Annotated in this window: 56 protein-coding genes and 1 pseudogene (2 of these 57 running past the window's edge); 35 read left to right on the top strand and 22 right to left on the bottom strand. The window is 54.0% G+C overall.

Going from position 1 to position 56,639, the window contains the following annotated elements; genetic code table 11:
• Window positions 1-680 carry the 5' portion of a Tex family protein gene (locus tag OOJ59_RS07760; RefSeq protein WP_160955330.1) on the bottom strand. It extends 1,654 nt beyond the left edge of the window, so 680 of the gene's 2,334 nt are visible here — the first part of the coding sequence; its start codon is at window positions 678-680; its stop codon lies off the left edge, out of view.
• 98 nt (window positions 681-778) lie between these two features.
• The gene (gene greB / locus OOJ59_RS07765; RefSeq protein WP_003023524.1) at window positions 779-1,252 is read right to left on the bottom strand and encodes a transcription elongation factor GreB; all 474 of its coding nucleotides are present in this window, start codon (window positions 1,250-1,252) and stop codon (window positions 779-781) included.
• Between the two features lie 225 nt (window positions 1,253-1,477).
• On the opposite strand from greB, the gene ompR reads away from it, so the two are divergent.
• Entirely contained in the window at window positions 1,478-2,197 is a 720-nt protein-coding gene (ompR, locus tag OOJ59_RS07770) for an osmolarity response regulator transcription factor OmpR (protein ID WP_001157751.1), read from the top strand.
• A complete protein-coding gene (envZ, locus tag OOJ59_RS07775) occupies window positions 2,194-3,546 on the top strand; it encodes a two-component system sensor histidine kinase EnvZ (protein WP_268063369.1) in 1,353 nt (450 codons plus the stop codon). Before ompR ends, envZ begins: the two co-directional genes overlap by 4 nt.
• Window positions 3,547-3,620: 74 nt before the next feature.
• Here envZ and pckA read toward each other — a convergent pair whose 3' ends face one another.
• Window positions 3,621-5,243 carry a phosphoenolpyruvate carboxykinase (ATP) gene (pckA, locus tag OOJ59_RS07780; protein ID WP_150345508.1) on the bottom strand — a complete coding sequence of 541 codons (1,623 nt, stop codon included), beginning with the start codon at window positions 5,241-5,243 and terminating at the stop codon, window positions 3,621-3,623.
• Between the two features lie 362 nt (window positions 5,244-5,605).
• Between pckA and OOJ59_RS07785 the strand changes: the two genes are divergently transcribed.
• The gene (locus tag OOJ59_RS07785; protein WP_170973220.1) at window positions 5,606-5,779 is read left to right on the top strand and encodes a hypothetical protein; all 174 of its coding nucleotides are present in this window, start codon (window positions 5,606-5,608) and stop codon (window positions 5,777-5,779) included.
• A gap of 42 nt (window positions 5,780-5,821) precedes the next feature.
• On the opposite strand, the gene hslO is transcribed toward OOJ59_RS07785, so the two are convergent.
• The 4 genes from hslO to igaA form a co-directional block, all read right to left on the bottom strand.
• Window positions 5,822-6,700 (bottom strand): Hsp33 family molecular chaperone HslO, encoded by an 879-nt coding sequence (hslO, locus tag OOJ59_RS07790; protein WP_016157640.1) that lies wholly within the window; start codon window positions 6,698-6,700, stop codon window positions 5,822-5,824.
• 24 nt (window positions 6,701-6,724) lie between these two features.
• Window positions 6,725-7,126: a ribosome-associated heat shock protein Hsp15 gene (gene hslR / locus OOJ59_RS07795; RefSeq protein WP_003837900.1), complete on the bottom strand. Its 402-nt coding sequence runs from the start codon at window positions 7,124-7,126 to the stop codon at window positions 6,725-6,727.
• 10 nt (window positions 7,127-7,136) lie between these two features.
• Window positions 7,137-7,805 (bottom strand): GMP/IMP nucleotidase, encoded by a 669-nt coding sequence (yrfG, locus tag OOJ59_RS07800; protein ID WP_038634874.1) that lies wholly within the window; start codon window positions 7,803-7,805, stop codon window positions 7,137-7,139.
• 62 nt (window positions 7,806-7,867) lie between these two features.
• Window positions 7,868-10,003, bottom strand: coding sequence for an intracellular growth attenuator protein IgaA (gene igaA, locus OOJ59_RS07805; RefSeq protein ID WP_085049008.1), 2,136 nt, complete (start codon window positions 10,001-10,003; stop codon window positions 7,868-7,870).
• A gap of 322 nt (window positions 10,004-10,325) precedes the next feature.
• Here igaA and nudE point away from each other — a divergent pair, with 322 nt between their 5' ends.
• Window positions 10,326-10,886, top strand: coding sequence for an ADP compounds hydrolase NudE (nudE, locus tag OOJ59_RS07810; protein WP_038634868.1), 561 nt, complete (start codon window positions 10,326-10,328; stop codon window positions 10,884-10,886).
• A gap of 112 nt (window positions 10,887-10,998) precedes the next feature.
• On the opposite strand, the gene mrcA is transcribed toward nudE, so the two are convergent.
• Window positions 10,999-13,551, bottom strand: coding sequence for a peptidoglycan glycosyltransferase/peptidoglycan DD-transpeptidase MrcA (gene mrcA / locus OOJ59_RS07815; RefSeq protein WP_193157145.1), 2,553 nt, complete (start codon window positions 13,549-13,551; stop codon window positions 10,999-11,001).
• Between the two features lie 120 nt (window positions 13,552-13,671).
• Here mrcA and OOJ59_RS07820 point away from each other — a divergent pair, with 120 nt between their 5' ends.
• From OOJ59_RS07820 to trpS, 12 genes are all read left to right on the top strand, one after another.
• Window positions 13,672-14,451, top strand: a complete 780-nt coding sequence (locus OOJ59_RS07820) for a DNA utilization protein HofM (protein ID WP_087856290.1) — start codon at window positions 13,672-13,674, stop codon at window positions 14,449-14,451.
• Window positions 14,451-14,990 carry a PilN domain-containing protein gene (locus OOJ59_RS07825; RefSeq protein ID WP_160955328.1) on the top strand — a complete coding sequence of 180 codons (540 nt, stop codon included), beginning with the start codon at window positions 14,451-14,453 and terminating at the stop codon, window positions 14,988-14,990. The genes OOJ59_RS07820 and OOJ59_RS07825 overlap by 1 nt, the downstream gene beginning before the upstream one ends.
• A complete protein-coding gene (locus OOJ59_RS07830; RefSeq protein ID WP_160955327.1) occupies window positions 14,974-15,429 on the top strand; it encodes a HofO family protein in 456 nt (151 codons plus the stop codon). The genes OOJ59_RS07825 and OOJ59_RS07830 overlap by 17 nt, the downstream gene beginning before the upstream one ends.
• Window positions 15,419-15,832 (top strand): HofP DNA utilization family protein, encoded by a 414-nt coding sequence (locus OOJ59_RS07835; protein ID WP_160955326.1) that lies wholly within the window; start codon window positions 15,419-15,421, stop codon window positions 15,830-15,832. The genes OOJ59_RS07830 and OOJ59_RS07835 overlap by 11 nt, the downstream gene beginning before the upstream one ends.
• Window positions 15,747-16,982: a DNA uptake porin HofQ gene (hofQ, locus tag OOJ59_RS07840; RefSeq protein WP_370605879.1), complete on the top strand. Its 1,236-nt coding sequence runs from the start codon at window positions 15,747-15,749 to the stop codon at window positions 16,980-16,982. Before OOJ59_RS07835 ends, hofQ begins: the two co-directional genes overlap by 86 nt.
• 405 nt (window positions 16,983-17,387) lie before the next feature.
• Complete coding sequence (aroK, locus tag OOJ59_RS07845) at window positions 17,388-17,909, top strand: shikimate kinase AroK (RefSeq protein ID WP_003023552.1); 522 nt, start codon at window positions 17,388-17,390, stop codon at window positions 17,907-17,909.
• A gap of 57 nt (window positions 17,910-17,966) precedes the next feature.
• Window positions 17,967-19,055: a 3-dehydroquinate synthase gene (gene aroB, locus OOJ59_RS07850; RefSeq protein WP_160955324.1), complete on the top strand. Its 1,089-nt coding sequence runs from the start codon at window positions 17,967-17,969 to the stop codon at window positions 19,053-19,055.
• A 96-nt stretch (window positions 19,056-19,151) separates the two neighbouring features.
• A complete protein-coding gene (gene damX / locus OOJ59_RS07855; protein ID WP_160955323.1) occupies window positions 19,152-20,447 on the top strand; it encodes a cell division protein DamX in 1,296 nt (431 codons plus the stop codon).
• 117 nt (window positions 20,448-20,564) lie between these two features.
• Window positions 20,565-21,401, top strand: a complete 837-nt coding sequence (gene dam / locus OOJ59_RS07860) for an adenine-specific DNA-methyltransferase (protein WP_160955322.1) — start codon at window positions 20,565-20,567, stop codon at window positions 21,399-21,401.
• Between the two features lie 17 nt (window positions 21,402-21,418).
• Window positions 21,419-22,096 (top strand): ribulose-phosphate 3-epimerase, encoded by a 678-nt coding sequence (gene rpe, locus OOJ59_RS07865; protein ID WP_003023561.1) that lies wholly within the window; start codon window positions 21,419-21,421, stop codon window positions 22,094-22,096.
• The gene (gene gph / locus OOJ59_RS07870) at window positions 22,089-22,847 is read left to right on the top strand and encodes a phosphoglycolate phosphatase (protein WP_160955321.1); all 759 of its coding nucleotides are present in this window, start codon (window positions 22,089-22,091) and stop codon (window positions 22,845-22,847) included. Before rpe ends, gph begins: the two co-directional genes overlap by 8 nt.
• Window positions 22,840-23,844 (top strand): tryptophan--tRNA ligase, encoded by a 1,005-nt coding sequence (gene trpS / locus OOJ59_RS07875; protein WP_160955320.1) that lies wholly within the window; start codon window positions 22,840-22,842, stop codon window positions 23,842-23,844. Before gph ends, trpS begins: the two co-directional genes overlap by 8 nt.
• A 65-nt stretch (window positions 23,845-23,909) precedes the next feature.
• Here trpS and OOJ59_RS07880 read toward each other — a convergent pair whose 3' ends face one another.
• From OOJ59_RS07880 to tsgA, 6 genes are all read right to left on the bottom strand, one after another.
• Window positions 23,910-24,080 (bottom strand): YhfL family protein, encoded by a 171-nt coding sequence (locus tag OOJ59_RS07880; RefSeq protein WP_006687392.1) that lies wholly within the window; start codon window positions 24,078-24,080, stop codon window positions 23,910-23,912.
• A gap of 272 nt (window positions 24,081-24,352) precedes the next feature.
• Complete coding sequence (cysG, locus tag OOJ59_RS07885; RefSeq protein ID WP_038634829.1) at window positions 24,353-25,726, bottom strand: siroheme synthase CysG; 1,374 nt, start codon at window positions 25,724-25,726, stop codon at window positions 24,353-24,355.
• Window positions 25,727-25,737: 11 nt separating this feature from the next.
• Complete coding sequence (gene nirC, locus OOJ59_RS07890) at window positions 25,738-26,547, bottom strand: nitrite transporter NirC (RefSeq protein ID WP_087856296.1); 810 nt, start codon at window positions 26,545-26,547, stop codon at window positions 25,738-25,740.
• A 195-nt stretch (window positions 26,548-26,742) separates the two neighbouring features.
• Entirely contained in the window at window positions 26,743-27,069 is a 327-nt protein-coding gene (nirD, locus tag OOJ59_RS07895; protein WP_038634824.1) for a nitrite reductase small subunit NirD, read from the bottom strand.
• Window positions 27,066-29,609: an NADPH-nitrite reductase large subunit gene (gene nirB, locus OOJ59_RS07900; RefSeq protein WP_061381016.1), complete on the bottom strand. Its 2,544-nt coding sequence runs from the start codon at window positions 29,607-29,609 to the stop codon at window positions 27,066-27,068. The genes nirD and nirB overlap by 4 nt, the downstream gene beginning before the upstream one ends.
• Window positions 29,610-29,879: 270 nt before the next feature.
• Complete coding sequence (gene tsgA / locus OOJ59_RS07905) at window positions 29,880-31,061, bottom strand: MFS transporter TsgA (protein ID WP_038634817.1); 1,182 nt, start codon at window positions 31,059-31,061, stop codon at window positions 29,880-29,882.
• A 264-nt stretch (window positions 31,062-31,325) separates the two neighbouring features.
• Between tsgA and ppiA the strand changes: the two genes are divergently transcribed.
• From ppiA to argD, 5 genes are all read left to right on the top strand, one after another.
• Window positions 31,326-31,898, top strand: a complete 573-nt coding sequence (gene ppiA / locus OOJ59_RS07910) for a peptidylprolyl isomerase A (RefSeq protein ID WP_003023595.1) — start codon at window positions 31,326-31,328, stop codon at window positions 31,896-31,898.
• A gap of 107 nt (window positions 31,899-32,005) precedes the next feature.
• Complete coding sequence (locus OOJ59_RS07915; RefSeq protein WP_137346716.1) at window positions 32,006-32,173, top strand: YhfG family protein; 168 nt, start codon at window positions 32,006-32,008, stop codon at window positions 32,171-32,173.
• A complete protein-coding gene (locus tag OOJ59_RS07920) occupies window positions 32,163-32,765 on the top strand; it encodes a putative adenosine monophosphate-protein transferase Fic (protein WP_069323811.1) in 603 nt (200 codons plus the stop codon). The genes OOJ59_RS07915 and OOJ59_RS07920 overlap by 11 nt, the downstream gene beginning before the upstream one ends.
• Window positions 32,766-32,796: 31 nt before the next feature.
• On the top strand, window positions 32,797-33,360 hold the full coding sequence (pabA, locus tag OOJ59_RS07925; RefSeq protein WP_038634811.1) for an aminodeoxychorismate synthase component 2: 564 nt from the start codon (window positions 32,797-32,799) through the stop codon (window positions 33,358-33,360).
• An 85-nt stretch (window positions 33,361-33,445) separates the two neighbouring features.
• Entirely contained in the window at window positions 33,446-34,663 is a 1,218-nt protein-coding gene (argD, locus tag OOJ59_RS07930; RefSeq protein ID WP_137346717.1) for a bifunctional acetylornithine/succinyldiaminopimelate transaminase, read from the top strand.
• Between the two features lie 99 nt (window positions 34,664-34,762).
• On the opposite strand, the gene OOJ59_RS07935 is transcribed toward argD, so the two are convergent.
• The gene (locus tag OOJ59_RS07935) at window positions 34,763-36,850 is read right to left on the bottom strand and encodes a YccS/YhfK family putative transporter (RefSeq protein WP_087856299.1); all 2,088 of its coding nucleotides are present in this window, start codon (window positions 36,848-36,850) and stop codon (window positions 34,763-34,765) included.
• Window positions 36,851-36,901: 51 nt separating this feature from the next.
• Window positions 36,902-37,534 (bottom strand): cAMP-activated global transcriptional regulator CRP, encoded by a 633-nt coding sequence (gene crp, locus OOJ59_RS07940; protein ID WP_000242758.1) that lies wholly within the window; start codon window positions 37,532-37,534, stop codon window positions 36,902-36,904.
• Between the two features lie 308 nt (window positions 37,535-37,842).
• Here crp and OOJ59_RS07945 point away from each other — a divergent pair, with 308 nt between their 5' ends.
• On the top strand, window positions 37,843-38,247 hold the full coding sequence (locus OOJ59_RS07945; protein WP_006687378.1) for an OsmC family protein: 405 nt from the start codon (window positions 37,843-37,845) through the stop codon (window positions 38,245-38,247).
• A gap of 46 nt (window positions 38,248-38,293) precedes the next feature.
• Here OOJ59_RS07945 and OOJ59_RS07950 read toward each other — a convergent pair whose 3' ends face one another.
• From OOJ59_RS07950 to OOJ59_RS07965, 4 genes and pseudogenes are all read right to left on the bottom strand, one after another.
• Window positions 38,294-39,163, bottom strand: a complete 870-nt coding sequence (locus OOJ59_RS07950; RefSeq protein ID WP_003827751.1) for a phosphoribulokinase — start codon at window positions 39,161-39,163, stop codon at window positions 38,294-38,296.
• 53 nt (window positions 39,164-39,216) lie between these two features.
• Window positions 39,217-39,435, bottom strand: a complete 219-nt coding sequence (locus OOJ59_RS07955; protein WP_087856300.1) for a YheU family protein — start codon at window positions 39,433-39,435, stop codon at window positions 39,217-39,219.
• Window positions 39,432-40,491, bottom strand: a pseudogene (locus OOJ59_RS07960) (hydrolase). The gene OOJ59_RS07955 and the pseudogene OOJ59_RS07960 overlap by 4 nt, the downstream one beginning before the upstream one ends.
• A 44-nt stretch (window positions 40,492-40,535) precedes the next feature.
• Window positions 40,536-41,255 carry an NUDIX hydrolase gene (locus OOJ59_RS07965; protein ID WP_121530039.1) on the bottom strand — a complete coding sequence of 240 codons (720 nt, stop codon included), beginning with the start codon at window positions 41,253-41,255 and terminating at the stop codon, window positions 40,536-40,538.
• Window positions 41,256-41,445: 190 nt separating this feature from the next.
• Here OOJ59_RS07965 and prs point away from each other — a divergent pair, with 190 nt between their 5' ends.
• From prs to mdcH, 10 genes are all read left to right on the top strand, one after another.
• On the top strand, window positions 41,446-42,306 hold the full coding sequence (gene prs / locus OOJ59_RS07970; RefSeq protein WP_137346718.1) for a ribose-phosphate diphosphokinase: 861 nt from the start codon (window positions 41,446-41,448) through the stop codon (window positions 42,304-42,306).
• A 14-nt stretch (window positions 42,307-42,320) separates the two neighbouring features.
• Entirely contained in the window at window positions 42,321-43,811 is a 1,491-nt protein-coding gene (locus OOJ59_RS07975) for a nicotinate phosphoribosyltransferase (protein WP_160955713.1), read from the top strand.
• 197 nt (window positions 43,812-44,008) lie between these two features.
• Window positions 44,009-45,664 carry a malonate decarboxylase subunit alpha gene (gene mdcA / locus OOJ59_RS07980; RefSeq protein ID WP_038634792.1) on the top strand — a complete coding sequence of 552 codons (1,656 nt, stop codon included), beginning with the start codon at window positions 44,009-44,011 and terminating at the stop codon, window positions 45,662-45,664.
• The gene (locus OOJ59_RS07985) at window positions 45,664-46,524 is read left to right on the top strand and encodes a triphosphoribosyl-dephospho-CoA synthase (protein WP_160955712.1); all 861 of its coding nucleotides are present in this window, start codon (window positions 45,664-45,666) and stop codon (window positions 46,522-46,524) included. Before mdcA ends, OOJ59_RS07985 begins: the two co-directional genes overlap by 1 nt.
• Before the next feature lie 17 nt (window positions 46,525-46,541).
• Window positions 46,542-46,841, top strand: coding sequence for a malonate decarboxylase acyl carrier protein (gene mdcC / locus OOJ59_RS07990; protein ID WP_032945188.1), 300 nt, complete (start codon window positions 46,542-46,544; stop codon window positions 46,839-46,841).
• Window positions 46,834-47,667, top strand: a complete 834-nt coding sequence (locus OOJ59_RS07995) for a biotin-independent malonate decarboxylase subunit beta (protein ID WP_038634789.1) — start codon at window positions 46,834-46,836, stop codon at window positions 47,665-47,667. Before mdcC ends, OOJ59_RS07995 begins: the two co-directional genes overlap by 8 nt.
• Window positions 47,667-48,467, top strand: a complete 801-nt coding sequence (gene mdcE, locus OOJ59_RS08000; RefSeq protein ID WP_069323819.1) for a biotin-independent malonate decarboxylase subunit gamma — start codon at window positions 47,667-47,669, stop codon at window positions 48,465-48,467. The genes OOJ59_RS07995 and mdcE overlap by 1 nt, the downstream gene beginning before the upstream one ends.
• A gap of 126 nt (window positions 48,468-48,593) precedes the next feature.
• On the top strand, window positions 48,594-49,553 hold the full coding sequence (locus tag OOJ59_RS08005) for an AEC family transporter (protein ID WP_065356474.1): 960 nt from the start codon (window positions 48,594-48,596) through the stop codon (window positions 49,551-49,553).
• A 3-nt stretch (window positions 49,554-49,556) separates the two neighbouring features.
• Window positions 49,557-50,177 (top strand): malonate decarboxylase holo-ACP synthase, encoded by a 621-nt coding sequence (locus OOJ59_RS08010; RefSeq protein ID WP_160955711.1) that lies wholly within the window; start codon window positions 49,557-49,559, stop codon window positions 50,175-50,177.
• Window positions 50,174-51,070 carry a malonate decarboxylase subunit epsilon gene (gene mdcH, locus OOJ59_RS08015; protein ID WP_268063370.1) on the top strand — a complete coding sequence of 299 codons (897 nt, stop codon included), beginning with the start codon at window positions 50,174-50,176 and terminating at the stop codon, window positions 51,068-51,070. Before OOJ59_RS08010 ends, mdcH begins: the two co-directional genes overlap by 4 nt.
• A 90-nt stretch (window positions 51,071-51,160) precedes the next feature.
• Here the strand turns inward: mdcH and OOJ59_RS08020 are convergent, their stop codons facing one another.
• Both OOJ59_RS08020 and OOJ59_RS08025 read right to left on the bottom strand, forming a co-directional pair.
• The gene (locus OOJ59_RS08020) at window positions 51,161-52,093 is read right to left on the bottom strand and encodes a LysR family transcriptional regulator (protein ID WP_069323833.1); all 933 of its coding nucleotides are present in this window, start codon (window positions 52,091-52,093) and stop codon (window positions 51,161-51,163) included.
• Between the two features lie 16 nt (window positions 52,094-52,109).
• Window positions 52,110-54,011, bottom strand: a complete 1,902-nt coding sequence (locus tag OOJ59_RS08025) for an ABC transporter ATP-binding protein (protein ID WP_085048984.1) — start codon at window positions 54,009-54,011, stop codon at window positions 52,110-52,112.
• 132 nt (window positions 54,012-54,143) lie between these two features.
• On the opposite strand from OOJ59_RS08025, the gene kefG reads away from it, so the two are divergent.
• The 3 genes in view from kefG to OOJ59_RS08040 are tightly spaced (at most 8 nt apart) and all read left to right on the top strand, a layout consistent with a single transcriptional unit that may run on beyond the window.
• The gene (gene kefG / locus OOJ59_RS08030) at window positions 54,144-54,695 is read left to right on the top strand and encodes a glutathione-regulated potassium-efflux system ancillary protein KefG (RefSeq protein ID WP_003023629.1); all 552 of its coding nucleotides are present in this window, start codon (window positions 54,144-54,146) and stop codon (window positions 54,693-54,695) included.
• The gene (gene kefB, locus OOJ59_RS08035; RefSeq protein ID WP_038634774.1) at window positions 54,695-56,500 is read left to right on the top strand and encodes a glutathione-regulated potassium-efflux system protein KefB; all 1,806 of its coding nucleotides are present in this window, start codon (window positions 54,695-54,697) and stop codon (window positions 56,498-56,500) included. Before kefG ends, kefB begins: the two co-directional genes overlap by 1 nt.
• Window positions 56,501-56,508: 8 nt before the next feature.
• Window positions 56,509-56,639: the 5' portion of a YheV family putative zinc ribbon protein gene (locus OOJ59_RS08040; RefSeq protein WP_016154768.1), read on the top strand. It continues 70 nt past the right edge of the window; only the first 131 of its 201 coding nucleotides appear in the window; its start codon is at window positions 56,509-56,511; its stop codon lies beyond the right edge, outside the window.

Below are 56,639 nucleotides of genomic sequence, written 5' to 3' on the forward strand. Positions count from 1 at the left end.
AACATGGCCAGCGCGCGGTGGGATGGCACGGTAGAAATCGGTTCGTGGTGGTCGAAGTAGTCACGGAACTTCGCCCCTTCCTCTTCTTTACCGCTGACCACGGTAGAAACCAAATGCGCGTTTTTCCACAGGTAATCACGAACTTTTGCCAGCAGCGCGGCGTCTTCTGCGAAACGCTCCATCAGAATGTAGCGCGCGCCGTCGAGAGCGGCTTTGGTGTCCGCCACGCCGTTTTCGGCGTTGAGGTATTTGGCGGCTTCCGTTTCCGGGTCGTGGGAGGGTTCGTTCCACAGCAGGTCAGCCAGCGGCTCCAGCCCGGCTTCAATGGCGATTTGCCCACGGGTGCGGCGCTTGGGTTTGTACGGCAGATAGAGATCTTCGAGTTCGGTCTTACTTAACGTACCGTTGATCGCATTCACCAGATCGTCGGTCAGTTTGCCTTGCTCGCCGATAGATTTCAGGATCGCCTGACGGCGGTCTTCCAGTTCACGCAGATATCCCAGACGGGTCTCCAGATTACGCAATTGCGTATCGTCCAGACCGCCGGTGATTTCCTTACGATAACGTGCGATAAACGGCACGGTGTTCCCTTCATCAAGCAGGCGAACGGCAGCTTCTACCTGTTCAGCACGAGCCTGAATTTCACCAGCGATAATGCGGCAGAAAGAATCATTCATCATGGATAGCTTCGTCTATAGGATAAAAAATCAGGGGATAGTTATACGGATTGACTGGCAAAAATGCCAGTCATCTACGGGGGCTTCGGATTGTTCCGGTCTCACTTCACGTATTCGATCTCGTTTACGTACCAACTGGCTTCGCCGCCTGGGGTGTTTACTACCGCGAGATCGCCGACCTCTTTTTTCAGCAGCGCCCGCGCCATTGGCGAATCGATAGAGATGTAATCTTTACGACCGAAGATCTCATCGTAACCGACAATGCGGAATTTGCGGATGTCGCCATCGTCATTTTCAATCTCGACCCATGCGCCAAAGAAGACTTTCCCTTCCTGTTGCGGGGAGTAATCGACGATTTTCAGATTTTCCATGCACTTGGTCAAATAACGAACGCGGCGGTCGATCTCGCGCAGGCGCTTTTTATTATACTGGTAGTCGGCATTTTCGCTGCGGTCGCCCAGACTTGCGGCCCAGGTGACCTTTTTGGTGACTTCCGGGCGCTCTTCACGCCAGAGATAATTCAGTTCTTGTTTGAGTTTTTCATACCCTTCACGGGTTATCAGGGGCGTTTTCATCTTATTGTTTTACCTTCGACTCTGTGATGATGCGCACAATTAGTATTACGTGAGCATATCAACAGAATAAATAATGTATTGCGAGAAACATTGTATACTTAAGCTGCTGTTTAATATGCTTTGTAACAATTTAGCCTGGAATTCATACCAGAATTCGCTGGTGACTCACGTGAGCTTTCTTAAGAATATACACTTAATTGTTGCGAACCTTTGGGAGTAATAACAATGCAAGAGAACTATAAGATTCTGGTGGTCGATGACGACATGCGCTTACGTGCGCTTCTGGAACGTTATCTGACCGAGCAGGGCTTCCAGGTTCGAAGCGTCGCAAACGCTGAGCAGATGGATCGTCTGCTGACCCGTGAGTCCTTCCACCTGATGGTGCTGGATTTAATGCTGCCGGGTGAAGACGGCCTGTCTATTTGCCGTCGCCTGCGCAGCCAAAGCAACCCGATGCCGATCATTATGGTGACCGCGAAGGGTGAAGAAGTTGATCGTATCGTAGGGCTGGAAATCGGCGCTGACGATTACATTCCGAAACCGTTTAACCCGCGTGAACTGCTGGCGCGTATTCGTGCCGTACTGCGTCGTCAGGCGAACGAACTGCCGGGCGCACCTTCTCAGGAAGAAGCGGTTATTGCCTTTGGTAAGTTCAAACTGAACCTCGGTACGCGTGAAATGTTCCGCGAAGATGAACCGATGCCGCTCACCAGCGGGGAGTTTGCGGTACTGAAAGCGCTGGTAAGCCACCCGCGTGAGCCGCTGTCTCGCGACAAGCTGATGAACCTGGCTCGTGGTCGTGAATACTCGGCGATGGAACGTTCCATCGACGTACAGATTTCTCGTCTGCGCCGTATGGTGGAAGAAGATCCGGCGCATCCGCGTTATATCCAGACCGTATGGGGCCTGGGCTACGTTTTTGTTCCGGACGGTTCTAAAGCATGAGGCGAATGCGCTTCTCACCACGAAGTTCGTTTGCCCGCACATTATTGCTCATCGTCACCTTGCTGTTTGCCAGCCTGGTGACGACTTACCTGGTCGTGCTGAACTTCGCGATTTTGCCGAGCCTCCAGCAGTTTAATAAGGTCCTGGCTTACGAAGTTCGTATGCTGATGACCGATAAACTGCAGCTGGAGGACGGTACGCAACTGGTGGTGCCGCCCGCGTTCCGCCGGGAAATTTATCGTGAGTTGGGTATTTCCCTCTATTCCAACGAGGCCGCTGAAGAGGCCGGACTGCGTTGGGCGCAACACTATGAATTCTTAAGCCATCAGATGGCGCAGCAGTTGGGTGGCCCGACCGAAGTCCGTGTTGAGGTCAACAAAAGCTCGCCGGTCGTGTGGCTGAAAACCTGGCTGTCGCCCAATATCTGGGTACGTGTGCCGCTGACTGAAATCCATCAGGGGGATTTTTCGCCGCTGTTCCGCTATACGTTGGCGATCATGCTGCTGGCCATCGGCGGCGCATGGCTGTTTATTCGTATTCAGAACCGACCGCTGGTGGATCTTGAACATGCGGCGTTGCAGGTGGGGAAAGGTATTATTCCGCCGCCGTTGCGTGAGTATGGCGCTTCTGAGGTGCGTTCCGTTACCCGTGCCTTTAACCATATGGCGGCAGGCGTGAAGCAACTGGCCGATGACCGTACGCTGCTGATGGCGGGGGTGAGTCACGATCTACGTACTCCACTGACGCGTATCCGTCTGGCGACGGAAATGATGGGCGAGGAAGACGGTTATCTCGCAGAGCCCATCAATAAGGACATCGAAGAGTGTAACGCTATTATCGAGCAGTTTATCGATTACCTGCGTACCGGTCAGGAGATGCCGATGGAGATGGCGGATCTGAACTCGGTGTTAGGCGAAGTGGTCGCGGCGGAAAGCGGCTATGAGCGGGAAATTGAGACTGCGCTGCTGCCGGGCAACATTCAGGTGAAGATGCATCCGCTGTCGATCAAGCGTGCGGTTGCCAATATGGTGGTGAATGCCGCCCGCTATGGTAACGGTTGGATTAAGGTCAGTAGCGGTATGGAGCCGCATCGCGCCTGGTTCCAGGTGGAAGATGATGGTCCGGGCATCAAGCCGGAACAGCGTAAACATCTGTTCCAGCCGTTTGTCCGCGGCGATAGCGCGCGTAGTACCAGCGGTACGGGCCTGGGGCTGGCGATTGTGCAGCGTATTATCGATAACCATAACGGTATGCTGGAAATTGGCACCAGCGAGCGGGGTGGGTTGTCGATTCGCGCCTGGCTTCCGGTTCCCTTCACTCGTGCGCAGGGCACCACGAAAGACGCATAAGAAAGGGAGGCGAAATGCCTCCCTTTTTGTTGTTGTAGGCCGGATAAGGCGAAACCGCCCTCCGGCAACGTCAATTACAGCTTCGGCCCGGCGCTAACCAGCGCTTCACCTGCTGGGGTGTCGGTGTACTTCTCGAAATTCTCGATAAACAGTTTCGCCAGTGCGTTGGCTTTTTCCTGCCACTGCTCCGGTGACGCGTAGGTGTTACGCGGATCGAGAATGCGAGTATCCACGCCCGGCAGTTCGGTTGGGATAGCCAGGTCAAACATCGGCAGACGGAATGTTTCTGCGTCGTCCAGTGAACCGTTCAGAATGGCGTCGATAATCGCGCGGGTATCTTTGATGGAGATACGCTTACCAGTACCGTTCCAGCCGGTGTTAACCAGATACGCTTGCGCACCTGCCGCCTGCATACGTTTCACCAGCACCTCAGCGTACTGCGTTGGGTGCAGCGTCAGGAATGCTGCGCCAAAGCATGCAGAGAAGGTTGGGGTAGGTTCAGTGACGCCACGTTCGGTACCGGCCAGTTTGGCAGTGAAGCCAGACAGGAAGTGGTACTGCGTTTGATCTGCCGTCAGGCGAGACACCGGTGGCAGCACGCCAAACGCGTCAGCGGTCAGGAAGATCACTTTGGTGGCATGACCCGCTTTTGACACCGGCTTAACGATATTCTCGATGTGATAAATCGGGTAGGAAACTCGGGTGTTTTCGGTTTTGGAACCGTCATCGAAGTCGATAGAACCATCTTCGCGTACGGTGACGTTTTCCAGCAGCGCGTCACGACGGATCGCGTTGTAGATCTCCGGCTCGGCATCTTTAGACAGTTTGATGGTCTTAGCGTAGCAACCGCCTTCGAAGTTAAACACGCCATCATCATCCCAACCGTGTTCATCATCACCGATCAGGCGGCGTTTAGGGTCGGTGGACAGCGTGGTTTTACCGGTGCCGGACAAGCCAAAGAAGACCGCCACATCACCTTTTTCCCCGACGTTTGCCGAGCAGTGCATGGAGGCGATGCCCTTCAGCGGCAGCAGGTAGTTCATGACGGAGAACATACCTTTTTTCATCTCGCCGCCGTACCAGGTACCACCAATCAACTGAATACGTTCAGTCAGGTTGAATGCCACGAAGTTTTCTGAGTTCAGGCCCTGCTCTTTCCATTGCGGGTTGGTGCATTTAGCGCCGTTCATCACGATAAAATCAGGTTTAAAATCAACCAGTTCTTCGTCGCTTGGGCGGATGAACATGTTTTTGACAAAATGCGCCTGCCAGGCAACTTCGGTAATGAAGCGCACGGAAAGACGGGTATCGGCGTTTGCGCCACAGAAAGCATCAATAATAAACAGGCGCTTGCCGGAAAGTTGCTGGGTGACTAACCCTTTCAGATGTTGCCAGGTTTCCGGGGAAAGCGGTTTGTTGTCGTTCTTACCCTTACCTTTGTCGGACCACCACAGCGTATCACGCGTCGTGTCGTCACGGACAATGTACTTATCCTTTGGCGAACGTCCGGTAAAGATACCGGTATCAACAGCAACGGCGCCCAGATCCGTTAACACGCCACGCTCATAACCTTCCAGATTTGGATCAAGTTCTTCCTGATACAACAGGTCGTAGCTGGGATTGTAAACGATATCCTGAACGTCATTGATACCATAAGCCTTGAGATCTTGCGGGGTTAAACTGTTGTTCACACGCATTTCACTGCTCCTTAGCCAATATGTATTACCTGGAATAGTAAGGTTTTTTTGGGATTGCTAACCGCGACAAGGCTCATAGATTTACGCATCCGGAAAAACCACGGGCGACCGAATGCGCTGCGACTCCTGTCACAAAGAGGCAGATATTATGGCAGGAAACCCTTTTTTGTTGTGGAAAATGTTCTTAAAACGTTAATAGAGAGTGTTTTTGGCGGGAATCTTGTGAGTGTAATCGCATTCACGTAAGAAAAATACGTAACTCATACATAAACAATATCGATTCACTTCCCGTCGTCATGGCCCGAAAAAGGTCAGTCAATATTCAAAATTGTGAAGTTGATGCGATATGAGGCTTTCTGTTGATGCTGAATGACGACATGGTTAGTGTTGAACGTTCACAAACTACTCGCTGGGGCATGGAATCTATTGGCCTGCGGCAGGCGGTAGCGAATCAGTCACTGGATTCAGCGCCCAGAATGTGGCGTGTTATCGTGATTCTTGGCGAACGGCTAAAGAGGCATTATTACGCTGAGTAAGCGGGAGTTAGCCCGGCAGAAGACACTACCGGGCTGATAAACTTAATGGACCTGTGGGTCTGCCGGGGAAGCGTTGCTGCGGATCTCGGCAATATCCATTGCGTTAAACAGATAGTGGCTACCGCAGTAATCGCAGTGCATATCGATCTCGCCTTCTTCCGCCAGAATGCTGTCCACTTCTTCGTCCGGCAGCGTTTTTAGTGCGCCTGCGCAGCGTTCGCGTGAACAGGTGCATTTGAACTCAACGTCCTGCGGATCGTAGAGGGTAACTTCTTCTTCGTGGTACAAACGCCACAGTACTTCGTTGGCTGGCAGCGTCAACAGCTCTTCAGTTTTGATGGTTTCGGTCAGGGCGGTCAGGTGATCAAAATCATCTGCCTGCGCGTTTTGCGCCGGCATCACCTGCAGCAGCATTCCGCCAGCTGCGGGTTTGCCATCGACGTCGCCAGTACGGATAAACAGCCGTGTCGGCAGCTGTTCAGAACGCATGAAGTAATCTTCCAGACAGGCGGCCAGCGTGTCGCCTTCCAGACCGACCACACCCTGATAACGCTCGCCTTCTTCCGGCGTAATGGTAATCACCAGGTAGCCGTTGCCTACCAGCGTTTTCAGATCCGCGCCTTCAGGAATATCACCCTGCATGCGGGCCACGCCGCGCATCTGCTGATTGTTGTTGCCGTTGATGACGGCCAGGCTCAGCGGACCATCGCCCTGCAACTGTACGGTGATATCACCAGCAAACTTCAGCGTAGCGGTAAGCAGGCTGGTGGCGACCAGCAGTTCAGCCAGCACGTTTTTAACCGGCTGCGGGTAAGTATGGTTTTCGAGGATCTGTTGCAGGGTTTCCGAAACGGTCACCAGCTCGCCGCGCACGGCAAAGTTTTCAAACAGATAACGATGTAATTGGTCATGTTGCGGCATAATCATCTCTCTTGCTGGTGACAGTCACTCGCTGTCGCCGTGTTTAAATCGTAACAGGTCGCGGCGTTCTTTCTTGTCCGGTCGTCTGTCCGGGTGCGGCATGGTTAACGCGTTAAGTTTACGCGCCAGCGCCATTTTTTCGCGTTTTTCCACGCTTTCCGCGGTTTCTTCATACAGCGTAACGGCTTCCGTGGCCGGGCGACGCTGCTCGGTAATGGCCTTGATAATGACCGTCCGCTCGTCATTTCCCTGGCGCAGGGTGAGGGTGGCGTTCAGCTCGACAATCTTGCTCGGCTTACTACGTTGGCCGTTGTAATGCACCTTACCGCCTTCAACCATTTCACGGGCCAGCGCACGCGTTTTATAAAAGCGCGCAGCCCATAGCCATTTATCCAACCTGACTTCAGCAGAGGGCTTTTCTTTCATGGCGTCTCCTTCACATCAGTGAGGGGATCAGTCGGCGGTAGTCATTCAATGACGGATGGCGTGCGTACTGTTTTTCCGCAATACCTGAGTCGGGATTGGTTACGCCGAGGCAGTAACGAATGCCGAACAGAGCAGCGGCGTCGAGAATGGGTTCGCTATCGTCAATAAACAGCGTCTTCTCTGCACTCATTCCCGTTTCTTCAGCCACAGCGTGCCATAACCGCTGATCCTCTTTGGGATAACCAAATGTGTGGGTGGAAAGTAATAAATCAAGGTGCGAGGCCAGGCCGGTATGCTCCAGCTTCACCGCGAGGTTATGCGGATGCGCGTTGGTGAGCAAAATACGGCGCTTGCCGCTGGCTTTTAAGGCGTCAAGAAACGGTACGGTATCTTCACGCAAAACAGCGCGTGGTCCCTGTGCCGTTGTCATAGCGCAAATATCCAGATCCAGGCGCTCGCTCCAGTAATCCAGGCAGTACCAGTTTAGCGTATGCTGCACGGCATGATACTGCTGGCGAATATAGTCCTGGGCTTCCTGGGGAGAGATACCCTGCTTTGCGCCATAGGTTTCCGGCACCAGTTTTTGCCAGAAATAGTTATCGAATGCCAGATCGAGCAGCGTGCCGTCCATATCTAACAACACGGTGTCGACATCCTGCCAGGCAATATTGATATGCATGGAAACCCCCCAGAAGAAAACATGATGCGCGACAGGGTAGCATATCCTGGCGCGCGAGCGTGTTATCGAATCAGGCTTTCCGGGTCGTCAATCAGCGTTGGGTTGAGGCAACTTTCGTAATAGCTTTGAATTTCTGCGATGCGCGAGCGATGGCGCTGGTAGCGTCTGAATGCCTGAACGCTGTTATAGATAGCGCATCCGAGCATGGAGAGCATCAGCAGCGTCGTGCCAAGGTAGCGCCATAATCCTGAACGATCCGGGATTCGGTGCAGGCCAATGTGCTGGGTACCGTTGGCGTCGGTAGAGATATTGGTGACGATCCCCTCCGCGCGAAATGGTGTTTGCATTAGCATCTGGGCCAGACGCTGGAAGGCGTTCCACTGTTCTTGCGGCGGGTAATCATACAGGGAGGTTGACGGCCAGGGCTGATCGACCAGATCGCTGCCCTCGTCACTGATAATCAGAAAACCGCCGGGGGCAGGACTATTTAGCGCCTGGGCCGCTCGCGCCGTCTCGCGTGAAATAAACGGCGCCGTAGAGGTATTGACCAGATTATCCAGCGACTCGGCGCTTACCGGACGCAGCAGCACATTTACGCCATCCAGTTTTCCGGCGTTAGCGCGTTTCACCAGAGCGGCCCAGTCTTTACTGTTACCGAGGTTAACCAGCGCATTTTTTAAGCGCACGCATTCATCTTTGGCTGCGCACAGATCGGCTGTTTTCAGGACAATTTCACCAAAATCATCCAGTAACACCATGCCGGACTTTTGGATTGCCGAACGTAATGACGCGCTGACGCGGGAATCATCATCTGGTTTGGGGTGCAACTGGCGGCTTACGGCCTGTGTGAGCGCGGTGGCTTTGTTCACGAGATCGGATTCAGGAAGCGGTAGCGCGCGCGCGTCATTCCAGATAATTTGCGTGCAATCAAAAGGCATGAACGGCGTGGCGGGCTGTGTATTCCAGCTCCCCTGGGTATGAATGTTACACATACCTGTGCCGCTCAGGTGTAGTGTGTCCCCCACGCGGACGCCCGCGTTCTCAAGCTGTTTCACGCTGGTGGCTTCGATAGTCTGTGCGCCTTTCATCCAGGAAAGGGTGAATTTTATCGGCATATCCAACGGGATCCAGAACAGCAGCATCAGCAGCACTAACAGCGAACCGCCTGCGATAACGGCATTGCGTAGCCAGTGTTGCAACGGGAAATTTTTAACCTCGTCATGCAGGGATAAAAAACGCCCCTGGCGTACAACGTGGCGATCGAGATAAATATCGATATCCGTTTGCTGACCAAGATCCTGCGCAATGTAAGGCTGCCAGTGAGGGGGATAGATCAGATCAATAATACCCAGAGAAATATTGTTAATTTGCTCCTGGTCGTTCTCGCCAAACAAGCCCCAGCGACGCGGCGTCCCGCGCAGACAATGAATTTCTCGCAGGGCGGTTTTAGATGGCGGAGCGAACAGCCCCCACAGACCTGCACCGAGCAACAGCACCGCGCCACCGACTGTCCACGGAACAAACGTATCCGGGATGATTAAACATAAAAAGAACAGCAGGAATGATGCGGCGATCAGTAACGCTTCGCGTAATCCAGAAGGGCGGCTGAGCGCATATTCTTCATGAGTTTCCTGACGAATATTCAGCAGTTCGATTTGTTCGCTTTCTTCACCGCGAATGGACGCCTGGGTAGAGGCGGTATGCTGTAACGCATAGCCACGCGCTTCCTGCATATATTCCTGCAGGGTGTGGCCGTTTAGCGAAATAACCAGCGGTAACGTATTGGTGTGAATCAACTCAACGCTGTTTTCGTCATTGATGTATTGTTCCCAAAAAGGCGGCAAATGCACCTCAACGGAATCAAGATAATAGCGCCATTTGTTAGGATCGTCGGTGGTAATACCGTAACGTGTAATCGCGTGCGTAAGCACAATAACGCTGTTACTTTGGGCATTCAGTGTTAACGATACTGGCGCAGAACTGGCACCAGTTGGACCAGGTACTTGCTGAATTTGACTCAGGTTTTCGAGATAGTTTTCGACAGCGCTGCGTTCTTCAGGCGTAAGCTTACGCTTAGAGGCGTCTGAAAAGACGTTGCTCAAAGGTAAATTTTTCCGTCTGGATTTCGTTCTGAGTCGCCACCCTGCAAGCAATGAGCAGGCCAGCAAAGCAGCTAAAAAAATCAGAATGGTGCTCATGCTTTCCCCATCTTACTTAGTCTGTCAGGCGTGGTCAGTCGCACCCTGTTCAATATTCGTGATTCTTTAGTTGGCTATCGGCAAGTGTGGAGTTGAACTTGAGCATCTTAAAGCGCAGCCCAGTAAATGCGAATCATAGCAAAATCACTAAAAATGGAATATCAGCAAATTCCTGGAGTTATTTCAACCTATTGACTTTTAATTTGAAATAGGGATTAACTTTTAGTACGTTACATAAATGTAAATAAACGGCAATTCACGTTGCCGAAACCGTGCGGTATATCGCACAATGACCCCAGATTTCACAGCAAAGACCCTCACAATGAGCAAATCATTACAAAAACCCACGATTTTGAAAGTGGAAACCGTCGCCCAATCCCGGCTGTTTAAGGTCGAAAGCGTGGACCTTGAGTTCAGCAACGGCGTACGCCGCGTTTATGAACGTATGCGGCCCTCCACGCGTGAAGCGGTAATGATTGTGCCGATTGTGGATGACCACCTGATCCTTATCCGCGAATACGCGGTCGGGACCGAGTCCTACGAACTGGGTTTTTCCAAAGGATTAATCGATCCCGGTGAAAGCGTATTTGAGGCGGCGAATCGGGAACTGAAAGAAGAGGTGGGATTTGGCGCGAAAGATCTGACGTTTTTGAAGAAACTCAGCATGGCGCCGTCTTATTTCTCCAGCAAAATGAACATTGTGGTGGCAGAGGATCTTTATCCTGAATCGCTGGAAGGGGATGAACCTGAGCCATTACCGCAGGTACGCTGGCCGCTCGCACATATGATGGATTTGCTGGAAGACCCTGATTTCCACGAAGCGCGTAATGTGAGCGCGTTGTTCCTCGTACGTGAATGGCTGAAAGGGCAGGGACGATTGTAGTTTATGTTGCCGGATGGCGGCTGACGCCTTATCCGGCCTACAACATCCAGCAATATCAAATGATTACGCCGAAAATGTAGGCCGGATAAGCGAAGCGCCATCCGGCAATCGATCAGAACAGTTCGTGTGTCTCACCATTATCGATAATGGTTGTCCCCACCTCGTGTACCGCCTGTTGCGTTGGCTGAGTACCTTCAATGAAATACTCTTCGCGGCTGTTACCGCCGCTCGCCAGTTGACCGGTACTGCGATCGATATTGACCGTCACGATACCCGGCGGCGGCGTCAGCGGCTGCTCGGGCACACCTTCCAGCACGGATTTCATGTAAGCATCCCACGCAGGCTGCGCGCTCTTCGCGCCGCCTTCATAGCCGGAGATTTGATCTTTGATCGCCCCGGAAGCAGTCGTGTGACCCAGATTGCGGCGATGATCGTCAAAGCCGATCCATACTGATGTCACTACGCCTGGTCCGTAACCGGAGAACCACGCATCTTTAGAACTGTTGGTAGTCCCGGTTTTTCCGCCGATATCGTGACGTTTCAGGTCGCGGCCCGCACGCCAGCCGGTTCCCATCCAGCCTGGTTCCCCAAAGATATTGGTGTTCAGCGCGCTTTTAATCAGGAACGCCAGCGGCGTGTTGATCACGTGCGGAGCGTACTCCTGCGTTCCACTCTGCGCGACCAACGCCTGGTTGGCCTGCTCAAGCTGTGGCATAGGCACGGCGGCATTCTGCTGCTCCTGCGAGACGGCGACATCTTCTACATTACTGTTTTCCAGCACGTTAGATTTCTGAGTATCGCCATAAATCACCGGAATATCACAATCCGGGCAGGCAATTTTTGGCTTCGCTTCGAAGATAACGCCGCCCATATCGCTTTCGATCTTACTGATGAAATACGGATCGACCAGGAAGCCGCCGTTCGCCATCACTGCGTAGCCGCGCGCCACCTGCAATGGTGTGAACGAGGCGGAACCCAGCGCCAGCGATTCGGTGTGCACAATGTTCTGTGCCGGGAAGCCGAAACGTTGCAGATACTCTGCTGCGTAATCCACGCCCATAGCACGCATGGCGCGTACCATCACTACGTTTTTCGACTGGCCCAGCCCCTGACGTAAACGGATAGGACCAGCATACTGCGGCGGTGAGTTCTTCGGCTGCCAGTCGGAACCGGCACCGGCATCCCAGCGGGAGATCGGCACATCGTTGAGCATGCTCGCCAGCGTCAGACCTTTATCCATTGCGGCGGTATAGAGGAATGGTTTGATGTTGGAACCTACCTGGCGTAGCGCCTGGGTCGCACGGTTAAACTTGCTCTGGTTGAAGTCAAAACCCCCTACCAGCGCCAACACCGCGCCGTTTTGCGGATTAATAGAAACCAATGCGGAGTTAACATCCGGCACTTGCGCCAGCCACCAGGCATCGCCAACCTGGCGCACCCAGATTTGCTGCCCGGTCTGTACCACATCTGTCACTTTACGCGGCGTCGGACCTTGCTGAGTATCCGAGCGGTAAGGACGCGCCCAGCGCATGCCATCCATCCGTAATGAAACTGATGTGCCATCCGCCAGCGCGGCAATAGCTTCCTGCGGATTGGCGCTGGTGACAACCGCCGGCAGCAGTGGTCCATATGTTGGCAGCGCTTTCAGCGTATCGGTGATTTTCTTGCTGTCCCAACTGGTTTCGCCCACTTTCCACAGCACGTTTGACGGGCCGCGGTAGCCGTGGCGCATGTCGTAATCCATCACGTTGTTACGTACTGCCTGCTGGGCCGCCTGCTGCACTTTGCGCGTAATGGTGGTGGTGATGCGATACCCGTCTTCATAGGCTTTCTCGCCATAGCGGTTATACATCTCCTGGCGCACCATCTCAGACAGATACGGCGCAGAGAAGGCGATTTCCGGCGCGTGATAGTTGGCGTCAATGGCCTCGCCGCGCGCCTGATCGTACTGGGCCTGCGTAATGTAATTTTCACTCAGCATACGCGACAGCACGACGTTACGTCGCGCGGTGGCCCGATCCATCGAATAGAGGGGGTTGAAGGTTGACGGCGCTTTTGGCAGACCGGCAATCACCGCAATCTCACTTAAGCTGAGCTGATCGACCGTCTTGCCGAAATAGACCTGCGCGGCCGCCCCCACGCCATAGGCGCGATATCCCAGGTAGATCTTGTTCAGATACAGCTCGAGGATTTCATCTTTACTCAGCAGTTGTTCAATGCGGATCGCCAGGAAAACTTCTTTGATCTTACGCATCAGCGTACGTTCCGGGCTCAGGAAGAAGTTTCTCGCCAACTGTTGGGTAATGGTACTCGCCCCTTGTGAGGCGTGACCGGAGAACAATGCGACGCTGGCTGCACGGAAGATCCCCACCGGGTCGACCCCGTGGTGCTCATAAAAGCGGCTGTCTTCTGTGGCGATAAAAGCTTTGACCATCACTGGCGGCATCTGATCCAGCGTGACCGGGATTCGACGTTTCTCGCCATATTGCGCGATCAGCTCGCCGTCAGCGCTGTAAACCTGCATCGGGATCTGTAAACGCACATCTTTGAGCGTCGCGACGTCAGGTAATTGCGGCTCAATATAGCGATAGAGGCCATAAATCGAGCCTGCTCCCAGCAGGATGCAACATACTGCAAGGATTAATAAATACTTTACGAACTTCACTGGAGATTTCCCATTTAGTGGCATTTGGGCAGTTTATAAACAAACGCGCGGTAGTATAAAGGCAAGCCAGACGCATTGATATACCCGTTAAAGCAACGGGTGATACGGAGATCATCAGCAATGGCTTTTAATATCTGGAAAATTGGTCTGCATATTCAGCAACATGAAGCGCTGGCTGTCGCTGTCGTTCGCGACGCGACCGGTTGGTTTCTACAGCGCTGGTGGCGTATGCCGTTGGCACCTCAGGTTATCGTTGATGGTCACATTCGCGAGCCAGAACAGCTTGTCGCAACGCTACTGCCGTGGAGCCGTGAGCTTCCTCGCCGACATCATATTTATCTCTCCTTTCCCGCCAACAGGACGTTACAAAAAAAGTTTCCTCGTCCGGCAATGACCTTGCGAGAGCCAGAGCAAACCGCATGGTTGTCCGGTTTGATGGCTCGTGAACTGGATATGTCGCAGGATGCGCTGCATTTTGATTATAGCGAAGACACGTTGAGCCCGGCGTTTAACGTCACAGCCGCGCAAAGCAAAGAGATTTCAACGCTGTTGACGTTAATACAAGCGCTGAAAGTACAGGTTAAAGCGATTACGCCGGACGCTAGCGCCTTGCAACGATTTATTCCTTATTTACCCGAACATCAACAGTGTCTGGTATGGCGTGATGAGACCCAGTGGCTATGGGCGACCCGCTCGTCATGGGGGCGAAAATTGACGGGCGATATTGGCCGTCTCGACGAATTTGCCGCAACGTTATCTCTTTCCCCGACAGCTATTGCGCTATGCGACCCCAGCGGATTCGATCCTTTAAACGTTGTGTCCGTTCGCCAGCCGCCAATTCCACCACACAGCCACCGCTTTACCATTGCATTAGGACTGGCCATGGGAGGATCGTATTGATGATAGCGACCATCAATCTTCTGCCCTGGCGTCAGACTCGGCGGTATACCTGTTTGCGTTTCTGGGCCGTCTTCTTTAGCGCTGCTCTACTGCTGAGCATTGGCGTGACGTTAATCTATAACAGCGTTTTTAGCGTGGAAAACCGGGTCGCACTCCTGCTGGTAGAGGCTGAAAATAAGCGCATAGCGGCGCTGATGGCGCTAAAGCCTCGCTTGCAGCAGCGCCTGCAACAATGGCAACAGGTACAAGCGCGAAACAAACAGCGTGACCAGACCCAAAGCTGGCAACAGATTCTGCAACAGCTGGCGGAATTACTCCCGGAACAGGCGTGGTTAACCAAAATGGTCTGGCAGCAAGGGACGCTGGAACTGACGGGAAATGCGCTGAACTTTGCCGCCCTTAAGGCGCTGGAAACGCAATTACGCCAGCAGCCGTTGTTTACGCTAAATCGCCCTGGCGAAACGCAGCAGGATGCCCAAGGGCGTTGGCAATTCTACTATCGTCTGACGCGGAGTGACACGCATGATAACGCTCTGTGATGCCTGGCTCGCGCAGTCGCTGCGCTTTCGTGTTATGTGCGCATGCGGCTGGATTTTAGGGCTGCTTATGATGGTCGCGCTATGTCTTTACCCCGCCGCCAGGCAGCGGGATATGCAACAAGAGGCGCTAAACCAGCAACGTGCTGCCATTCAGACGCAATGGCGAAACCTGTATCTGCTGGCGCCATCGCCAGGAGAGGCTGAAGAGACGTTTATTCCATTCTCTCCGTTGCTGTTTCAGACGCCCCATGTACGTCTTGTCCACTGGCAACCCGCCATTCAGAGCGGGGAGATGACGCTGAGGCTTGCGTGGGAGGCTATCCCGCCGGTGTTTGTCCAACTGGCGGAACAAGGGATGAGCGTCAGCCGGTTTTCTCTCAGTGTAGAAGGCGCTGAACTGCTGTTAACGCTACAACTGGAACATCTGAATGACGGTTGAACGCTGGCTGTTGGCATGCATCAGCGTGCTGATCCTGACCGGTATGCGTAATCCCTTCTTACCGCCGGAGGACCCTTGCCAGATAGCTGAGTGGTCGACGTGGCGTTATCAGGGAATGGTGAGTGTGGGTGAGCGACCGATCGGCATCGTGCAGGATGGGCAGCACAAATGGCGGCGAGTTGAGCGAAATGACGTCCTGAAAAACGGCTGGACGATTTCACAGATAACGGCTGAAAGCTTAACTCTCAACACAGAGAAAAGCTGCGAGCCTGCTCAATGGCAGTGGCAACGACAGGGAACGGTAAATGAAGCGATGGATGAGATGGATAGCCATGATGCTGCTGGTCGCGGTGTTCCGCGGGCAGGCGGGAAAACCGCAAAACGTAACGCTGGTGGTGGATGATGTGCCTGTTGTGCAGGTTTTGCAGGCCCTGGCGGAACAAGAAAAGAAAAACCTGGTGGTTTCACCGGATGTCGGCGGGGTGCTGTCACTGCATCTGACAGATGTGCCCTGGAAGCAGGCGTTGCAAACGGTCGTGAAAAGCGCCGGATTAGTGCTACGCCAGGAGGGCAACATTCTGCATGTGCATTCTATGCAATGGCAGAGTGAAAATGCGGCCCGCCAGGAATATGAGCAGGCACGAATGCAGGCCAGCCTGCCTCTGGAACATCGCAGCATCATTTTGCAATACGCTGACGCCGCCGAGCTGGCAAAAGCCGGAGAGAAGTTGCTGAGCGCTAAAGGCAGCATGACGGTTGATAAACGAACCAACCGCTTACTGCTGCGTGATAATAGCGTTGTGCTTAACGCGCTGGAAAAGTGGGTGGCGCAAATGGATTTACCCGTTGAACAGGTGGAACTGGCGGCGCATATCGTCACGATTAATGAAAAAAGTTTGCGCGAGCTGGGGGTTAAATGGTCGCTGGCCGACGCGCAACAACCGGGGGCGGTGGGGAATGTTACTACGCTTGCCAGCGATCTTTCGGTGCCCGCAGCAACATCCCGTGTGGGATTTAATATTGGTCGTATTAACGGTCGGTTACTGGAACTGGAGCTGTCGGCACTGGAGCAAAAACAGCAGCTTGATATCATCGCCAGTCCGCGATTACTGGCTTCTCACCTGCAACCTGCCAGTATTAAGCAGGGCAGCGAGATCCCGTATCAGGTCTCCAGCGGAGAAAGCGGGGCGACATCCGTCGAGTTTAAAGAAGCGGTACTGGGGATGGAGGTTACGCCCACTGTTTTGCAGAAAGGGCGAATCAGGCTGAAACTGCATATCAGCCAGAATGTCCCCGGGCAGGTGCTACAACAAGCTGATGGTGAAGTTCTGGCTATCGATAAGCAGGAAATTGAAACGCAGGTTGAGGTAAAAAGCGGAGAGACGATTGCGTTGGGCGGCATTTTTTCACATAAAAATAAATCTGCGGCTGACAGCGTGCCGTTGTTAGGCGACATCCCCTGGCTTGGCTCTCTTTTTCGTCACGATGGAAAAGAAGATGAGCGTCGTGAGTTAGTGGTCTTTATTACGCCCAGACTGGTGTCAACGGAATAACTTATGCATGAAAAACCGTTGTTTTTGCACTGAACACGTTTCAGGGATTTGACGTGGGGGTGTATTTAGCATACAAGGAGTACCGATTTGAGCGTCGGTACTTTTCTTTACTTATGCGGCAATGAATACGCTTTGCCTTTCTGGTGGTGTGTCATAGGCTTATTTTTCCGTCATTGGACTACGCGATACGTTGCCATGTCTGATGTTTGCAGGGCTGCATGCCTGCCACGACCAGAAATGCGTAGGGTTTGGTGATTTATTCAGTTGCCAAACCCGCTTGAGTATTGAGATAATTTTCAGTCTGACTCTCGCAATATCTTATGAGGTTTCAGTTCATGTCCTGCTGCGCTGGGTGTCTGCGAAGCGGGTTTACCATTAACGAATAGTCTTAGTAGTACCGAAAAAATGGCAGAGAAACGCAATATCTTTCTGGTTGGGCCTATGGGTGCCGGAAAAAGCACTATTGGGCGGCAGTTAGCTCAACAACTCAATATGGAATTTTACGATTCTGATCAAGAGATTGAGAAACGAACCGGAGCTGATGTGGGCTGGGTCTTCGATGTAGAAGGTGAAGACGGCTTCCGTGATCGCGAAGAAAAAGTCATCAACGAGTTGACGGAAAAACAGGGTATTGTGCTGGCAACTGGCGGTGGCTCTGTAAAATCACGTGAAACACGTAACCGTCTCTCCGCGCGTGGCGTCGTGGTCTATCTTGAAACGACAATTGAAAAACAACTTGCGCGTACTCAACGTGACAAGAAACGCCCGCTGCTGCAGGTAGAATCACCGCCTCGTGAAGTTCTGGAAGCGTTGGCTGACGAACGCAATCCTCTGTACGAAGAGATTGCCGACGTGACCATTCGCACCGACGATCAGAGCGCAAAAGTCGTAGCAAACCAGATTATTCATATGTTGGAAAGCAACTAATTCTGGCCGAATACACACTCGTCTGCGGGTACAAGTAACTAAGGTGGATGTCGCGTAATGGAGAGGATCACAGTCACTCTCGGGGAACGTAGTTACCCTATCACTATCGCGGCTGGTTTGTTCAATGAGCCAGCTTCATTCTTACCGCTGAAATCGGGCGATCAGGTTATGTTGGTGACCAACGAAACCCTGGCTCCCCTGTATCTCGATAAGGTTCGCGGCGTACTTGAACAGGCGGGTGTTAACGTTGATAGCGTTATCCTTCCCGATGGCGAACAGTATAAAAGCCTGACGGTTCTGGATACGGTTTTCACCGCGTTACTGCAAAAACCGCACGGTCGCGATACCACGTTAGTCGCACTTGGCGGCGGCGTGATTGGCGATCTGACCGGTTTCGCGGCAGCCAGCTACCAGCGCGGTGTTCGTTTCATTCAAGTCCCGACAACTCTGTTGTCGCAGGTCGACTCCTCCGTCGGCGGCAAAACCGCCGTAAACCATCCCCTCGGTAAAAACATGATTGGCGCGTTTTACCAACCAGCCTCCGTGGTGGTGGATCTCGATTGTCTGAAAACGCTTCCTGCGCGTGAGCTGGCATCGGGGCTGGCGGAAGTCATCAAATACGGCATCATTCTTGACGGTGAGTTTTTCAACTGGCTGGAAGACAATCTGGACGCGTTATTGCGTCTGGACGGTCCGGCAATGGCGTACTGTATTCGCCGTTGTTGTGAGCTGAAAGCAGAAGTTGTCGCAGCAGACGAGCGCGAAATGGGCTTACGTGCTTTACTGAATCTGGGACACACGTTCGGCCATGCGATTGAAGCTGAAATGGGTTATGGCAATTGGTTACATGGTGAAGCCGTCGCAGCAGGTATGGTAATGGCTGCACGTACGTCAGAACGTCTGGGTCAGTTTAGCTCTGCGGATACGCAGCGCATCATTACGCTGCTACTGCGAGCAGGCTTACCGGTTAATGGGCCACGTGAAATGTCCACCGAGGCCTATTTGCCGCATATGCTGCGAGATAAAAAAGTGTTAGCGGGAGAAATTCGTTTAGTGCTTCCGCAGGCAATAGGGAAGAGTGAAGTGCGCGGCGGAGTGTCGCACGAGGTGGTTCTTAACGCTATTGCTGATTGCCAGCAGGCGTAACAACAAGAAAGGTCCGACGTACGTTGCGAAACGTAGGTCTTTTAGCTTCAGGTTACGTGCAAAGTTGTAAGCATTAACCTTTGAGTGGGGTGTTAAATGGATGAATTCAAACCAGAAGACGAGCTGAAACCCGATCCCAGCGATCGTCGTACTGGTCGTTCTCGTCAATCGTCTGAACGCGATAATGAGCCGCAAATCAATTTTGATGATGTTGATCTGGATGCTGACGATCGCCGTCCTGCGCGCGCACGTAAAGAGCGTGAAGAAGAGCGGGACATCGAAGAAGACTATGAATCTGATGACGATGCGGTGGATGAAGAGCGTGTAGAGCGTCGTCCGCGCAAGCGTAAGAAAGCGGTCAGTAAACCTGCCTCTCGTCAGTATATGATGATGGGTGTGGGCGTGCTGGTGCTGCTGCTGTTGATCATCGGTATTGGTTCTGCGCTGAAAGCCCCCTCATCTTCTTCCAGTGAACAGACGGCGTCTGGCGAGAAGAGCATCGATCTTTCTGGCAGCAATGCGACGGATCAGGCGAACACGAATACGCCTGCAACGGGCGCTGAGCAGACGGCGGGCAATACCCAGCAGGATGTTTCCCTGCCGCCGATTTCCTCTACCCCAACTCAAGGCCAGACGCCTGCGGCAACTGAAGGTCAGCAGCGTGTTGAAGTGCAGGGCGATCTGAACAATGCGCTGACGCAACCGCAAGGTCAGGAGCAGGTTAACAACGTCGTGGTGAACTCTACGCTGCCGACCGAACCTGCGACCGTCGCACCAGTTCGTAATGGTACTGCTGCGCGCCAGACTGCCAAAACGGAAACGGTTGAACGTCCTGCTGCTACGCACCAGGAACGTAAACAGGCCGTCATTGAGCCGAAGAGCAAACCGCAGACCACGGTGAAAGCGACAACGACAGAGCCGAAACCTGTTGCTCAGGCAAAACCAACCGCGACTGCGCCGACGACCACAACCAAAGCGCCTGTGGTAACCGCTACGCCAAAAGCGACAGCAGAACCGAAAGCAACCGCGACGACGACGCCTGCACAAACTGCTACACCTGCGCCAACCGCGACGGCAACGCCTGTTGCTGGCGGAGCGAAAAGTACAGGGAATGTTGGCGCGTTAAAATCTGCGCCGTCCGGCCATTACACGCTGCAGCTCAGCAGTTCTTCTAACTACGACAACCTGAACGGTTGGGCGAAGAAAGAAAACCTGAAGAACTACGTGGTGTATCAGACGACGCGTAACGGTCAACCGTGGTATGTTCTGGTGACGGGCGTGTATGCATCTAAAGAAGATGCGAAACGTGCAGTGTCTACGTTACCCGCCGATATTCAGGCGAAAAATCCGTGGGCAAAACCGCTGCACCAGGTTCAGGCCGATTTGAAGTAAGATAGGATATGTTCTGCAATGGTTTGCTGTTTCGCCCAATTGCGGGACAAAGACTAAAGCGCAGGATGCTGTCGGAGCTTTCTCCACAGCCGGAGAAGGTGTAATTAGTTAGTCAGCATGAAAAAAAATCGCGCTTTTTTGAAATGGGCAGGGGGAAAATACCCCCTGCTTGATGATATCAAACGGCATTTACCCCAGGGTGAGTGTCTGATTGAACCCTTCGTAGGGGCCGGGTCGGTGTTTCTCAACACCGACTTTTCTCGTTATATTCTTGCCGATATCAACAGCGACCTCATCAGTCTCTATAACATCGTGAAGACCCGTACCGATGAGTACGTGCAGGCTTCGCGCGAGCTGTTTATGCCTGAAACTAATCAGGCTGAGGTGTACTACCAGTTCCGGGAAGAATTTAATACCTGCCAGGACCCGTTCCGCCGCGCAGTGCTATTCCTGTATCTGAACCGCTTTGGTTACAACGGGTTGTGCCGTTATAACCTGCGCGGTGAGTTTAACGTACCGTTTGGTCGTTATAAAAAACCTTATTTTCCGGAAGCCGAGTTATACCATTTTGCTGAAAAAGCGCAGAATGCGGAGTTCCATTGCCTTTCCTATGAAGAGTGCATGGACCGTGCGGATACCAGCTCCGTAGTCTATTGTGACCCGCCTTATGCACCGCTTTCGGCGACGGCAAATTTCACCGCGTATCATACCAACAGCTTTAGCCCGAAAGAGCAGGCGCATTTGGCCGAGATGGCAGAAAAGCTGGTCAGTAAGCAGATTCCGGTGTTAATTTCGAATCATGACACGCCCGATACCCGTGAGTGGTACCGGGCAGCGAAACATTTTCAGGTCAAAGTGCGGCGCAGCATCAGCAGCAATGGCGGCACGCGTAAAAAGGTGAACGAACTGCTGGCGCTGTATAAACCAGGAGTCGCAACGCCTGCGAAAAAATAATTCTCAAGGAGAAGCGGATGAAACAGTATTTGATCGCCCCCTCAATTCTGTCGGCTGATTTTGCCCGCCTGGGCGAAGACACCGCGAGAGCGCTGACTGCCGGTGCCGATGTAGTACACTTCGACGTCATGGACAATCACTACGTACCGAACTTGACCATCGGACCGATGGTTTTGAAATCGCTGCGTAAATATGGCATCACCGCCCCGATTGATGTTCACCTGATGGTGAAACCGGTCGATCGTATTGTCCCTGACTTCGCCGCCGCTGGCGCCAGCATCATTACTTTCCATCCGGAAGCCTCCGAGCACGTTGATCGTACCTTGCAACTGATCAAAGAGCATGGTTGTAAAGCGGGCCTGGTGTTTAACCCGGCAACGCCTTTGAGCTACCTGGATTACGTCATGGATAAGCTGGATGTGATCCTGCTGATGTCCGTTAACCCAGGCTTTGGCGGACAGTCTTTCATCCCGCAAACGCTGGATAAGCTGCGTGAAGTGCGTCGTCGTATTGATGAATCTGGCTATGACATCCGCCTGGAAGTTGATGGTGGCGTCAAGGTGAACAACATCGGTGAAATCGCGGCGGCGGGTGCAGATATGTTTGTTGCAGGCTCCGCTATTTTCGACCAACCAGACTACAAAAAAGTCATTGATGAAATGCGCAATGAACTGGCGAAGGTAAGTCATGGATAAGTTTCAGGATATTCGGGGCGCCGCTTTTGACCTCGACGGCACGCTGGTCGACAGCGCGCCGGGATTAGCCGCAGCGGTGGATATGGCGTTGTATGCGCTGGAACTGCCGGTTGCTGGTGAAGAACGTGTAATCACCTGGATTGGTAATGGTGCAGATGTACTGATGGAGCGCGCGCTGGCGTGGTCTCGTCAGGAGCGCGCGACATTACGTAAAACGATGGGTAAACCCCCCCTTGATGATGATATTCCTGCTGAGGAACAGGTACGTATTTTGCGTAAGCTGTTCGACAGGTACTACGGCGATGTCGCAGAAGAGGGGACATTCCTGTTCCCTGATGTTGCCGACACGCTGGGCGCGTTGCATGCTAAAGGTTTGCCGCTGGGTCTGGTGACCAACAAACCAACCCCGTTTGTCGCGCCATTGCTCGAGGCGTTAGATATCGCCAAATACTTCAGCGTGGTCATCGGTGGTGACGACGTGCAGAATAAAAAACCACACCCGGATCCGCTGCTGCTGGTGGCAAGTAAGCTTGGCATCAAGCCTGAGCAAATGCTCTTCGTAGGGGATTCTCGTAATGATATTCAGGCGGCTAAGGCTGCTGGTTGTCCGTCCGTTGGTCTGACGTATGGCTACAACTACGGTGAGTCTATCGCATTGAGCGAGCCCGATGTCATGTACAACCGCATTAATGAACTATTGCCCGCTCTCGGGCTTCCGCATAGCGAAAATCAGGAATCGAAAAATGACTAAGCCCATCGTTTTTAGTGGCGCACAGCCCTCAGGTGAATTGACCATTGGCAACTATATGGGTGCGCTGCGTCAGTGGGTGAACATGCAGGATGACTACCATTGCATCTACTGCATCGTTGACCAACATGCCATTACCGTTCGTCAGGATGCTCAGCAACTGCATAAAGCAACGCTGGATACGCTGGCGCTGTATCTGGCATGCGGGATCGATCCTGAAAAAAGCACCATTTTTGTTCAGTCGCACGTACCGGAACACGCACAGTTAGGCTGGGCGCTGAACTGCTACACCTATTTCGGCGAGCTGAGCCGTATGACCCAGTTCAAAGATAAATCTGCACGTTACGCAGAGAACATCAACGCCGGTCTGTTTGATTATCCGGTACTGATGGCGGCAGACATTCTGCTGTATCAGACCAATCAGGTACCGGTTGGCGAAGATCAGAAACAGCATCTTGAACTGAGCCGCGATATCGCTCAGCGCTTCAATGCGCTGTATGGCGACATCTTCAAAGTACCGGAACCGTTCATCCCTAAATCCGGCGCGCGCGTGATGTCGCTGCTGGAGCCGACGAAAAAAATGTCCAAGTCGGATGACAACCGCAACAACGTGATCGGTCTGCTGGAAGATCCAAAATCTGTGGTCAAAAAAATCAAACGAGCGATGACTGACTCGGAAGAGCCGCCTGTTGTTCGTTACGACGTGAAAGAAAAAGCGGGTGTTTCGAACCTGCTGGATATCCTCTCTGCCGTCACCGGCCAGAGTATTCCGGAGCTGGAACAGCACTTCGAAGGCAAAATGTATGGTCATCTGAAAGGTGAAGTCGCGGAGGCCGTTTCCGGCATGCTGACCGAGCTTCAGGAACGTTATCACCGTTTCCGTAACGATGAAGCTTTCCTGCAGAAAGTAATGAAAGACGGTGCGGAAAAAGCCAGCGCACGCGCTTCTGTTACGCTGAAAGCCGTTTACGAAGCGATTGGTTTTGTCGCCAGACCGTAATATTTTCTGCGTTGCAAAAAAACCGGGGAATCCCCGGTTTTTTTGTATCTGCGCAATAGCATCTATTACTGGTCTGCAGCCGGACCACAGCCACCAATAATTTTAGAAATTGAAATTGCTGGATGCAGGAAATAATCGTAGCTGCAGTTATTTTTTTTGTTTTCAATATGACCCGTACATGCGGTCAGTGTAGCCAGAACCCCAGCGACAATGGTGATTTTTGCAAATTTCAGCATGTTAAAATCCTTGTAAGATATCTATTTTTAAAATGGATGAAATCCATTTCTCGACGGTTAAGATATCAACTTAAATAAAATTTAAGTAGTCCGGATAAGGACATAGCAAGCTTTATGTAAATTATATAATTAATGAATTGGATTACTAGGCGGTTATATTTTAATTAATAATTGGTTTGCTGAAGTGAGCATGTAGCGTATTTCGTTTATTATTTATTTCTGCAGGATGATAAATACATGCACTGAATATCAGGGCATGTATTTACATTCAATTAATGATTCGAGAACCAGTTCAGCTTATCGCGTAGTCCAACCACGCGACCGACGATAATCAGCGCTGGGCTTTCAACCTGTTGCGCTAATTCCCCGAGCTGCGTCAGCACACCGTTGACGACGCGTTGCTTCACGGAGGTACCGTTTTCTACCAGCGCAACCGGCATATTGGCCTGCATGCCAAATTCGATCAGTTTTTCCTGAATTGTGGCCGCCTGATTCAGTCCCATATAGAACACCAGCGTCTGTTTCTCTGCCGCCAGATTTTCCCAGTCCAGCTCGCCGCCGGTTTTCAGGTGTCCGGTAACCAGACGAACACTTTGCGCGTAATCGCGATGGGTCAGTGGAATACCAGAATAAGCGGAGCAACCGGAAGCCGCGGTTATACCCGGCACAACGGAGAATGGAATACCAGCGTGGCAAAGCGTTTCCAGCTCTTCACCACCGCGGCCAAAGATGAACGGGTCGCCACCTTTTAGTCGTACCACGCGCTTGCCTTGTTGCGCTTCACGCAGCAGGATCTGGTTGATTTCTTCCTGCGGTACGCAGTGGTAACCCGCGCGTTTACCGACGAATACCCGGTCCGCATCGCGGCGCACGAGGTTCATAATATCGTCGGAAACCAGACGGTCATAAACCACTACGTCGGCTTGCTGGATCTGCTGCAGCCCTTTCAGCGTTAGTAGCCCGGCATCGCCAGGACCGGCGCCAACCAGCACCACTTCACCACGGTGATCCAGTGGTTCGCTGAGTAACTGCTCGGTGGTTTCCTCGACAGCTTTCCGATCGTTGTTTGCCAGCGACTGCGCCAGGCGGTCATTAATGAACAATTTTTCCCAGAAGCGGCGACGTTCACCCATACTGGCAAACTGGTTTTTAACCCGGGAACGCAGCTTGCCCGCATACTGTGCGACCTGGCCAAGATGCTGAGGCAGTATGGATTCGAGTCTTTCACGTAGCAGACGGGCCAGCACCGGCGAAGTGCCGCCAGAGGAGACCGCCACCATCAGCGGCGAGCGGTCGATAATGGAGGGCATGATAAAACTGGCTGCTTTTGGCGCATCGACCACGTTGCAGAAAATACGGCGTGATTCTGCGGCGGTGCTGACGCTTTGGTTGACGGCATCGTCATCGGTGGCGGCGATAACCAGCCAGCAAGGATCGAGCAGGGATTCATCGAACGGTCCCTCAACAAGCGTCAACATGCCTTCATTTGCCCATACGGTGAACTGCGGAATAAACGCCAGCGCATTAACCGTTAAACGGGCGCCCGCTTCCAGCAATAACCGCGCTTTGCGTTCTGCGACATCACCACCGCCGACGATCAAGCAGTCACGGTCACGTAGTTGACAAAATATAGGCAAATGATCCACGACATTACCCCTTAATTATTGGCAGCAGCCTCTGGCTGATTGATTTTTGCCGGAGCCGGACGCTCCGATTTTGGCGTAGCATACCAATAACCCAATCCCATGAATACGACACCGGACAAAGTATTACCGAGTGTCACCCACAGCAGGTTATGACCAATTCCGGCCAGGGTATAAGCTTCGCTGTGGTGGCCGAACCAGGAGAGGGCAAACAGCGTCATGTTGGCAACCGAGTGTTCGTAGCCGGAAGCAATAAACGCCAGCAGACACCACCAGATAGCGAGGAATTTTGCTGCGCCTTCGGTACGGATTGCCATCCAGATTGCCAGACAAACCAACCAGTTACACAGTGCGCCCTTGAAGAACAGTACCGTCGCAGGCGCGGTGGTTTTCGCCAGTGCAACCGAATGGACGATGCTGGTATCTACCGGCAACAAGCTGCCGCCACCCCAACTGTAAAGCAGAGCGACAAACACGGAACCGACCAGATTACCCAGCCAGGTTTGCGGTAAAATTGCCCACATTTGACTGTGACTGATGGTGCCCGCTTTGACGCCGAGCGTCAGGAACATGGTGTGACCGGTAAACAGTTCAGAACCCGCGATAATGACCAGCGTTAAGGCGATACCAAAGGTTGCACCCATTACCAGAGGACGTACGGACGGGTCGAGCAGATTGCCGAGGGTGAAAATAAGAATGATGCCGAGACCGACATAGGCCCCTGCCATTGCCGAACTGACCCAGAATCCGAGCGGGTTATTAGCCGACAGGCGTGCGATGCGCGCAGCATTAGCTGCACACTTATTAATAGTGTCAGTAAACATTTGATTATCCTTTTCTCACTTCATCCTTTGCACTGCCTCTTTGTTGGCTGCCCTCGCTCACCCCAGTCACATAGTGAACTATGCTCCTGGAGATTTGCTCGGTTGCCGCCGCGATGCAGTACAAATGATTTTGTGATAACAATTAAAATGAAAAAAATACAAAAAAGGGGAGGCGTTGCGCCTCCCAAAAGTTTATTAACCGCGCAACTGCACCATGCCGTCTTTCACGCGCGCTTCGTAATGTTTCACGGAGAACTGTTCGTCTTCCATGCACAGTCCGTCGCTTAAACGAAAGCGCTGTTTTTTCAGCGGGCTGGCGACCCACAGTTCGCCCTGATGCTCAGCGATCAAGCCACGAGAAAGCACGCTGGACTCAAAGAACGGATCGATGTTGCTGATCGCAAACACCTGGTCACTGTGATACGGGCGGAAAATTGCGACCTGTTCAGTACCTAACAGGGCGCAGACGCCTGTTGCAGGCAGAATGTCATCGATTTTGCAGATGTTTTGCCACTGGCTCATGCGTTCTCCTCCACCAGAGTCACCGGGATACGCTCATAAGGCGTTGCCGGACGATGTTGTTCACGTTCAGGCACCACCTGGACGTTCGGATCGCGTTTGTCGCTGTTGATGAAGTGCTTGAAGCGAACCTGCGCGGATGGGGTGTTAACGGTTTCTGTCCACTCGCATACCACCGCTTCACGCAGACGGGCCATCTCTTCTTCCAGATGCTCGTTCAGGCCCAGCTTGTCGTCGATGATGACCGATTTCAGATACTCAATGCCGCCTTCCAGGTTGTCTAACCACGGTGCGGTACGGGTCAGTTTGTCGGCAGTGCGGATGTAGAACATCATGAAGCGATCGAGATACTTCAGCAGCGTTTCACGATCGATATCTGCCGCCAGCAGATCGGCGTGACGAGGTTTCATCCCGCCGTTACCGCAAACGTACAGGTTCCAGCCTTTTTCAGTGGCGATGATACCCACGTCTTTGCCCTGGGCTTCCGCGCATTCACGGGTACAGCCAGAGACACCGAACTTCATCTTGTGCGGCGTACGGATGCCTTTGTAGCGGTTTTCCAGCTCGACGCCGAAACCGACGCTGTCGCCCACGCCGTAACGGCACCAGGTGCTGCCCACGCAGGTTTTCGCCATACGCAACGCTTTAGCATAGGCATGACCGGTTTCGAAACCAGCTTCAATCAACTGACGCCAGATTTCCGGCAGGTCATCTTTCTGCGCGCCGAACAGGCCAATACGCTGAGAACCGGTGATTTTGGTATACAGGTTAAATTCACGTGCGATACGTCCCACGGCCACCAGACCTTCCGGTGTGATTTCACCGCCAGCGGAGCGCGGGATCACGGAGTAGGTGCCGTCTTTCTGGATATTCGCCAGGAAGTTGTCGTTGGTGTCTTGCAGCGGCGTGTGCTGAGGTTTGAGAATGTACTCATTCCAGCACGAGGCCAGCAGGGAACCGACGGTAGGTTTACACACTTCACAGCCGTAGCCTTTCCCGTGTTTTGCCAGCAACTCTTCGAAGGTTTTAATGCCTTCTACGCGAATGAGATGGAACAGTTCCTGACGCGAGTACGGGAAGTGTTCACACAGGTTGTTGTTAACTTCAATACCCTGTTTCGCCAGTTCAGCGTTCAGGACCTGCGTTACCAGCGGGATACATCCGCCGCAGCCGGTACCGGCTTTGGTTTCAGCTTTCAGCGCTGCAACGGTGTGGCAACCTTTATTGATAGCAGCAACCAGCATGCCTTTGGTGACGTCGAAGCAGGAACAAATCTGCGCGCTGTCCGGCAGTTTATCGACGCCGATAGACGGTTTGCCGCTGCCCGCGTGCGCAGGCAGGATCAATGAGTCCGGGTTTTCCGGCAGTTCGATAGCGTTCAGCACCAGTTGCAGCAGATTGCCGTAATCGCTGGTGTCGCCCACCAGAACCGCGCCGAGCAGCGTTTTGTTATCTTTGCTGACAATGAGGCGTTTGTAGACTTCTTTGCTCTCGTCGAGGTAAACGTAGCTGCGCGCACCCGGTGTGCGGCCATGTGCGTCGCCAATCCCGCCAACGTCAACGCCAAGCAGCTTCAGCTTGGCGCTTAAATCTGCGCCTTCGAAGGCGTTTTCGGTTTCGAGGATATGGTCAACGGCAACCTGCGCCATTTTGTAGCCGGGTGCCACCAGACCATATACACGGTTGTTCCAGCTGGCGCATTCGCCGATGGCATAGATGTCCGGGTCAGAAGTCTGGCAGGTGTCGTTAATCACGATCCCACCGCGCGGAGCGACGTCCAGACCGCACTGGGTAGCCAGTTTGTCGCGTGGACGAATACCGGTAGAGAAAACGATAAAGTCGACTTCCAGTTCGCTACCATCGGCAAAACGCATGGTTTTGCGCGCTTCGACGCCTTCCTGGACAATCTCTTTCGTGTTTTTGCTGGTGTGCACACGCACGCCCATGCTTTCAATTTTGCGACGTAACTGCTCGCCACCCATATGATCCAGCTGTTCAGCCATCAGCATCGGAGCGAATTCAATCACGTGGGTTTCAACGCCGAGGTTTTTCAGCGCACCGGCGGCTTCCAGGCCCAGCAGGCCACCGCCGACGACAGCACCGCGTTTGCTACGGCGCGCGCAAGACTCAATGGCGTTGAGGTCTTCAATGGTGCGGTAAACAAAGCAGTCCTGGGTTTCCGAACCTTTAATCGGCGGGATCCACGGATAAGAGCCAGTCGCCATGATCAGCTTATCGTAATAAACCGTACGACCCGCGCTGGAGTGGATCACCTTCTCCTGGCGGTTGATGGTAATTGCGCGCTCGCCGACTAATACCTTAACGCCGTGCTTCTCGTAGAATCCTTCACGCACCAGAGAAAGCTCTTCGGCGGTGTGGTGGGAGAAGTAGGAAGACAGGTGTACGCGGTCGTACGCTTTGCGGGGTTCTTCACAGAAGACGGTAATATCAAAATTGGCAGCGTCGGATTTATCAAGAAGATCCTCAATAAAGCGATGGCCGACCATACCATTACCGATAATAGCGAGTCTGACTTTGCTCATTTTTGCCTCGATTTCTTTTCTATTACCGCCTACCTTAACGATTCAGCTACCCCGCTTATTGATACAAATCAAATTCGCTCTCATATACTCCTTAAGAGGTATATAACTGATTTACCTACATTTTTATAAGTTACGGAATTGACTGGCTTTTCGTGTTTGTATAAAAAGTGCACAAATTAAGGGGTTTTTGTATGAATTGGCCTACATCACCAATGGAGGAAGGGATGCCAGGGATATGCCGGATGGCGAGAACACCATCCGGCAGAGTGATTAATGCGTGGCCGGCGCGTTATGCTGGCGATGGCGCGTAACAAACCCAAGAATAAAGCACATTACGAACACAACGGCATACAAGCCGTTAGCTGTTTGCAGTGCCGCCATTGGACCGCTATGAGCGACTATCGGGCCAGTGACGACGAAAGTAAGCATGGTACCGATGGTGCCGCAGGTCAGAATGAAGTTAACCAGTTTAGGTGAGGCGACCTTCGTCTGCTGGGAACCGAGGGTAATAATGGTGGTATAAATCGCGCTGGAGAAGAAGCCCAGCGTCAGAATGAACCACGGCATATGCTCCGGCGTACCGGTGATAAACAGATACATCAGGACGGTGGCCAAACCCGCCAGTACCGTCAGGATGCGCTGCAAATCGAAGAAACGCAGAATAAAGCTAAACGCCCACATGCCAACCATGTAAGACATCCAGAAGTCGCTGACCAGTTTACCCGCATCACCCAGGCTCATGCCCAGGCTTTTGGCATATTCCGGCACCCACGAGATAAAACCAAGCTGGCCGAGGATGTAGCACAGAGCCGCAATGGACAGGAACAGTACGCCAATGCCCCATTTTTCTTTTACTACCGGTGCGTCTGACTGCTGCGCGTGTTTGCCCAGCGCCGGGAATTCGCAACCGAAGGTCAGCAGGAAAATGGCAACATATACCAGGCCGATGCAGGCATAAACCCAGTACCATTCGATGCTGCGCGCTAGCAGAAATGCCGCCACCATCGGGAAGATCATGCCAGCCATGCTGAAGAAGGAGTCCGTAAACAGCAGGCGGGAACCGCGCTGGCGACCTTCATACATCTGCGTGACCAGGAACGTACCAATCGACATGGTGATACCGCTCACCAGCCCCAGTACAAACATTGCTGCTGAGAACAAGGCCAGGCTATGGCTGAGCATCAGTCCGGCGACCGCCAGAACCATCAGGATAAAGCCAAAGCGCAACTGGGTTTTCAGGGGCACAATTTCCATCAGCCAGGCATTCAAAAAGATAGAAATCAGGATGCCGGCATTCAGGAAGGTGAAGGTGTTACTCATACTGGAAACGGGCAAATGGAAGTAATCTGCGATATTTCCCATCACCATCCCGGTGACAATTACCAACGCGCCTGTCAGGGCGTAGGAGAGAAAGCTAATCCATGTGAGCTTAATGCGATTGCTGTTAGTCATGACTGGCCTGTATAGAAGTGTAAGACGCATTGATTGCGCCGTGAGCGGGCAGATTTTAGGCGTTTTAGTGACGTATTTAAATATTTAATGGCAATAACTTGCTCCGTTACATTTTTGTATGTGAGCTGGATCACAATGAGTATTCCGGTTATGCAGTTACATTTGTTTCAGATACGTAAAATTAAGTAAAGGGATGGCCTTGTCCTTGAAGGCTCTTTAGAATCACTTCACTTGCTTCATTTCTGCTCTTGTTAAGGACTTCTCATGCTCAAATCGACTCTGGCGGCTGTTGCAGCTGTTCTCGCTCTTTCCGCGCTCTCTCCTGCAGCACTGGCAGCAAAAGGTGACCCACATGTCCTGCTGACCACCTCTGCTGGTAACATCGAGCTGGAGCTGAACAGCCAGAAAGCCCCGGTTTCAGTGCAAAACTTTGTCGATTATGTGAACAGTGGTTTTTATAACAACACCACGTTCCACCGTGTGATCCCAGGCTTTATGGTACAGGGCGGCGGCTTCACCGAGCAGATGCAGCAGAAGAAACCTAACCCGCCAATCAAGAATGAAGCCGATAACGGTCTGCGTAACACCCGCGGTACGATTGCGATGGCGCGTACAGCGGATAAAGACAGCGCGACCAGCCAGTTCTTTATCAACATTGCAGACAACGCTTTTCTCGATCATGGCCAACGCGACTTTGGCTATGCTGTGTTCGGTAAAGTTGTGAAAGGTATGGATGTTGCAGATAAGATCTCTCAGGTACAGACCCATGATGTTGGTCCTTACCAGAATGTCCCGTCAAAACCGATTGTTATCCTTTCTGCTAAAGTCCTGCCGTAATCGTATTTTGCGCGGGCAGTTCCTGCCCGCGTTCTCTCCCTTCTCTGCGTAACCCGAAATTGCTGCTTATACTTGTGGCAAGTGCCGCTTACATTCAGGGAGGTCACGTGAAAAAACTCACCGATAAACAAAAGTCCAGGCTCTGGGAGCAACGGCGTAATGTCAATTTCCAGGGAAGTCGACGACTGGAAGGCGTGGATATTCCACGGATTACTCTGAGTGCGGAAGACGCCCTGGCGCGTCTGGATGAGTTGAGGAGGCACTATGAGCGATAAATTCGGTGATGGACGCGACCCTTATCTGTACCCCGGTCTGAATGTGATGCGTAACCGCCTGGGGATTCATCAGGCCCAGCGTCTGGCACAAGCGGCATACGAATTAACAGCACTGCGCGCCGCGACGGTTGAGTTGGGGCCTTTAAAGCGTGGCCTGCCACACCTGTGCGCCATTCATCGCCAGTTATACCAGGATATTTTCGACTGGGCGGGACAACTGCGGGAAGTTGATATCTACCAGGGCGATACTCGCTTTTGCCATTTCGCCTATATCGAGAAAGAGGGCAATGCGCTGATGCAGGACCTGGAAGAGGAGTCCTGGCTGGTGGGATTGCCGGAAGAAAAATTCGTCGACCGCCTTGCGCACTATTATTGCGAAATCAATGTGCTGCATCCGTTTCGTATTGGTAGCGGTCTCGCGCAGCGTATTTTCTTCGAACAGCTAGCGATCCATGCCGGGTATATGCTGAGCTGGGATGACATTCAGGTTGAGGAGTGGAACCAGGCGAACCAGAGCGGGGCGATGGGCGACCTGACCGCTCTGCGGGCGATATTTCGTAAAGTGGTAAGCGAAGCCCCGGAAACTGAGTAGAATAGCGCGGTTCTTATGTACCGGAGCCGCCATGATCCTGCTTATCGATAACTATGATTCTTTTACCTGGAACCTGTACCAATACTTCTGCGAATTGGGTGCTGATGTCCTCGTCAGGCGTAACGACGAGCTGACGCTGTCGCAAATCGACGCGCTGAATCCGCAAAAAATCGTGATTTCCCCAGGCCCATGCACGCCGGATGATGCCGGTATCTCGCTGGATGTGATTCGCCATTTTGCGGGCAAAATTCCCCTGCTGGGTGTATGTCTTGGTCACCAGGCGATGGCGCAGGCGTTTGGCGCGACCGTGGTTCGGGCAGCAAAAGTGATGCATGGTAAAACCTCGCCGATTACGCATAACGGGCAGGGGGTTTTTCAGGGACTCGCCAACCCATTAACCGTGACACGCTACCATTCTCTGGTGGTTGCCCCCGAAACGCTTCCTGACTGCTTTGAAGTGACGGCCTGGAGTGAAACACAAGAGATAATGGGCATTCGCCACCGCGAGTGGGATCTGGAAGGTGTGCAGTTTCACCCGGAGAGTATTCTCAGCGAACAGGGGCATCAGCTGCTGGATAATTTCCTCCAACGGTGATTTATGGTTGCTATTCAGTGATTTTTTATTCATATTTTGTGATTATAATTTCACTAGCATTTCTGCTTAACAGGGTGGTAATGACATGGCAACTGAACAAACTGCGATTACGCGCGCGACATTCGATGAAGTAATTCTGCCGATTTATGCACCGGCTGAGTTTATCCCGGTAAAAGGAAAAGGGAGTCGGGTCTGGGATCAACAGGGCAAAGAGTATGTTGATTTTGCGGGCGGCATTGCAGTTACCGCGTTAGGGCATTGCCATCCGGCGCTGGTTGAGGCGTTAAAAACCCAGGGTGAAACCCTGTGGCACACCAGTAACGTTTTCACCAACGAACCAGCGTTGCGCTTAGGTCGTAAAATCATTGATGCGACCTTTGCTGAACGCGTGCTGTTTATGAACTCCGGCACCGAAGCTAACGAAACCGCCTTTAAGCTGGCGCGTCATTATGCCTGCGTACGCCACAGCCCGTTCAAAACCAAAATCATCGCCTTTCATAATGCGTTTCACGGTCGTTCGCTGTTTACCGTATCTGTTGGTGGGCAACCGAAATATTCCGACGGCTTTGGACCAAAACCGGCGGATATCATCCATGTGCCGTTTAACGATCTGCATGCGGTAAAAGCGGTGATGGACGATCACACCTGCGCGGTGGTGGTGGAGCCCATTCAGGGAGAAGGCGGCGTCACTGCGGCAACCCCGGCATTCCTGCAAGGTCTGCGTGAACTTTGCGACCAGCACCAGGCGCTGCTGGTCTTTGATGAGGTGCAGTGTGGGATGGGGCGTACCGGCGATTTATTTGCCTATATGCACTACGGCGTGACGCCGGATATCCTCACCAGCGCCAAGGCGCTCGGCGGCGGTTTCCCGGTGAGCGCCATGCTGACCACTCAGGAAATTGCCTCCGCGTTCCACGTGGGTTCGCACGGTTCCACTTACGGCGGTAATCCGCTGGCCTGTGCGGTTGCAGATGCCGCGTTTGATATCATCAACACCCCGGAAGTGCTGGAAGGTATTCAGGGCAAACGTCAGACGTTTGTGCATCATTTGCAGAAAATTAATCAGCAGTTCGATATTTTCAGCGATATTCGCGGCATGGGGCTGCTGATTGGCGCCGAGCTGAAGCCGCAGTTTAAAAGCCGGGCGCGCGATTTCCTCTACGCCGCCGCGCACGATGGGGTGATGGTGCTGAATGCCGGGCCGGACGTGATGCGTTTCGCGCCGTCGCTGGTGGTGGAAGACGCGGATATCGAGGAAGGGATGCAGCGTTTCGCGCAGGCGGTAGCGAAGGTGGTGGGCTGATTGGTTGATTGCCTGATGGCGGCGCGAGCGCCTTATCCGGCCTACAGGGTAAGGTGTGATTCGTAGGCCGGATAAGCGTAGCGCATCCGGCAGCCGATCTTAGCCTTTCATGTCCCGCAACCGACGGCTAAGCCAGATCCCGTGGTGGGGGCGTTGACGCCATGCTACCGACGAAATGGTGTGCATGGTGTTCAGATGCCCCAATATTCGCTGCAGATGCTGCTCCAGGGTGCTTAATGGGCCGTGGGACAGCATTTCAGGCGCTTCGAGAATATTCACATCGCCCGAGCTTCCCGGTCCGTCATACTCCAGCCGCTGCTGACAGCGCTGGAGCGCAATTTCGCAGGACTCCAGATACCGCTGCGCCAAATCCGGCGTCAGCATCGTATGTTCCCTTGCCAGTGTGGTCATCGCGTTGATGTGTTCGACAATAAACTGGCTGTGCGTGACCCACAGTTTCATATCCGCCAGATAGTGCGAGTTGAATCCCGGCTCCTGCATTGCCTGATTCAGTGAGTTAAACAGCGTGTTATGCGCCTGGTTGACCCGCATGCGTTGATACGCCAGCGGCGTGGCCTGCGGATCGTTGCTGAGGATCAGGCGAATAGCCTCCTGGTCGGCTTCTAACGCATCGTGGGCGTTCTTACGCAACAGACCACTCTGCCACTGTGGCCACAGCCAGAGCGTGCCGCCAAAGGCGATTAAGCAGCCAATCACCGTGTCGACAAACCGCGGCACGATAAATTGTTCCCCGTTCAGCGTCAGCAGTTGCAGGGTGTACACCGCCGTAACCGTAAAGCCGACGGTGGCCCAGCCGTAGTTTTTGCGAATGATCAGATAGCTGCCTAATGTGATCAGCAACATGCCTGCCAGCGTGAAACCTTCCTGAATATGAAAGTGCAATGTGACGCCCGCAATCACCAGTCCGACGAGCGTACCCACCGAACGATGCAAAATACGCACCCGGGTCGCCCCATAGCCATTTTGCGTGACGAACAGGATCGTCATCAAAATCCAGTAAGGTTTAGGCAGATGTAAGGCGCTGCCCATCAGGCTGGCGATACTCAGCATGACGCTGATGCGCCCGGCGTTGCGCAGCGCCGGGGATTTCAACGACAGATAGTTTTTCAGCGCCGGGATCAACGGCAACCGCCGCTGTTTGTCCGCCATCAAATCTCGGGCATACAGCGGGCGCTGGGTCCGTAGCACGCGGGCGATACGGCTGAAGTGCCAGTAGCAAAACTGTCCTACCGGATTATCCGGATGCTGGTTGGCGATTTTCTCCAGCGAGCCAATCTGCTTTTCCATTGAGAAACGGGTCGGTAAGCGGTGATACAAGATATCATCGGCCAGGACGCGCAGGCGGGCGGCGACGGTGCGCGCGTTCCAGCGAATCACCTGTTCCGCGTGGCTTCGCTCGACCAACTTTTGCACCTCTTCCGGCTGATGCAGGCTAACTGAAATATGTTCCTGCAAATCGAGCGCTTCCTGAAAGGCACGCAACAGTCGCTTGTATTCATTATTGTGATGCGCCGACAGCATGTGCATTTGCTGGTAGCACTGGGTAATCAAATCCACCGCTTTTTGTTGACGAACCAGTAACGGAGGCAGCGCTTTTTCTGGATCGGCATGCTGGGTCAGCAGACTGTACTTGGCCTCACAGTAATCGGCTAATTCGCGGTACAGCAGACTAAGCGATTCACGCAGTGGCTGCTCACGCCACATCCAGAACCAGAACCAGTTGAACAGACCGTACCACAACGTACCCAGTGCATAGATCAGCAATGGCTCCCAGACGGGCATATTCCCGGCAAGGCTTAGCGTGAAAATTGCCGCGATGAGTGAGGCTGGCAGCAGTCGCGCATGCAACGGGCTTAGCTCGGCGGTTACGCCAAGAATTAGCGTCAGGCCGGTGAGGATGAGCGGCAGTGGTATATCTTGCGCCAGCAGTAACTGCATGATCAGGCTGCAACCGGCAAACAGCGATGCGCCAATAACTAAACGTTTAAAAAAGCGTTTATGCGGGGTATCAAGACCGGCAATGTTGCAACAGGCAGGGACGAGGGAAAACAGAAGCCCCAGATGAAGCTGACCAATGATAAGACCGACGGCCACAGGTAAACACAGCACCAGCGTCTGCCGTAGTGCGTAGTTGATCTCGGGGTGATAAATCAGTCTTCGCCACATCGGAACAAACAAAAATGGCGCGCTACCGGGTAACGCGCCATTTCGATGGGATTAACGTGTGCCGTAAACGACAATGGTCTTACCGTGAGCGGAGATCAGGTTCTGATCTTCCAGCATCTTCAGAATACGACCAACGGTCTCACGGGAGCAGCCAACGATCTGGCCGATTTCCTGGCGGGTGATTTTAATCTGCATACCGTCCGGGTGAGTCATCGCGTCAGGCTGTTTTGCCAGATTCAGCAGAGTCTGGGCAATACGCCCGGTGACGTCGAGGAAGGCAAGGTTGCCTACTTTTTCAGACGTGACCTGCAGGCGACGAGCCATCTGAGAAGACAGGCGCATCAGAATATCCGGGTTGACCTGGATTAATTGGCGAAATTTTTTGTAGGAAATTTCAGCGACTTCACATGCGGTTTTGGCCCGTACCCAAGCGCTACGTTCCTGGCCTTCTTCGAAGAGGCCTAATTCACCAATAAAATCGCCCTGATTCAGATAAGAAAGGATCATTTCTTTCCCTTCTTCATCTTTGATCAGCACTGCCACTGAGCCTTTAACGATGTAATACAACGTTTCCGCTTTTTCACCCTGGTGAATCAGCGTGCTCTTCGATGGGTACTTATGAATATGGCAATGAGACAAGAACCATTCGAGAGTCGGGTCTGTTTGCGGTTTGCCAAGCACCATGCGCGGTTATCCTCTGTTATAAGCTGTCTCCAGAGCCAGAAAACGACGCTGCCTCTGGGTTTGCAAAAATGTGCTTCCCGCTACCTGGGAAGGGGGCTACTAAAAATATACTGCAGCCTGTAATGTGATGTCCTCTGCATACATGCAGTACGTCAATGTATTACTGTAGCATCCCGACTGTTTTAGCATAGCTTTCGCCGTGTGTCTCCTGGTGTCTCGCTTCAGCATGACGCAGGTCGCCTTCCGTTGCGAGAATTGTTATGTACGCGTAATCTGTCAGGAAAATTGAAACATTGGAGTTACGAAATATGCAAGCGCGTGTAAAGTGGGTTGAGGGGTTAACCTTTCTCGGTGAGTCCGCCTCTGGCCACCAAATTTTGATGGACGGTAACTCCGGTGATAAAGCGCCGAGCCCGATGGAAATGGTATTAATGGCTGCAGGCGGTTGTAGCGCCATCGATGTGGTGTCGATCCTGCAAAAAGGGCGTCAGGATGTGACCAACTGCGAAGTGAAACTCACCTCTGAGCGCCGTGAAGAAGCGCCGCGTTTGTTTACCCACATTAATCTGCATTTCATCGTCACCGGCAACGATCTGAAAGAGGCGTCGGTCTCCCGCGCCGTCGATCTCTCGGCGGAAAAATATTGTTCCGTGGCATTGATGCTGGAAAAGGCGGTGAATATTACCCACTCCTATGAAGTGGTTGCTGCGTAATACGTGATGCCCGATAAGCGTAGCGCCGTCGGGCACATCCCGTACCTCACTCTATCTTTTTACCTTCCATCAATCGCTGGACCAGCGGCAGCATAATCAATTCCATCGCCAGACCCATTTTGCCGCCAGGTACGACTAATGTATTGATGTGGGAAATGAATGAGCCTTGCAGCATGGCCAGAAGCCACGGAAAGTCGATCCCTTCCAGATTACGAAAATGAATGACCACAAAGCTTTCATCCAGCGACGGAATGCTCTTGGCGGCAAAGGGGTTTGAGGTATCGACGGTGGGTACGCGCTGAAAGTTAATGTGCGTACGGGAAAACTGCGGCGTGATGTAATTGATGTAATCGTCCATTGAGCGCACAACCGAGTCCATCACCGCTTCACGCGAGTGTCCACGCTCGCTGGTATCGCGGGTCAGTTTCTGGATCCATTCCAGGTTAACGATCGGCACTACGCCGACCAGAAGGTCGACATGCCGGGCCACATTTTGCTGTGGGGTGACGACGCCGCCGTGTAGCCCTTCATAGAACAGGACATCCGTCGGTTCAGGCAATGGCTGCCAGGGGGTAAACGTTCCCGGGACCTGGTTCCACGGTACGGCTTCATCGTAGGTGTGCAGATATTTACGCGACTGACCTTTTCCCGTCTGGCCGTATTCAATGAAGGTTTGTTCCAGCAGACCAAAGTCATTGGCTTCGGGCCCGAAATAACTGATATGTCGCCCGGCATCGCGCGCTTTGCGAATCGCCATATCCATTTCCGGACGGGTATAGCGATGAAAACTGTCACCTTCCACCTCGGCGGCGCGCAGATTTAGCTGCGCGAAAATTTTACGAAACGCGAGGCTGGTGGTGGTGGTCCCCGCGCCGCTGGATCCTGTTACCGCAATCACCGGATGTTTGGCAGACATAACAACTCCATGAATAGGTTGATTTTTTATTATAGTCGGCCGTCGGCTACGAATTACTGGTGAATCTGCTTCCTCGGCATGATGTTGACCGTTTCATGCAGTTCGGACCACACCAGGACGGCTTCACCTGATTGTAGTTGGCGTTTGACGTCGGCGACTTTTTGTTCGAGCGAACGTTCATGTTCACCATAATCGGTACCTTCGCGCAAGACAAAGCTTTCAATCAGATTGTCCAGCGCGTCCGGGGAGATGTCTTGCCAGGGGATAATCATGATGACGCCTCCAGATACGTTGTCAGCCAGTCGGGAATTCTGGATTCCAGCCACATCTCAGGGCGGCGCACTGTGCCGCCAATAAATCCGACGTGTCCGCCGTGTTCAGTCAACTGATACTCCACCTGTGAGGGCAGGTTTTCCGGTTCAGGGATTACGTGATGATCCATAAACGGATCGTCCTTGGCATGGATAATCAGCGTCGGTTTGGCGATCTGATTAAGCAATGGCATGGCGCTACACTGGCGGTAATAGTCTATAGCATCGGCAAAACCGTGGATTTTGGCAGTGATGAGATCGTCAAAATCACGAATGCGACGCAGGGATTTCAACTGGGTCAGACTCACCGGCAACGAACCCGGATAGGCCTGTAGCTTACGCGAGGCGTTAGCTTTCAACAGATTGAGCAGATAGCGCTGGTAGACGCGTGAGAACCCCTTCTCCATATGGTAACTACAGGCTTCCAGCACGAAAGGCGCAGAGACAATAACCGCTGCATCAATGGGAATATCGTTGCCTTCTTTGGCCAGCAGGCAGGCAAGCATGTTCCCGCCGAGTGAATAGCCTACCGCCGCGGTCGGCACACGACCAAGCTCGCGTTCCAGCCAATGTAAAAACCAGGTGCCATCTTCTGTTTCACCAGAATGATAAATACGGTTGAGACGATTTGGTTCGCCGCTGCAGCCGCGAAAATGCATCACCACGCCTAGCCAGCCGCGCTTTTGCGCTGCCTCAATCAGGCCATGTGCGTACGGGCTGTTCAGACTGCCTTCCAGACCGTGAAAAACCACCAGGCGCGGTTTGTGCTTCGCCTGTTGCGGATCTTCACTCCATGCCAGATCGACAAAGTCACCGTCGGGTAATTCCAGACGCTGCCAATGGGCGTCGAACTTCACCTTGCGGCGAATTAAACGCGGCAGCATTGTCTGCAAATGGCGGTTACTGATACCGCGCATAGGGCGGAATTCTCGCGAATCATCAGTAGGTGGGATCATTTCTGTGGACGTGATTTCAACCATAACACCAGAGCAATTAATAATCGGAAAGAATAACTATACCGCGCGCAGCGCTTGCGGGTTAGCCAATATGTGATTTTGTCGCTAGTCAGTCAGCAGGTTCCGCGAGAAAAAATGAAAATCGACGTCGGGCTTTCGTCGCCACAGGCGAGCTTTACGCGTCCCTGTCGCCACGCTTTCTCCGGTATCTTCAAACATTCCTGACGCTTCAAAGCGGCGAATCAGACTTTTACGCTGGATCGACTGACCGAGGATCACCTCGGTGGCTTCGAGCAGTTGCCCATGGGTAAATGTCTCCGGCAAACAGTATACGGGCAGTAGCGAGTACATCGTTTTTTGCCGCAAGCGATGCAGGGCCGCCGTAATGATGTCTCCGTGGTCGAACGCGAGTGAATAATTTTTCAGCTCATCAACCGGCACCCAACGGGCATTGCTGACGCTGGCGATGTGCGGCGCACAGTCTACCCAGGCGATTAGCGCAAACCAGGCGACTGTCAGACTCCAGCCACGCGGGTCGCGATCCGGGCCGGAAAAAGTATCCAGTTGTTCCAGCCACGAAGGCAAAACCCCTGTTTTTTCAGTGAGCTTGCGCAGCGCTGTGGCGCGAGTGGAGTCATCGCGCTCGATATCAATGAAGCCACCTGGTAATCCCCAACGCCCTTTTTGCGGCTGGTTTGCTCGTTCAACCAGTAATACGCACAGCGCCTGTTGATGCAGGGTAAACAGCACGCTATCGACCGTCACCAGTGGTGTGGGAAAGCGGCGGGCATCGTATTGATTCAGGTAGTCGGCTTCGGTGGTCATAAGGTACTCACGATGATTTGCAACGCCCACAAGTGTACCAGCCCAATACCGGGGGGCAAGGTTCGTTTTTTCTTATTATTTATCAGTGGATTATGCGATGGCCTAAAAAAAATGCATTTGTGCTTGCTTTATATGTGTCCTAAGGACATTATTAATTGTGTCGAAGGGACACAATTAAGGGGTGAGCGTGATGAACATAAAACTGACACTAACGTTGGATGACCAGAGCTACGGAATGACACACGGTGTTTTTCCTGATGGCGCCGTCTGGTTGAAGGTTACTGAAGCATTACCACCCTTTGCTCGCCTGATGCGCATTCGTGCGACGGCGATGCGCGATATGAACGACTTTATGCTGTTGGCGCAACTGGTGGAGGCGGTTCGCCATCAAACGGATGTGCTGGTCAGTCATCTCGAACTTCCCTGGTTACCGTGGGCTCGTCAGGATCGCCATATGGTGGTGGGTGATAGCTTTGCGCTGAAAGTCTTTGCCAGCCAGCTTAATACGCTGCAATTCGATAGGGTGAAGGTGCTCGATCCACACAGTGACGCGGCGGCGGCAGCTATCAATAATTTTGTGGCGATTTCACAAGAGACTTGCCTGCTGCACAGCGCGACCTTGCAGCGGCAGTTCCGACAAAAAGCGCTAATGCTGGTCGCCCCCGATGCCGGATCGCTGAAGAAAATTGATGCCGTTGCCAGAGCGGTCGGTGTAGCGGAGTACGCCGTCCTGAGCAAAAAACGCGATGTGGCAAGCGGCAAGCTGACGGGATTTGCTTTAGTCGCCGGAGACGTCAGGGGCCGGGATATGCTGATTGTTGACGACCTGTGTGACGCTGGCGGTACGTTCATTGGTTCTGCGCAGGTACTCCGTGATGCAGGTGCCCGTAGCGTCAACCTGTATATCACCCACGGTATTTTCTCTAAAGGCGTTGAACACCTGTTTGCGAACGGTATTGATGCTATCTACACCACCACCTCTTTCGCAGCCCCGACGCTGGAACATCCGCAGCTTGAGCTTATCGACATTGACGCGATTTACCGCGCCTGAGGGAAATACTGATTATGAAAATGAACCCGATTCTGGCTATCGACGGCTACAAAGTTTCTCACCGCGTACAGTATCCGCAAGGAACCAGCCGCGTGTATTCCAACTTTACCCCGCGCAGCGATCGCTTTTTCTCCTCGCCGTTGGCGGATGGCAAACTGGTGTTTTTTGGCCTGCAAGGTTTTCTGCAGTGGTTTCTGGTTGATTTGTTTAACGAGGTATTCTTTGCCCGTCCGGAAGACGAAGTGGTCAGCGAATACAAACAGGTTATGGACAGCTATCTCGGCAAAGATGCGGTAGCGGTTGATCATATCCGCGCCCTGCATCAGTTGGGCTATCTGCCGTTGCACATCAAAGCGCTGGATGAAGGCAGCAAGGTGCCGATGGCGGTGCCCGTTTTAACTATCATCAACACCCAACCTGAGTTTTTCTGGCTGGTGAATTACCTGGAGACCGTGCTGTCGGCAGAACTGTGGAAGGCGTCAACAAACGCCACAATCGCTCATCACTATCGTAAAATTTGCGCGCGCTGGGCACAGAAAACCTGTAGCGACCTGTCACACCTCGACTTCCAGTGCCATGACTTTTCATTTCGCGGTATGGCCGGATTGCAGGACACCATGCAGGCGGGCAGCGGCCACTTGTTAAGTTTTAAAGGCACTGACAGCATTCCGTCGCTTCTCTACGCTCGGGATTATTATACCGACGGCGAGCCCTATTTTATCGGCGCCAGCATTCCGGCGACCGAGCACAGCGTGATGTGTATGGGGGAGCGTGAGCATGAGATTGAAACCTTCCGCCGCCTGATTGCCGATCTCTACCCGCAGGGATTTGTGTCGATTGTCTCTGATACGTGGGATTACTGGCAGGTACTGACGGAGTACACCCGCGAGCTGAAGAACATCATTCTGGCGCGCGAGGGACGGGTGGTTTTCCGCCCGGACAGCGGTAATCCGGTTGAGATCCTGTGCGGTACTGGCGCGGATGAGGATACACGAGCCGATCGTACGGCACAGGAGAAAGGCTCTGTGGAGGTGCTGTGGGAGATATTTGGCGGCACGGTTAACGCCAAAGGCTACAAGGTGCTCGACCCACATGTGGGGCTAATTTATGGCGATTCCATCACTCTTGAGCGGGCGAATGAGATCCTGCGCCGCCTGGAAGCGAAAGGATTTGCCAGTTCAAATGTGGTGTTTGGCGTGGGTTCTTTTACCTATCAGTACAACACGCGTGACACCTTCGGTTTTGCGATGAAGGCAACGTGGGGCGAAGTCGACGGCAAGGGTCGGACGATTTTTAAAGAGCCGAAAACCGATAACGGCTTAAAGCGCTCGGCCCGTGGGCTGCTTCGCGTAGTACGTGATGAGCAAGGAGAATTGCGTCTGCATGATGAACAAACCTGGGTGCAAGAGCAGGAAGGAGAGCTGAAAACCCGTTTTCTCAACGGGAAGTTGATTAACCATGAGCACTTCGAACAGATCCGCCAGCGCCTGGCGGCACAAAGCTAGTTTTCCGCAAGCGGGTTGCGTTACCCGCTTCCTCCTCCCTCCCGGCGTGAATTGATCATCGTCACAAATGGTTACTTCAATTATTACTCTCAAGCTAATGATTCTTTCCTACGCTTAATTGATGACTTTCTCACCAGGGTGCACACTCTTTCCAGTGTTAAGCAATCAAAATGATTAGCTGAATCAGGAGGTTAATAATGTTATCTGGGCAAACGCCAGCACGAGTCTGGAACACCCGCCGCACGGAAAAACAGCGCCGTCTGGCTTCCGTTCCGGTGCAGGGTAAGGTGCTGCCGACCGCAGACCTGACCGCGATGCTGGAAAAACTGATCGCGCCGGGTGACCGCGTGGTATTAGAAGGGAATAACCAGAAGCAGGCAGATTTCCTGTCCCGCATGCTGGCTGAAGTCAATCCGCAGATTGTGCACGACCTGCATATGATTATGCCAAGCGTCGGGCGCAGCGAGCATCTGGATATCTTTGAAAAAGGCATCGCCCGCAAGCTGGACTTCTCCTTCTCCGGTACCCAAAGCCTGCGTATTTCGCAGCTACTGGAAGATGGCCAACTGGAAATCGGCGCCATCCACACCTACATCGAACTCTATTCCCGTCTTTATGTTGACCTGGCCCCGAACGTGGCGCTGATTGCCGGTTATAAAGCTGACCGTAAAGGTAACCTCTACACCGGGCCGAGTACCGAAGATACCCCGGCGCTGGTGGAAGCCGCCGCGTTCCACGACGGTATCGTCATCGCACAGGTGAACGAGCTGGTGGACGACGAATGCGACCTGCCGCGCGTGGATATTCCGGGTTCCTGGATTGACTACGTCGTGGTGGCTGACAAACCGTTCTTTATCGAACCGCTGTTTACCCGCGACCCGCGCCTGATCAAACAGGAACACATCCTGATGGCGATGATGGCGATTAAAGGTATCTACGCGGAACATCAGGTACAGTCGCTGAACCACGGTATCGGCTTCAACACCGCGGCGATTGAACTGTTGCTGCCAACCTACGGTGAACAGCTCGGTCTGAAAGGCAAAATCTGTAAGCACTGGACCCTGAACCCGCATCCAACGCTGATTCCGGCAATTGAGAGCGGCTGGGTAGAAAGCGTGCACTGCTTCGGCGGCGAGTTGGGGATGGAAGAGTATATCCGCGCCCGCCCAGACATCTTCTTTACCGGTTCCGACGGCTCGATGCGTTCTAACCGCGCCTTCTGCCAGTTGGCTGGCCAGTACGCGGTAGATATGTTTATCGGTTCCACCTTGCAGGTTGACGGCTACGCCAACTCCTCCACCGTGACCCGCGGTCGTCTCTCCGGCTTCGGCGGCGCGCCAAACATGGGCCACGATCCGCACGGTCGTCGCCACGCTACCCCAGCCTGGCTGAACATGATCACCGAACCGGATCCGATGCAGCGCGGTAAAAAACTGGTCGTGCAGATGGTGGAAACCTTCCAGGCCGGTGTGAAACCAACCTTCGTTGAGAAACTGGATGCGGTAGACGTGGCGAAAGCCTCCGGTATGCCGCTGGCGCCGGTGATGATTTACGGCGACGACGTGACCCACGTGTTGACTGAAGAAGGTATTGCCTACCTCTACCGTGCCAAAGATCTGGAAGAACGCCGTGCGATGGTCGCTGCGGTTGCCGGTATCACCGATATCGGTCTGGGCGTTGACGCGAAACGCGTCGCCGAACTGCGTCAGAGCGGCAAAGTGGTCTACCCGGAAGATATGGGCATTCGTCGTACCGATGCCACCCGTTCGCTGCTGGCAGCCGGTAGCGTCGCTGACCTGGTGGAATGGTCCGGCGGTCTTTACAACCCACCTGCGAAATTCCGGAGCTGGTAATGAAACTTCTGCCCCAGATTCAGGTTGAAGGCGGTGCCGAGTGGCTGGCGCGAACCGCCACGCAGTGTCTGATTGACGAAGCACGATTAAGCCCGAAACCCGGTCTGGTGGACAGTCGGGGGAACGGCGCGCACCACGATTTATCGCTTGCGCTAATGGAGCGCTCCGCACATAGCCTGACCCCTACGTTTCAGGCGCTGGCGCAGCAAAGCTGGCAGCGTCCAGCGGATATTGCGCTCAGACAAACCATAGGGCGACTCGGCCGTGAGGGCGAGCAGCAGATGATGGCCGCGACCCACGGCGTGAATACCCACCGCGGCGCGATTTGGGCGCTGGGGTTGTTGGTGAGCGCCGTTGCGATGCACGGTGGTGCCGGTGGCGCGCAGCAGATAGCCGCTACCGCAGCGGAACTGGCGAAGCTGCCGGATGACGCAGCGCCGAAGGTGTTCAGCAAAGGGCTTCGCGCAACGCATCGTTATCGTGTACCGGGCGCTCGTGAAGAAGCTCAGCAGGCGTTTCCGCACGTGATGCAGCGCGCGCTGCCGCAGCTGCGTTTAAGCCGCCTGCGCGGTAGTAGCGAGACGCACGCGAGGCTGGATGCGCTGATGGCGATCATGACCTCGCTGACCGATACCTGCGTACTTTCTCGTGCCGGGCTGGAAGGGCTTGATGCCATGCAGGACGGCGCGCGCGCCGTGTTGAATGCAGGCGGCAGCGCGCACCCGGCGGGTCAGGCGGCATTAGCGGAACTGGATAGCCAGATGCTGGCGCTAAACGCCTCGCCGGGCGGCGCGGCTGACCTGCTCGCCGCCACGCTATTTCTCGATCGCGTCGAAATTACGTCGAATCGCCGTATTTAAAGCATTAAGAGGATGTTATGGAACACATTACGTTAACCGTACCGGCCAGCCGCACCTTAAGCGGCAAAGCGCTGGCAGGCGTTGTGGGCTCCGGGGATATGGAGGTGTTATTCACCGCCGACCAGGGCCAGACGTTAACCATTGATATCACCACTTCTGTCGATAACAGCACCCGCCGCTGGGAAGCGCTGTTCAACCGTCTGCAGACGGTCAGCAGCCTGCCTGCGGGCAAACTGACCATCCATGACTTCGGCGCGACGCCGGGCGTGGCGCGCATCCGTATCGAACAGGTTTTTGAAGAGGTGAGCTATGCGTGATGACCGCAGTTTTATCGAATTAAAAGCACGCCAGCGTGCGCATGCGCTGCTGGATGAAGGCAGCTACCGTGAACTGCTCGACCCGTTTGAAGGCGTGATGTCGCCGTGGCTCGGCGCACAGGGCATTGTTCCACAGGCCGATGACGGCATGGTCGTGGCAAAAGGCACCATCAATGGTAAACCGGCCGTTGTTGTAGCGATTGAAGGCGCGTTCCAGGGCGGCAGCATGGGCGAAGTGTCCGGTGCCAAAATGGCAGCGGCGCTGGAGCTGGCGGCGGAAGATAACCGTAACGGCATTCCTACTCAGGCGGTACTGAGCCTGGAAACCGGCGGGGTTCGTTTACAAGAAGCGAACCTCGGTCTGGCGGCGATTGCCGATATTCACGCGGCGATAGTTGACCTGCGTCGTTATACCCCGGTGGTCGGCATTGTCGCTGGTACCGTGGGCTGCTTTGGTGGGATGTCCATCGCGGCGGCGCTGTGTAGCTATCTAATTGTGACCCGCGAAGCGCGTCTCGGCCTGAACGGCCCGCAGGTAATCGAACAGGAAGCCGGGATTGAAGAGTATGACTCCCGCGACCGTCCGTTCATCTGGAGCATGACCGGTGGTGAAGTTCGCTACGAAAGCGGGCTGGTAGAAGCACTGGTCAACGACGGTGTGAACGCGGTGAAAGCCGCCATGAACGAGGCGCTGGCGAAAGGCGTTCCGGCAAAACATCGCACCGATAATTACGACTGGTATCTCGACCGCCTGAGCCATTTTGATACCCGCAAACAGGCCGATTCAGAACAAATTAGAGCGCTCTTCGCCCGGGAGGTGAAATGATGAGTAACGTAATTAGCCGTGGCGAATTATGGCTGGAAACGCTGGCGCCAGGCGCCAAACGTATTGCAGGGCTGTGCCCGTCCGTACAGGCCGCTGATGGCGAGCTGAACGGTGAAAACGTGCGCTTTATCGCCGTCGTTCCGGATGCCCATAACCACTATCCGCGCGCCACTAAAGGTGAAGTCGGTCTGCTGGAAGGCTGGTGGCTTGCGAAAGTTGTCAGTGAAACCATCGCCGCCGATGCCGATAAAGCCGTCAAGCGCCCGATTGTGGCGGTGATTGACGTCGCCAGCCAGGCCTATGGTCGTCGTGAAGAAGGCTTTGGCATTCATCAGGCGCTGGCTGGCGCAGCTGCGGCGTATGCCAATGCGCGTCTGGCAGGCCACCCGGTGATTGGTCTTATCGTCGGTAAAGCGATGTCCGGGGCATTTCTGGCGCACGGCTACCAGGCAAACCGTCTGATCGCCTTCAACGATAAAGGCGTACTGATTCACGCGATGGGCAAAGAGTCCGCGGCGCGCATTACCCTGCGTACCGTTGAGGCGCTGGAAAAACTGGCGGCAACTATTCCGCCGATGGCCTATGACATCAGCAACTACGCCACCCTGGGCCTGCTGGAAAATCTGCTGGATATCAGCAACCCGGATGCCCCATCCGCACAAGACCTGGCGCTGGTGAAAAACACCCTGCAACAGGCCATCAACGACGCGCGTCAGGACCCTACGCTTAAAAGCCGTCTGGGTGCCGACAATCGCCGCAGCTCTGCCCTCGTACGCGAACGCATGCGAGCAAGCTGGTAAGTAAAAAAAGAGACCTGCCGGATGTACGGCTCCGCGGGTGCAGTGACTGCACCCGCGTGGGTCGCTGCATCCGAAAAATAACAATCATCGCGTCAGTGCTACTTCTTTTAAGATTACAGGTGAAATATGACTTACGTAATTGTTCATGCTCTTGCTCCGATTTTCGTCATCATGTTGCTGGGATTCTGGGCCGGGAAGGCCAAAATGGTCGACAACAAGAATGTCTCCCTGCTCAATATTTTCGTGATGGACTTTGCGTTACCCGCAGCGCTGTTTAGCGCCACGGTACAAACGCCGTGGGCCGGTATCGTGGCTCAGTCACCGCTGATTGTGGTGTTGACGCTGGCGATGTGGATTACCTATGCCGCTATCTACTTTATGGCGACCAAAGTTTTCAAGAAATCTCCACAGGATGCCGCCGTGCTGACCCTGACCGTTGCGCTGCCAAACTATGCCGCGCTGGGTCTGCCGATTCTGGGTAGCGTGCTGGGTGAAACCTCTTCCACCTCGCTTTCCGTTGCCGTTTCCATTGCCTGCGGTTCCGTACTGATGACACCGTTCTGCCTGCTGATCCTCGAACGTGAAAAAGCACGTGCTGAAGGCGGTAACACCGGTTCTACGCTCTCTATGCTGCCGGTACTGATGTGGCGTTCGATTAAAAAGCCAATCGTAATGGGCCCGCTGCTGGGGGTTATCCTTTCCGCCATTGGTATTAAAATGCCGGAGCTGGTGCTGGCGGCGATCAAACCGCTGGGTCTGTCTGCTACTGCGGCGGCGCTGTTCCTGACCGGTGTTATCCTCTCTGCGCGTAAATTGCAAATCAATACCGTGGTGATTACTTCCACCATCGCTAAGTTGCTGATTCAACCGGCCATTGCCTGGGGTATCGTGCTGATTTTCGGCCTGCATGGTTCCGTGGCTATCACTGCCATCCTGATGATTGCATTGTCCGCGGGCTTCTTCGGCGTGGTGTTCGGTAACCGCTTTGGCGTGCAGTCTCCAGATGCAGAAGCCGTGCTGCTGTTGAGCTCTGTACTGTGTATCCTGTCGCTGCCGCTGTTTATCTCGCTGACTTCAGGAATCTAAATCATGAGCACAACATTACGTCCACACGATCTTATCTGGCTGAACGCACGCGACGCGCTCGAGGATGTCACGGAATCCTGGGTGGATACCGTCTGGCATAGCGGTCTGCCGGTGGTCGTGCGCCGTGATGTTGATGCGCAGGGGCGTATTCCCGTGGGCGTCCGCGGGATGAAGCGCGACCAGCGCGCCGCCGGTTGGGTGAAAGCGGAGGCGGTCGTTCGCGTCTGCTCGCCGGAATCGCTGGTGGACCCGCAGACGCTGCTGCGTTCGCCCTTTATCTCTCAGCCGCCGCTTCAGGTGGCTTTATTATTGGCCCAGCAGTCGTGGCCGTGGACGTGGGGCATTTCCGGGAGTACCGGCTATGCGCTGGCGACCGGGATCCCGGTGATCCACGCGGCAAGCGATCTTGATCTGCTGATCCGCGCGCCTCAGCCGCTCTCCCGACAAGCGCTGGAGAAGTGGCAGCAGCAACTGATGGGCGGACTGTGCCGGGCGGATACCCAAGTGGATACTCCGCGCGGCGGCTTTGCCCTCAATGAATGGCTGCGTGATGGAAAAGCGCTGTTAAAAACCTCAAAGGGGCCGCAACTGGTGCGCGATCCGTGGGGCAGGGAGGAGTCATGAAAATTCTGTTTACCTTCCCGGGGCAGGGGACACAGCACGAAGGTATGCTGCAAAACCTTCCGGGGGCGGAGCTCGCTCAGGCGCGTGAAGTGCTGGGCGCAGAGGTGGATACGCTGGATAGCCCTGAAGCGTTGAAACATACCCGAGCCGTTCAACTGTCTCTGCTGATTGCCGGCGTTGCCTGGGCGCGTGAGCTTGAACGTCGTGGTGTCGCGCCTGATATCCTCAGTGGACTCTCCATTGGCGCGTACCCGGCGGCGGTGGTTGCCGGTGCGCTCGATTTTGCCGATGCGCTGACGCTGGTGGCGCTGCGCGGTGACTTAATGGAGCAAGCATACCCACATGGTTACGGCCTGACGGCGATTATGGGGCTAACGTTAAGTCAGGTGGAAAGCCTGGTGGCAGACAGCGAAACCTATATTGCCAACCTGAATGCCGAAACGCAGATTGTGATTGCGGGTACCGATGAAGCGATGGCGGAAGTGGCAAAACGCGCGATGGCCAAAGGGGCCAGTAAGGCTTCTCGTCTGGCGGTGAGTGTGCCGTCGCACTGTGAACTGCTGGCCGAGCCCGCGCAAAAGCTGGTGGAAGCGTTTAGCCGCGTGACGCTTTCCCGTCCGCGCTATGCCTACCTGAGCGGCAGTACCGGACGCGTGCTGTGGCAGCCGGAACGCATTGCTGATGACCTGGCGATGAATATGGCGCGCACGGTGCGTTGGCAGGAGGCGGTGATTTCCGCTAACGAACGTGAAGCGCGGCTGGCGATTGAAATGCCGCCCGGTGGCGTGCTGACCTGCCTGACGCGTCAGGCCGCGTGGGAAGGGGAGTCTATTTCTCTGGAGCGCAGCGGCGTCGATGTTGCCGTGCATCTGGCGAAACGCCTTTGTGCGTGATGTGATTGCCCGATGGCGCTGCGCTTATCGGGCCTACGGCTCGCACCTGATGTAGGCCGGATAAGACGCGAAGCGTCGCCATCCGGCGATTCAGGCGTTCTGGTTCAGCGTCCTGGCGTACATGCGCCCTTCGGCGGCCAGCGCTAACAGGCTTGGGTCGCGCTCGCGGTTGCGGGCAAAGACAATCGCGATAAGCTGCTGCATCTGATAGGGCTCAGCCAGTTTTTGCAGCTTCACGGTATTCTCATACATTTTCTTCATTCGCCCCGGCATTAAACAGAAACCCACCCCTGCCTGTACCAGACTGAGCATGGAGAAGATGTCGTTTACGCGGGTAACGATTTCAGGCTCAAACCCGGCGATATGAAATGCTTCCTGAAAACCGGCGTAGGTGGCAAATCCTTCCGCCAGCGAGACAAATTTCTCATTGCGATAGTGGCGTAGGTCCGCCTTCATGGTGGCGTCCAGCGTAGCTGACATCGGTGCGGCGAGGTAGATATCGTCGTGGAACAGGGGCAGCACTTCGAGGCTGTTGCGGTCGATTTCGCTTTCGGAAATGGAGATGAGGATGGCGTCCAGCACGCCGTCTTCCAGCATCTTCAGCAGCGCTTCGTTGGAGCCCATGGTGAGATCCAGCTCCAGGTCAGGTCGGCGCAGCTTCATGCCCATAATCAGGTGCGGTACCGTCTCCAGCGTCAGTGAGTAGAGCGTACCCACGCGCAGGCGGCCCTGACCCACGCCTGCCGTTTTGCGCGCCTCTTCCAGCCCGCGTTCCATCAATTGGGTGACTTCCTGGCAGTACTCCAGCAACGTCCACGCTGCGGGCTGGGCGATAAGATTACGCCCTTTGTGAACGAACAGCGGGCAACGAACGTTCTCTTCCAGCGTGTGTAACGCCCGGTGAACGCTAACGCCGCTGATGTTCAGCGCCTCGGCGGTGCGGGCGATGTTACCCTTCTCCATAAAGGTCATGAAGATGCTCAGCTTGCGGAAGGTAATATCGTTGGTCGTCAGCTGATTCATCATCGTCTTCCCATCGTTAGTCGGCCAGCATCTGTTCGAGTTGTTCCTGCGCATCCAGCCAGGCCATTTCACACTCTTCCAGCCCGGATTTTGCATTCGCTTGCTGCTGCAAACAGGCAGTGAGTTCGGCTTTGCGACTTTGATCGTAGAGTTCGCTATCACCGAGTTTCTCTTCCGCCTGCGCCAACTGCGCCTGTAGTTTCTCCATCTCTTTTTCCAGACGGGTGATCTCTTTGCGCAGCGGCTGCGTCAGGGTGCGGAGTTCAGCTTCGCGACGCTTCTGATCCTTACGCGCCTGGGCGCTGTTCACGCTCTCCTTCGCCGGTTCGTCGCTCTGGTTCTCCTGTTTCTGCACATCGCTCAGCCACTGTTGATAATCTTCCAGATCGCCGTCAAACGGCTCGACTTTCTTGTCGTGCACCAGATAGAGGTCGTCGGTAGTGGAGCGAATCAGATGACGGTCGTGCGAGACTACGACCAGCGCGCCTTCGAAATCGATCAGCGCTTCGGTCAGCGCCTGACGCATATCCAAATCCAGGTGGTTAGTCGGTTCATCAAGCAGCAGCAGGTTCGGGCGCTGCCAGACGATCAATGCCAGCACCAGACGCGCCTTTTCACCACCGGAGAAGCGGGCGGTCTGTTCGCTGACTTTATCGCCCTGAAAGCCGAATCCGCCGAGGTAGTCGCGCAGTTTCTGCTCCAGTTCCTGCGGCGCCATGCGCGCCAGGTGTTGGATGGGCGATTCATCGGCACGTAAAAACTCCAGCTGATGCTGCGCGAAGTAACCCAGTTTAATGCCTTTGGCGAGACCAATTTCACCGCTGATGGGGGCCAGTTCACCCGCCAGCAGCTTAATCAGGGTTGATTTACCCGCACCGTTACGACCGAGCAGGCCAATGCGTGAACCCGGCACCAGATTCAGTTTGATCGAATCGAGAATGACGCGATCGCCATAGCCGGCGCTGACCTTTTCCATCTTCAATAGCGGGTTTGGCAGGCTTTCCGGTTGACGGAAGCTGAAGTGGAACGGGTTGTCCACGTGCGCCGGGGCAATGAGCTCCATACGTTCCAGCATTTTGATACGGCTCTGCGCTTGCTTTGCTTTGGTTGCTTTAGCACGGAAACGATCGATATAGCTTTGCAGGTGCGCCACACGCTCCTGCTGACTTTCGTACATCGCCTGTTGCTGCGCGAGGCGGGTCGCACGCTGGATTTCAAACGCGCTGTAGTTGCCGGTGTACTCGAACATGGTTTGCTGTTCGATATGAATAATTTTGTCCACCACCGGGTCGAGGAAGTCGCGATCATGGGAAATCAGAATCAGCGTGCCCTGATAGCTTTTCAGCCATCTTTCCAGCCAGATCACCGCGTCAAGATCGAGGTGGTTGGTCGGTTCATCAAGCAGCAGCAGGTCTGAACGGCAAATCAGCGCCTGGGCCAGGTTAAGACGCATACGCCAGCCGCCGGAAAAATCGCTGACCGGACGTTCAAGCTGTTCATTGGAGAAGCCGAGGCCATGCAGCAGGCTTGCCGCGCGTGAGCGTACGGTCCAGGCGTCAATGGCATCCAGCTTGCCATGGACGGTGGCAATGGCGTGTCCATCGTTACGTTCGTTGGCATCGTTCAACTGCGCTTCCAGTTGACGATACTCGCGGTCGCCGTCAATCACGTACTCCAGCGCGGGCTGTGGCAACGCTGGCGTTTCCTGATTCACCCAGGCGAGCTGCCAGTTTCCCGGATAGGTAAATCCTCCGGCGTCAGCGCTGAGTTCATTTTTCAGCAATGCCAGCAGAGTAGATTTACCGCAGCCATTTTTGCCCACCAGACCAACTTTCTGCCCTGGATTAATAGTGGCCGTGGCATTGTCCAGCAAGACGCGCACGCCGCGACGAATTTGTAACGATGAGAAAACAATCATAAGGCGCCGTATGTTCAGACTATGTTAATTTATCATTATGATAATGTAATGTGTGGGCCGTTTGCCGCACTGAGGCGCCATGGTAGCCCAAAACGTCGAAAATAGACAAAAGACAAAACCGGGAGGGGGATGATGTTCCAGCCAGCGAAAGTGTTGCTGCTGTATGCCCATCCGGAATCTCAGGACTCGGTCGCGAACCGGGTTCTGCTTAAACCGGCCATGCAGCTCAGTAATGTGACCGTGCACGATCTTTACGCGCACTATCCTGATTTTTTTATCGACATTCCGCATGAGCAGGCGCTGCTGCGCGAGCATGATGTGATTGTTTTTCAGCATCCTCTCTACACCTATAGCTGCCCGGCGCTGTTAAAGGAGTGGCTTGACCGTGTTCTGAGCCGCGGATTTGCCAGCGGTCCCGGAGGGAATCAACTGGCGGGAAAGTACTGGCGAAGCGTCATCACTACCGGTGAACCGGAAAGCGCGTACCGTTATGACGCGCTGAACCGTTATCCGATGAGCGATGTACTGCGCCCTTTTGAGCTAACGGCCGGTATGTGCCGCATGCACTGGATGAGCCCAATCATCGTTTACTGGGCAAGGCGGCAAACGAAGCAGGAGCTGGACAGCCATGCTAAAGCGTACGGTGACTGGCTGGCGAATCCGATTCCTGTGGGAGGCCGCTGATGGAAGGTTCTGATTTATTGACCGCGGGAGTGTTGTTCCTCTTCGCGGCGGTCGCTGCGGTGCCGCTGGCATCGCGGCTGGGTATTGGCCCGGTATTAGGATACTTGCTGGCGGGGATCGCTATCGGCCCGTGGGGATTAGGATTCATTAGCGATGTAGATGAAATCCTGCACTTTTCCGAACTGGGCGTCGTCTTTTTGATGTTCATCATTGGGCTGGAACTTAACCCGGCTAAGTTATGGCAATTGCGGCGTTCAATTTTTGGCGTCGGTGCCGCGCAGGTGATGTTGAGCGCAGTGGTACTTGCTGGCTTGCTGATGCTGACCGCATTCTCCTGGCAAGCGGCAGTGGTCGGCGGCATTGGTCTGGCGATGTCATCGACCGCCATGGCGCTACAGTTGATGCGCGAAAAAGGCATGAACCGCAGCGAATCCGGGCAACTGGGTTTTTCGGTGCTGCTGTTCCAGGATTTGGCAGTAATCCCCGCACTGGCGCTGGTTCCACTGCTGGCGGGGTCTGCTGATGAACATTTTGACTGGATCAAAGTGGGCATGAAGGTGTTGGCTTTCGCCGGCATGTTGATTGGCGGACGCTATTTGCTGCGCCCTGTTTTCCGCTTCATTGCGGGTTCTGGCGTGCGGGAAGTGTTCACCGCCGCTACGCTGCTGCTGGTACTGGGTTCCGCGCTATTTATGGATGCGCTGGGATTGTCGATGGCGCTGGGAACGTTTATCGCGGGCGTGCTGCTGGCGGAAAGCGAATACCGCCATGAGTTGGAAACGGCAATCGATCCCTTTAAGGGCCTGTTGCTCGGACTGTTTTTTATCTCCGTCGGCATGTCGCTCAATCTCGGCGTGCTCTATACCCATATTCTGTGGGTAGCGGCGAGCGTAATCGTGCTGGTGGTCGTGAAGATGCTGGTGTTGTATGTGCTGGCACGACTGAACGGCATGAGAAGCTCTGAACGAATGCAGTTTGCCGGCGTGTTAAGCCAGGGCGGTGAATTCGCTTTCGTGCTGTTTTCAACGGCATCCTCGCAACGATTGTTTCAGGGCGATCAAATGGCGCTACTGCTGGTGACCGTCACGTTGTCGATGATGACCACGCCGCTGGTGATGAAGCTGATTGATAAATGGCTCTCCCGCCAGTTTAACGGCCCGGATGAAGAAGATGAAAAACCCTGGGTGGAGGATGATAAACCGCAGGTCATTGTCGTGGGGTTTGGACGCTTTGGTCAGGTTATTGGTCGCTTACTGATGGCCAATAAAATGCGTATTACCGTCCTGGAGCGAGATATCAGCGCTGTGAATCTGATGCGCAAATATGGTTATAAGGTCTATTACGGAGATGCCACCCAAGTGGATCTGTTGCGTTCTGCGGGGGCAGAGGCGGCGCAATCCATCGTCATTACCTGTAATGAACCCGAAGACACCATGAAACTGGTGGAGCTTTGCCAACAATACTTTCCGCATTTGCATATTCTTGCGCGAGCGCGCGGACGTGTAGAGGCGCATGAGTTATTACAGGCCGGGGTGACGCAGTTTTCCCGCGAAACGTTCTCCAGTGCGCTGGAGTTGGGGCGTAAAACGCTGGTCACGTTGGGGATGCATCCGCACCAGGCTCAGCGCGCTCAGCTGCATTTTCGGCGGCTCGATATGCGCATGTTGCGGGAACTGATTCCCATGCATACAGACACGGTACAAATCTCGCGAGCCAGGGAAGCCCGGCGTGAACTGGAGGAAATTTTCCAACGTGAGATGCAGCAAGAGCGGCGTCAGCTGGATGGCTGGGATGAATTTGAGTAGAGGTAATCATGGCAATTCGTAAACGTTTTATTGCAGGCGCAAAATGTCCGTCCTGCCAGGCGCAGGATACGTTGGCGATGTGGCGCGAAAATAATATCGATATTGTTGAGTGTGTTAAGTGCGGGCATCAGATGCGGGA

This window comes from Citrobacter sp. W9 (assembly GCF_026719375.1).
GTDB classification, from domain to species: Bacteria; Pseudomonadota; Gammaproteobacteria; order Enterobacterales; family Enterobacteriaceae; genus Citrobacter; species Citrobacter werkmanii.

Excerpts from the sequence above, each read along its gene's own strand:
- greB (WP_003023524.1), bottom strand. The coding sequence starts at position 1,252 with ATGAAAACGCCCCTGATAACCCGTGAAGGGTATGAAAAACTCAAACAA.
- ompR (WP_001157751.1), top strand. The coding sequence starts at position 1,478 with ATGCAAGAGAACTATAAGATTCTGGTGGTCGATGACGACATGCGCTTA.
- envZ (WP_268063369.1), top strand. The coding sequence starts at position 2,194 with ATGAGGCGAATGCGCTTCTCACCACGAAGTTCGTTTGCCCGCACATTA.
- pckA (WP_150345508.1), bottom strand. The coding sequence starts at position 5,243 with ATGCGTGTGAACAACAGTTTAACCCCGCAAGATCTCAAGGCTTATGGT.
- OOJ59_RS07785 (WP_170973220.1), top strand. The coding sequence starts at position 5,606 with ATGCTGAATGACGACATGGTTAGTGTTGAACGTTCACAAACTACTCGC.
- hslO (WP_016157640.1), bottom strand. The coding sequence starts at position 6,700 with ATGCCGCAACATGACCAATTACATCGTTATCTGTTTGAAAACTTTGCC.
- hslR (WP_003837900.1), bottom strand. The coding sequence starts at position 7,126 with ATGAAAGAAAAGCCCTCTGCTGAAGTCAGGTTGGATAAATGGCTATGG.
- yrfG (WP_038634874.1), bottom strand. The coding sequence starts at position 7,805 with ATGCATATCAATATTGCCTGGCAGGATGTCGACACCGTGTTGTTAGAT.
- igaA (WP_085049008.1), bottom strand. The coding sequence starts at position 10,003 with ATGAGCACCATTCTGATTTTTTTAGCTGCTTTGCTGGCCTGCTCATTG.
- nudE (WP_038634868.1), top strand. The coding sequence starts at position 10,326 with ATGAGCAAATCATTACAAAAACCCACGATTTTGAAAGTGGAAACCGTC.
- OOJ59_RS07820 (WP_087856290.1), top strand. The coding sequence starts at position 13,672 with ATGGCTTTTAATATCTGGAAAATTGGTCTGCATATTCAGCAACATGAA.
- OOJ59_RS07825 (WP_160955328.1), top strand. The coding sequence starts at position 14,451 with ATGATAGCGACCATCAATCTTCTGCCCTGGCGTCAGACTCGGCGGTAT.
- OOJ59_RS07830 (WP_160955327.1), top strand. The coding sequence starts at position 14,974 with ATGATAACGCTCTGTGATGCCTGGCTCGCGCAGTCGCTGCGCTTTCGT.
- OOJ59_RS07835 (WP_160955326.1), top strand. The coding sequence starts at position 15,419 with ATGACGGTTGAACGCTGGCTGTTGGCATGCATCAGCGTGCTGATCCTG.
- hofQ (WP_370605879.1), top strand. The coding sequence starts at position 15,747 with ATGAGATGGATAGCCATGATGCTGCTGGTCGCGGTGTTCCGCGGGCAG.
- aroK (WP_003023552.1), top strand. The coding sequence starts at position 17,388 with ATGGCAGAGAAACGCAATATCTTTCTGGTTGGGCCTATGGGTGCCGGA.
- aroB (WP_160955324.1), top strand. The coding sequence starts at position 17,967 with ATGGAGAGGATCACAGTCACTCTCGGGGAACGTAGTTACCCTATCACT.
- damX (WP_160955323.1), top strand. The coding sequence starts at position 19,152 with ATGGATGAATTCAAACCAGAAGACGAGCTGAAACCCGATCCCAGCGAT.
- dam (WP_160955322.1), top strand. The coding sequence starts at position 20,565 with ATGAAAAAAAATCGCGCTTTTTTGAAATGGGCAGGGGGAAAATACCCC.
- rpe (WP_003023561.1), top strand. The coding sequence starts at position 21,419 with ATGAAACAGTATTTGATCGCCCCCTCAATTCTGTCGGCTGATTTTGCC.
- gph (WP_160955321.1), top strand. The coding sequence starts at position 22,089 with ATGGATAAGTTTCAGGATATTCGGGGCGCCGCTTTTGACCTCGACGGC.
- trpS (WP_160955320.1), top strand. The coding sequence starts at position 22,840 with ATGACTAAGCCCATCGTTTTTAGTGGCGCACAGCCCTCAGGTGAATTG.
- OOJ59_RS07880 (WP_006687392.1), bottom strand. The coding sequence starts at position 24,080 with ATGCTGAAATTTGCAAAAATCACCATTGTCGCTGGGGTTCTGGCTACA.
- nirC (WP_087856296.1), bottom strand. The coding sequence starts at position 26,547 with ATGTTTACTGACACTATTAATAAGTGTGCAGCTAATGCTGCGCGCATC.
- nirD (WP_038634824.1), bottom strand. The coding sequence starts at position 27,069 with ATGAGCCAGTGGCAAAACATCTGCAAAATCGATGACATTCTGCCTGCA.
- nirB (WP_061381016.1), bottom strand. The coding sequence starts at position 29,609 with ATGAGCAAAGTCAGACTCGCTATTATCGGTAATGGTATGGTCGGCCAT.
- tsgA (WP_038634817.1), bottom strand. The coding sequence starts at position 31,061 with ATGACTAACAGCAATCGCATTAAGCTCACATGGATTAGCTTTCTCTCC.
- ppiA (WP_003023595.1), top strand. The coding sequence starts at position 31,326 with ATGCTCAAATCGACTCTGGCGGCTGTTGCAGCTGTTCTCGCTCTTTCC.
- OOJ59_RS07920 (WP_069323811.1), top strand. The coding sequence starts at position 32,163 with ATGAGCGATAAATTCGGTGATGGACGCGACCCTTATCTGTACCCCGGT.
- pabA (WP_038634811.1), top strand. The coding sequence starts at position 32,797 with ATGATCCTGCTTATCGATAACTATGATTCTTTTACCTGGAACCTGTAC.
- argD (WP_137346717.1), top strand. The coding sequence starts at position 33,446 with ATGGCAACTGAACAAACTGCGATTACGCGCGCGACATTCGATGAAGTA.
- OOJ59_RS07935 (WP_087856299.1), bottom strand. The coding sequence starts at position 36,850 with ATGTGGCGAAGACTGATTTATCACCCCGAGATCAACTACGCACTACGG.
- crp (WP_000242758.1), bottom strand. The coding sequence starts at position 37,534 with ATGGTGCTTGGCAAACCGCAAACAGACCCGACTCTCGAATGGTTCTTG.
- OOJ59_RS07945 (WP_006687378.1), top strand. The coding sequence starts at position 37,843 with ATGCAAGCGCGTGTAAAGTGGGTTGAGGGGTTAACCTTTCTCGGTGAG.
- OOJ59_RS07950 (WP_003827751.1), bottom strand. The coding sequence starts at position 39,163 with ATGTCTGCCAAACATCCGGTGATTGCGGTAACAGGATCCAGCGGCGCG.
- OOJ59_RS07955 (WP_087856300.1), bottom strand. The coding sequence starts at position 39,435 with ATGATTATCCCCTGGCAAGACATCTCCCCGGACGCGCTGGACAATCTG.
- OOJ59_RS07965 (WP_121530039.1), bottom strand. The coding sequence starts at position 41,255 with ATGACCACCGAAGCCGACTACCTGAATCAATACGATGCCCGCCGCTTT.
- prs (WP_137346718.1), top strand. The coding sequence starts at position 41,446 with ATGAACATAAAACTGACACTAACGTTGGATGACCAGAGCTACGGAATG.
- OOJ59_RS07975 (WP_160955713.1), top strand. The coding sequence starts at position 42,321 with ATGAAAATGAACCCGATTCTGGCTATCGACGGCTACAAAGTTTCTCAC.
- mdcA (WP_038634792.1), top strand. The coding sequence starts at position 44,009 with ATGTTATCTGGGCAAACGCCAGCACGAGTCTGGAACACCCGCCGCACG.
- OOJ59_RS07985 (WP_160955712.1), top strand. The coding sequence starts at position 45,664 with ATGAAACTTCTGCCCCAGATTCAGGTTGAAGGCGGTGCCGAGTGGCTG.
- mdcC (WP_032945188.1), top strand. The coding sequence starts at position 46,542 with ATGGAACACATTACGTTAACCGTACCGGCCAGCCGCACCTTAAGCGGC.
- OOJ59_RS07995 (WP_038634789.1), top strand. The coding sequence starts at position 46,834 with ATGCGTGATGACCGCAGTTTTATCGAATTAAAAGCACGCCAGCGTGCG.
- mdcE (WP_069323819.1), top strand. The coding sequence starts at position 47,667 with ATGAGTAACGTAATTAGCCGTGGCGAATTATGGCTGGAAACGCTGGCG.
- OOJ59_RS08005 (WP_065356474.1), top strand. The coding sequence starts at position 48,594 with ATGACTTACGTAATTGTTCATGCTCTTGCTCCGATTTTCGTCATCATG.
- OOJ59_RS08010 (WP_160955711.1), top strand. The coding sequence starts at position 49,557 with ATGAGCACAACATTACGTCCACACGATCTTATCTGGCTGAACGCACGC.
- mdcH (WP_268063370.1), top strand. The coding sequence starts at position 50,174 with ATGAAAATTCTGTTTACCTTCCCGGGGCAGGGGACACAGCACGAAGGT.
- OOJ59_RS08020 (WP_069323833.1), bottom strand. The coding sequence starts at position 52,093 with ATGAATCAGCTGACGACCAACGATATTACCTTCCGCAAGCTGAGCATC.
- OOJ59_RS08025 (WP_085048984.1), bottom strand. The coding sequence starts at position 54,011 with ATGATTGTTTTCTCATCGTTACAAATTCGTCGCGGCGTGCGCGTCTTG.
- kefG (WP_003023629.1), top strand. The coding sequence starts at position 54,144 with ATGTTCCAGCCAGCGAAAGTGTTGCTGCTGTATGCCCATCCGGAATCT.
- kefB (WP_038634774.1), top strand. The coding sequence starts at position 54,695 with ATGGAAGGTTCTGATTTATTGACCGCGGGAGTGTTGTTCCTCTTCGCG.